The sequence below is a fragment of the Pseudomonas sp. zfem002 genome (assembly GCF_032621685.1).
Classification (GTDB): domain Bacteria; phylum Pseudomonadota; class Gammaproteobacteria; order Pseudomonadales; family Pseudomonadaceae; genus Aquipseudomonas; species Aquipseudomonas japonica.
The window spans coordinates 1-56925 of the sequence record NZ_JAVYJH010000033.1 but is presented as its reverse complement, the minus strand read 5'-3'; the positions used below and the strand labels follow the sequence as shown (position 1 = coordinate 56925).

General features: G+C 66.1%; 50 protein-coding genes and 1 pseudogene (1 of these 51 only partly in view). 32 read left to right on the top strand and 19 right to left on the bottom strand.

The window, feature by feature from the left end; translation table 11 throughout:
• Together RTI28_RS27590 and RTI28_RS27585 are read right to left on the bottom strand one after the other, a co-directional pair.
• Positions 1–392, bottom strand: the beginning of a protein-coding gene (locus tag RTI28_RS27590; protein WP_316923449.1) for an acyl-CoA dehydrogenase family protein. The gene continues 760 nt to the left of window position 1, outside the view; only the first 392 of its 1152 coding nucleotides appear in the window; the start codon lies at positions 390–392; its stop codon lies beyond the left edge, outside the window.
• Between the two features lie 16 nt (positions 393–408).
• Positions 409–1494 carry an enoyl-CoA hydratase/isomerase family protein gene (locus tag RTI28_RS27585; protein WP_316923448.1) on the bottom strand — a complete coding sequence of 362 codons (1086 nt, stop codon included), beginning with the start codon at positions 1492–1494 and terminating at the stop codon, positions 409–411.
• Positions 1495–1834: 340 nt separating this feature from the next.
• On the opposite strand from RTI28_RS27585, the gene RTI28_RS27580 reads away from it, so the two are divergent.
• From RTI28_RS27580 to nahK, 3 genes are all read left to right on the top strand, one after another.
• Positions 1835–3016, top strand: a complete 1182-nt coding sequence (locus RTI28_RS27580; protein ID WP_316923447.1) for a porin — start codon at positions 1835–1837, stop codon at positions 3014–3016.
• 361 nt (positions 3017–3377) lie between these two features.
• On the top strand, positions 3378–4541 hold the full coding sequence (gene nosP / locus RTI28_RS27575; RefSeq protein ID WP_316923446.1) for a nitric oxide-sensing protein NosP: 1164 nt from the start codon (positions 3378–3380) through the stop codon (positions 4539–4541).
• Positions 4471–7116, top strand: coding sequence for a hybrid sensor histidine kinase/response regulator NahK/ErcS' (gene nahK, locus RTI28_RS27570; protein WP_410479049.1), 2646 nt, complete (start codon positions 4471–4473; stop codon positions 7114–7116). The genes nosP and nahK overlap by 71 nt, the downstream gene beginning before the upstream one ends.
• On the opposite strand, the gene RTI28_RS27565 is transcribed toward nahK, so the two are convergent.
• Together RTI28_RS27565 and RTI28_RS27560 are read right to left on the bottom strand one after the other, a co-directional pair.
• Positions 7094–8101: an aldo/keto reductase gene (locus RTI28_RS27565; protein ID WP_316923445.1), complete on the bottom strand. Its 1008-nt coding sequence runs from the start codon at positions 8099–8101 to the stop codon at positions 7094–7096. The two genes, nahK and RTI28_RS27565, sit on opposite strands and share 23 nt — an antisense overlap.
• 252 nt (positions 8102–8353) lie before the next feature.
• Positions 8354–9679: an MFS transporter gene (locus RTI28_RS27560; protein WP_316923444.1), complete on the bottom strand. Its 1326-nt coding sequence runs from the start codon at positions 9677–9679 to the stop codon at positions 8354–8356.
• 160 nt (positions 9680–9839) lie between these two features.
• On the opposite strand from RTI28_RS27560, the gene RTI28_RS27555 reads away from it, so the two are divergent.
• The gene (locus RTI28_RS27555; protein WP_316923443.1) at positions 9840–10949 is read left to right on the top strand and encodes a sugar diacid recognition domain-containing protein; all 1110 of its coding nucleotides are present in this window, start codon (positions 9840–9842) and stop codon (positions 10947–10949) included.
• A 47-nt stretch (positions 10950–10996) separates the two neighbouring features.
• Here RTI28_RS27555 and RTI28_RS27550 read toward each other — a convergent pair whose 3' ends face one another.
• Entirely contained in the window at positions 10997–11743 is a 747-nt protein-coding gene (locus RTI28_RS27550; protein WP_316923442.1) for an enoyl-CoA hydratase, read from the bottom strand.
• A 106-nt stretch (positions 11744–11849) separates the two neighbouring features.
• On the opposite strand from RTI28_RS27550, the gene RTI28_RS27545 reads away from it, so the two are divergent.
• The 16 genes from RTI28_RS27545 (at position 11850) to RTI28_RS27470 (ending at position 32501) form a co-directional block, all read left to right on the top strand.
• Positions 11850–12494: a TetR family transcriptional regulator C-terminal domain-containing protein gene (locus tag RTI28_RS27545; RefSeq protein WP_316923441.1), complete on the top strand. Its 645-nt coding sequence runs from the start codon at positions 11850–11852 to the stop codon at positions 12492–12494.
• A 71-nt stretch (positions 12495–12565) separates the two neighbouring features.
• On the top strand, positions 12566–13276 hold the full coding sequence (locus RTI28_RS27540) for a response regulator (RefSeq protein WP_316923440.1): 711 nt from the start codon (positions 12566–12568) through the stop codon (positions 13274–13276).
• 5 nt (positions 13277–13281) lie between these two features.
• Entirely contained in the window at positions 13282–14055 is a 774-nt protein-coding gene (locus tag RTI28_RS27535) for a substrate-binding periplasmic protein (RefSeq protein ID WP_316923439.1), read from the top strand.
• Positions 14052–16298 carry an ATP-binding protein gene (locus RTI28_RS27530; protein ID WP_316923438.1) on the top strand — a complete coding sequence of 749 codons (2247 nt, stop codon included), beginning with the start codon at positions 14052–14054 and terminating at the stop codon, positions 16296–16298. Before RTI28_RS27535 ends, RTI28_RS27530 begins: the two co-directional genes overlap by 4 nt.
• Before the next feature lie 178 nt (positions 16299–16476).
• On the top strand, positions 16477–17883 hold the full coding sequence (locus tag RTI28_RS27525; RefSeq protein ID WP_316923437.1) for an amino acid permease: 1407 nt from the start codon (positions 16477–16479) through the stop codon (positions 17881–17883).
• Positions 17884–18504: 621 nt separating this feature from the next.
• Positions 18505–19296, top strand: coding sequence for an enoyl-CoA hydratase/isomerase family protein (locus RTI28_RS27520; protein ID WP_316923436.1), 792 nt, complete (start codon positions 18505–18507; stop codon positions 19294–19296).
• Between the two features lie 34 nt (positions 19297–19330).
• Positions 19331–20491, top strand: a complete 1161-nt coding sequence (locus RTI28_RS27515) for an acyl-CoA dehydrogenase family protein (protein WP_316923435.1) — start codon at positions 19331–19333, stop codon at positions 20489–20491.
• Between the two features lie 10 nt (positions 20492–20501).
• A complete protein-coding gene (locus tag RTI28_RS27510) occupies positions 20502–22619 on the top strand; it encodes an acetate--CoA ligase family protein (protein ID WP_316923434.1) in 2118 nt (705 codons plus the stop codon).
• Positions 22612–24219, top strand: coding sequence for a 5-guanidino-2-oxopentanoate decarboxylase (locus tag RTI28_RS27505; protein WP_316923433.1), 1608 nt, complete (start codon positions 22612–22614; stop codon positions 24217–24219). Before RTI28_RS27510 ends, RTI28_RS27505 begins: the two co-directional genes overlap by 8 nt.
• 15 nt (positions 24220–24234) lie before the next feature.
• The gene (locus RTI28_RS27500) at positions 24235–25425 is read left to right on the top strand and encodes a pyridoxal phosphate-dependent aminotransferase (RefSeq protein ID WP_316923432.1); all 1191 of its coding nucleotides are present in this window, start codon (positions 24235–24237) and stop codon (positions 25423–25425) included.
• Entirely contained in the window at positions 25418–26827 is a 1410-nt protein-coding gene (locus RTI28_RS27495; protein ID WP_316923431.1) for an aldehyde dehydrogenase family protein, read from the top strand. The genes RTI28_RS27500 and RTI28_RS27495 overlap by 8 nt, the downstream gene beginning before the upstream one ends.
• Before the next feature lie 23 nt (positions 26828–26850).
• On the top strand, positions 26851–27552 hold the full coding sequence (locus RTI28_RS27490) for an NAD(P)H-dependent oxidoreductase (RefSeq protein WP_316923430.1): 702 nt from the start codon (positions 26851–26853) through the stop codon (positions 27550–27552).
• 265 nt (positions 27553–27817) lie between these two features.
• Complete coding sequence (locus tag RTI28_RS27485; protein ID WP_316923429.1) at positions 27818–28921, top strand: polyamine ABC transporter substrate-binding protein; 1104 nt, start codon at positions 27818–27820, stop codon at positions 28919–28921.
• A gap of 42 nt (positions 28922–28963) precedes the next feature.
• Positions 28964–30376 (top strand): aminotransferase, encoded by a 1413-nt coding sequence (locus RTI28_RS27480; RefSeq protein WP_316923450.1) that lies wholly within the window; start codon positions 28964–28966, stop codon positions 30374–30376.
• Positions 30377–30429: 53 nt separating this feature from the next.
• Positions 30430–31251, top strand: coding sequence for a helix-turn-helix transcriptional regulator (locus RTI28_RS27475; protein WP_316923428.1), 822 nt, complete (start codon positions 30430–30432; stop codon positions 31249–31251).
• Positions 31252–31403: 152 nt separating this feature from the next.
• The gene (locus RTI28_RS27470) at positions 31404–32501 is read left to right on the top strand and encodes a P1 family peptidase (protein ID WP_316923427.1); all 1098 of its coding nucleotides are present in this window, start codon (positions 31404–31406) and stop codon (positions 32499–32501) included.
• A gap of 19 nt (positions 32502–32520) precedes the next feature.
• Here RTI28_RS27470 and RTI28_RS27465 read toward each other — a convergent pair whose 3' ends face one another.
• From RTI28_RS27465 to RTI28_RS27455, 3 genes are all read right to left on the bottom strand, one after another.
• Positions 32521–34308 carry an ABC transporter ATP-binding protein/permease gene (locus RTI28_RS27465; RefSeq protein WP_316923426.1) on the bottom strand — a complete coding sequence of 596 codons (1788 nt, stop codon included), beginning with the start codon at positions 34306–34308 and terminating at the stop codon, positions 32521–32523.
• Positions 34309–34466: 158 nt separating this feature from the next.
• Positions 34467–34772 carry a hypothetical protein gene (locus tag RTI28_RS27460; RefSeq protein WP_316923425.1) on the bottom strand — a complete coding sequence of 102 codons (306 nt, stop codon included), beginning with the start codon at positions 34770–34772 and terminating at the stop codon, positions 34467–34469.
• Between the two features lie 443 nt (positions 34773–35215).
• Complete coding sequence (locus tag RTI28_RS27455) at positions 35216–36046, bottom strand: oxidoreductase (protein ID WP_316923424.1); 831 nt, start codon at positions 36044–36046, stop codon at positions 35216–35218.
• A gap of 128 nt (positions 36047–36174) precedes the next feature.
• On the opposite strand from RTI28_RS27455, the gene RTI28_RS27450 reads away from it, so the two are divergent.
• A complete protein-coding gene (locus RTI28_RS27450) occupies positions 36175–37059 on the top strand; it encodes a LysR family transcriptional regulator (RefSeq protein WP_316923423.1) in 885 nt (294 codons plus the stop codon).
• Positions 37060–37093: 34 nt separating this feature from the next.
• Here the strand turns inward: RTI28_RS27450 and RTI28_RS27445 are convergent, their stop codons facing one another.
• From RTI28_RS27445 to RTI28_RS27425, 5 genes are all read right to left on the bottom strand, one after another.
• Positions 37094–37318 carry a FecR/PupR family sigma factor regulator gene (locus tag RTI28_RS27445; protein WP_316923422.1) on the bottom strand — a complete coding sequence of 75 codons (225 nt, stop codon included), beginning with the start codon at positions 37316–37318 and terminating at the stop codon, positions 37094–37096.
• 90 nt (positions 37319–37408) lie between these two features.
• Positions 37409–37921: an AAA family ATPase gene (locus RTI28_RS27440; protein WP_316923421.1), complete on the bottom strand. Its 513-nt coding sequence runs from the start codon at positions 37919–37921 to the stop codon at positions 37409–37411.
• A 19-nt stretch (positions 37922–37940) separates the two neighbouring features.
• A complete protein-coding gene (locus RTI28_RS27435) occupies positions 37941–38504 on the bottom strand; it encodes a hypothetical protein (protein ID WP_316923420.1) in 564 nt (187 codons plus the stop codon).
• Positions 38505–38619: 115 nt separating this feature from the next.
• On the bottom strand, positions 38620–39960 hold the full coding sequence (locus RTI28_RS27430) for an MFS transporter (RefSeq protein ID WP_316923419.1): 1341 nt from the start codon (positions 39958–39960) through the stop codon (positions 38620–38622).
• Positions 39957–40499: a hypothetical protein gene (locus RTI28_RS27425; RefSeq protein WP_316923418.1), complete on the bottom strand. Its 543-nt coding sequence runs from the start codon at positions 40497–40499 to the stop codon at positions 39957–39959. The genes RTI28_RS27430 and RTI28_RS27425 overlap by 4 nt, the downstream gene beginning before the upstream one ends.
• A gap of 142 nt (positions 40500–40641) precedes the next feature.
• On the opposite strand from RTI28_RS27425, the gene RTI28_RS27420 reads away from it, so the two are divergent.
• Positions 40642–41580 carry a LysR family transcriptional regulator gene (locus RTI28_RS27420; protein ID WP_316923417.1) on the top strand — a complete coding sequence of 313 codons (939 nt, stop codon included), beginning with the start codon at positions 40642–40644 and terminating at the stop codon, positions 41578–41580.
• On the opposite strand, the gene RTI28_RS27415 is transcribed toward RTI28_RS27420, so the two are convergent.
• The 4 genes from RTI28_RS27415 to RTI28_RS27400 are packed head-to-tail and all read right to left on the bottom strand — an operon-like array spanning position 41549 to position 45921.
• The gene (locus RTI28_RS27415) at positions 41549–44563 is read right to left on the bottom strand and encodes a hypothetical protein (protein ID WP_316923416.1); all 3015 of its coding nucleotides are present in this window, start codon (positions 44561–44563) and stop codon (positions 41549–41551) included. The two genes, RTI28_RS27420 and RTI28_RS27415, sit on opposite strands and share 32 nt — an antisense overlap.
• The gene (locus tag RTI28_RS27410; protein WP_316923415.1) at positions 44563–45249 is read right to left on the bottom strand and encodes a peptidoglycan-binding domain-containing protein; all 687 of its coding nucleotides are present in this window, start codon (positions 45247–45249) and stop codon (positions 44563–44565) included. Before RTI28_RS27410 ends, RTI28_RS27415 begins: the two co-directional genes overlap by 1 nt.
• 20 nt (positions 45250–45269) lie before the next feature.
• Positions 45270–45566: a hypothetical protein gene (locus RTI28_RS27405; RefSeq protein ID WP_316923414.1), complete on the bottom strand. Its 297-nt coding sequence runs from the start codon at positions 45564–45566 to the stop codon at positions 45270–45272.
• Positions 45553–45921, bottom strand: coding sequence for a hypothetical protein (locus RTI28_RS27400; RefSeq protein ID WP_316923413.1), 369 nt, complete (start codon positions 45919–45921; stop codon positions 45553–45555). The genes RTI28_RS27405 and RTI28_RS27400 overlap by 14 nt, the downstream gene beginning before the upstream one ends.
• A gap of 151 nt (positions 45922–46072) precedes the next feature.
• Here RTI28_RS27400 and RTI28_RS27395 point away from each other — a divergent pair, with 151 nt between their 5' ends.
• Positions 46073–46696, top strand: coding sequence for a dTMP kinase (locus tag RTI28_RS27395; protein WP_316923412.1), 624 nt, complete (start codon positions 46073–46075; stop codon positions 46694–46696).
• A gap of 3 nt (positions 46697–46699) precedes the next feature.
• Here RTI28_RS27395 and RTI28_RS27390 read toward each other — a convergent pair whose 3' ends face one another.
• Positions 46700–47368: a class I SAM-dependent methyltransferase gene (locus RTI28_RS27390; RefSeq protein WP_316923411.1), complete on the bottom strand. Its 669-nt coding sequence runs from the start codon at positions 47366–47368 to the stop codon at positions 46700–46702.
• 218 nt (positions 47369–47586) lie between these two features.
• Between RTI28_RS27390 and RTI28_RS27385 the strand changes: the two genes are divergently transcribed.
• From RTI28_RS27385 to RTI28_RS27375, 3 genes are all read left to right on the top strand, one after another.
• A complete protein-coding gene (locus RTI28_RS27385; protein ID WP_316923410.1) occupies positions 47587–48372 on the top strand; it encodes a hypothetical protein in 786 nt (261 codons plus the stop codon).
• Positions 48373–48469: 97 nt separating this feature from the next.
• Positions 48470–49165, top strand: coding sequence for a hypothetical protein (locus RTI28_RS27380; RefSeq protein ID WP_316923409.1), 696 nt, complete (start codon positions 48470–48472; stop codon positions 49163–49165).
• Positions 49156–50124: a hypothetical protein gene (locus RTI28_RS27375; protein ID WP_316923408.1), complete on the top strand. Its 969-nt coding sequence runs from the start codon at positions 49156–49158 to the stop codon at positions 50122–50124. Before RTI28_RS27380 ends, RTI28_RS27375 begins: the two co-directional genes overlap by 10 nt.
• 81 nt (positions 50125–50205) lie before the next feature.
• On the opposite strand, the gene RTI28_RS27370 is transcribed toward RTI28_RS27375, so the two are convergent.
• Positions 50206–51120, bottom strand: a complete 915-nt coding sequence (locus tag RTI28_RS27370; RefSeq protein ID WP_316923407.1) for a LysR family transcriptional regulator — start codon at positions 51118–51120, stop codon at positions 50206–50208.
• 119 nt (positions 51121–51239) lie between these two features.
• Here RTI28_RS27370 and RTI28_RS27365 point away from each other — a divergent pair, with 119 nt between their 5' ends.
• The 6 genes and pseudogenes from RTI28_RS27365 to RTI28_RS27340 form a co-directional block, all read left to right on the top strand.
• Positions 51240–52130, top strand: coding sequence for an intradiol ring-cleavage dioxygenase (locus RTI28_RS27365; protein WP_316923406.1), 891 nt, complete (start codon positions 51240–51242; stop codon positions 52128–52130).
• Positions 52127–52429 (top strand): Dabb family protein, encoded by a 303-nt coding sequence (locus RTI28_RS27360; protein ID WP_316923405.1) that lies wholly within the window; start codon positions 52127–52129, stop codon positions 52427–52429. The genes RTI28_RS27365 and RTI28_RS27360 overlap by 4 nt, the downstream gene beginning before the upstream one ends.
• Before the next feature lie 14 nt (positions 52430–52443).
• Complete coding sequence (locus RTI28_RS27355; RefSeq protein ID WP_316923404.1) at positions 52444–53508, top strand: maleylacetate reductase; 1065 nt, start codon at positions 52444–52446, stop codon at positions 53506–53508.
• A gap of 61 nt (positions 53509–53569) precedes the next feature.
• The gene (locus RTI28_RS27350; protein ID WP_316923403.1) at positions 53570–55231 is read left to right on the top strand and encodes a bifunctional 3-(3-hydroxy-phenyl)propionate/3-hydroxycinnamic acid hydroxylase; all 1662 of its coding nucleotides are present in this window, start codon (positions 53570–53572) and stop codon (positions 55229–55231) included.
• Entirely contained in the window at positions 55228–56307 is a 1080-nt protein-coding gene (locus RTI28_RS27345; RefSeq protein WP_316923402.1) for an alpha/beta hydrolase family protein, read from the top strand. The genes RTI28_RS27350 and RTI28_RS27345 overlap by 4 nt, the downstream gene beginning before the upstream one ends.
• Before the next feature lie 148 nt (positions 56308–56455).
• Positions 56456–56848 (top strand): annotated as a pseudogene (locus RTI28_RS27340) (hypothetical protein); the annotation flags it as partial.
• Between the last annotated feature and the right edge of the window lie 77 nt (positions 56849–56925).

Genomic DNA, 56925 nt, shown 5'->3' with positions numbered 1-56925 from the left:
GCCTGCGGTTCGGTCAGGCAGAAGCAGCCGATCACCTCGCCAGTGGCCAGGCGCGGCAGCCAGGCCTGTTGCTGCGCGGGGCTGCCGTAGGCCAGCAGCGGGCCGCAGCCCACCGAGTTGTGGATGCTCATCAGCGCGCCGGTGGCACCATCGCCGGCGGCGATTTCCTCCACGGCCAGGGCATAGGCCACGTAGTCGGTGTAGCTGCCGCCCCATTCCTCGGGCGCGACCATGCCCAGCAGGCCCAGCTCGCCCATCTTGCGGACCACGTCGTTGTCGATCCAGCCGGCCTTTTCCCAGGCCTGGGCATGCGGCGCGATCTCGCCTCGGGCGAAGTCGCGGGCCATGTCGCGGATCATGATCTGTTCTTCAGTCAGTTCCAGGTCTTGCATGTGCGTGCTCCAGCCCTCAGAGGCCTTCGAAGAATTGCTCGACGCGCTGGCGGTCGAGGTCGGCGACGCTGGCGGGATTCCAGCGCGGCTGTTTGTCCTTGTCGATCAGCAGGGCACGCACACCTTCCATCAGGTCACCGTGCTCGAACCATTGCCGGTCCAGGTGCAACTCCATTCTGAAGCAGTCCTCCAGCGTCAGATGCCGGCCCCGACGAAGCAGCTCGAGGGTCACCGCCATCGCCAGCGGCGAACGGCTGTCCATCAGCTCGGCGGTCTTCAGCGCCCACTCGTGGCTGTCGGCCACGGTCACGCTGCGCAGCTGTTCGAGGATGCTGGCGATATCGCCGAGGGCGAAGAAGTGGTCGATGGCCGGGCGCAGTTCGGCCAGCGGCGGGTTGACCAGGGTCTGGCTGCCCAGGCGGGCGAGAACGCCCTGCAGGTCCTTGAGCGGATGCTCGCTCCAGCTCAGTTGGTCGAGGTCGCGGTCCAGCTCGGCCAGCCTGGCGCTGTCCAGGTACCAGTCGGCGAGGCCGCAGTAGAGGGCGTCGGCGGCCTGGACCTGCACCCCGGTGACCCCCAGGTAGGTGCCCAGTTCGCCAGGAATGCGCGAAAGGAAGTAGCTGCCGCCGACATCCGGGAAGTAGCCGATGCCGACTTCCGGCATGGCCAGGCGGCTGCGTTCGGTGACCACCCGCAGTTCGGCGCCCTGGGCCAGGCCCATGCCACCGCCGAGGGTGAAGCCGTCCATCAGGGCGACGACGGGTTTGCGGTAGTGATGGATGAACAGGTCGAGGTCGTACTCCTCGACGAAGAAATCCTGGTGCAGCGTCGCGCCGCTCTTGTAGCTGTCGTACAGCGAGCGGATATCGCCGCCGGCGCAGAAGCCCTTGGGGCCTTCGCCGCGCAGGACCACGGCATGGATCGCCGGATCGACGGCCCAGGCCTCAAGTTGCTCGCGCAGGCTGCGCACCATGCGCAGGGTGAGGGCATTGAGGCCGGCGGGGCGGTCGAGAATCAGATGGCCGATATGGTTGCGGACTTCGGCCCGTACCTGAGCGCTTTGCGCTGGTGAAGTAGTAGGTGCTTGAGCTTGTGCGGTCATCGCGGTCTCCCTGCTTTGTTATTGATTTTCCACGTGAATTGTCGCGGTGTGGACGAAGGGTCAAGGATCGCCCGGATCGTAGCAGTGCAAATTTGCCCAATACAATCGATAAAATCGCAGTGGCAATCTGCATTTTTGCATGAGCAACCCCGACCTTCGGTCGTACCTGCGACACTTTAGCCTTGTGACCCGCTCGCACAGGGGATTAGTTCCCCCGACCGTCGTCTCCCGGGCCCCGGCCAAAGCAGCGCCGGCTTGCGCCCAAGGCAGCGTAGGGCAGGGCGCGCGGGCTTTCGATAATCGCCTCCGACAACCGTCCCCACCGTTCGCGGAGAGCGTCATGCACAAGAATAAGAATGCCAATGCCCGTTTCCTGCCGTTGTTGGCCGGCCTCGCCAGTTTCGGGCTCGTCCCGCTGGCCCAGGCGGAAATCATGCTGTACGACAAGGATGAAACGACCTTTTCCACCGACGGCTACATCAACGCCTTCTACGTCAACAGCGACGTCGACCGTGACGGCGACCAGTACGATCGCCGCCAGTCGCGGGTGAAGATGGGTTTCCTGCCCAACTACCTGGGCTTCAACATGACCAAGCAGATGGCCGACCTCAAGCTCGGCGGCCGTGCCTCGTTCTGGGTGACCATCAACGACAGCGAGCAGAACGGCACCGACACCGCCATCGACGTGCGTCAGTTCTACGGCACCGTGGCCAACCCCGAGTGGGGTGAAGTGCTGATCGGCAAGGACTTCGGTCTGTTCGCCCGCTCCAACATCCTCCTCGACGAACTGCTCGCCGGTTATGGCCAGGTCAGCGATACCCTCGGCCTGGTGGACGGTGGCGGGGTGTCGTTCGGCAACATCGGCAGCGGCTACCCGTATCCGTTCCCGTCCTCGCAGATCACCTACCGTACCCCGGTGATGGAAGGCCTGCGCGTTGCCGTCGGTATCCTCGACCCGGTGGACACCAACGACAACAGTGCGCTGGGCAAGGCCTACCAGAAGAACCCGCGGACCGAGAGCGAGATCACCTACCAGTTCGACCTGGGCGGGGCGAAGATCTACAGCTGGCTCAACGGCAGCTACCAGACCTCGGACAACACCGACCACAACGTCGACAGCGTCACCTCCAAAGGCCTGGGCTATGGCGTGCAGGCCAAGATGGGCGCGTTCTCCCTGACCGGCTCCGGCTTCACCGCCAAGGGCATCAACCCGTTCTTCACCAATAACGCCGGGGAAGCCACCCTGCGCGAGGTGGACAGCAAGGGTTACCTGGTGCAGGGCTCGTATACCCTCGGCAAGAACCGCCTGGCGCTGTCCTACGGCAAGACCAAGGACGACGGCAACGGCGCGGTGAATACCGGTGCCGACTACGAGACCCGCGGCATCGCCCTGTTCCACACGATCAACGACAACCTCAAGCTGGTGGCCGAGTACAACCAGTTCGAAATCAACGGCCATCACGGCGACGCACAGAACGAAGACACCGACACCCTGGCCCTGGGTGCCGTCCTCACCTGGTGAACCCCACCACCGCGGGGCAGTGGACCTTTTCCGGCAAGGCGCATCCTGCCGGGGAAGGTCTTCTGTCCTGTGGTGGTCTTTTTACCGCGACGCAGATCGGTGTGGGAGCGGATTCATCCGCGATCGGCGGCGAAGCCGTCGCAAAACCTGAATGCACGGTGTGTCAGGCAAACCCGGGACTCAGGGTTTACGGCCGCTTCGCGCCCGATCGCGGATGAATCCGCTCCCACACCGATCTGTGGCGTTCTCGGAATCTTCTACAACCAATACCACCCCCACCCACTACCCAAGTAGCATTCGGCCCCCTCCCGACGCCCCCTAAACTGCCGCCATCCATCCCCACCACACGCTGGAGGCTGCAATGCCGCAGTCCAACGCCGAAGGCGTCCGCAGTGCCGTATCCCGCGCCGTCGTCGCCGAGGAAGCCGCCCAGGACCTGGCCCGGCAACTGATGCACCCGCACCTGGGCTTCGTGCTGTTCTTCTGTTCCGCCGAGTACGATCTGCCCGCCCTGGCCCAGGCCCTGCAGGACAGCTTCGGCGGCATCCGCCTGGCCGGCTGCACCAGCGCCGGCGAGATCACCCCGGAAGGCTACGGCCGTGGCTGCATCACCGCGCTGGGCTTCGATCACCGGCAGTTCTCCATCGCCGGCGAGCTGATCGCGCCGATCCACGACTTCAGCCTGATCGACGCCCAGCGCTGCGTCGAACGCCTGATCAACGACTGCCGCGGCAACACCCTGGCGCCGATCAAGGGCCACAGTTTCGCCCTGACCCTGCTCGACGGCCTGTCCAGCCGCGAGGAAATGCTCCTCGCCGCGCTCAACGCGGCCCTCGGCGATATCCCCCATTTCGGTGGCTCGGCCGGCGACGACAACTACCTGCATCACACCCACGTCTACTACGACGGCGCCTTCCACAGCAGCGCCGCGGTGGTGCTGCTGGTCAATACCTGGCTGGATTTCGAGGTGTTCACCACCCACCACATCCAGCCCCGCGCGGAAAAACTCGTGGTGACCCGCGCCGACCGCGCCCTGCGCCGGGTCTACGAACTCAACGCCGAGCCGGCCGCCCTGGAGTACGCCAACCTGATCGGCGTGCCGGTGGCCGAGATCGACCAGCGCACCTTCGCCGCCCACCCGCTGGCCGTGCGCATCAACGAGCGCTACTACGTGCGGGCGATCCAGCAGGTCCACGACGATCTCAGCCTGAGCTTCTACTGCGCGGTGGAGAACGGCATCGTCCTCACCGCCATGCACCCGGGGCCCCTGGTGCCGAACCTGAACGCGCTGTTCGACGGCCTGTGCGAGCGCCTCGGCGCGCTGCTCCTGACCATCGGCTGCGACTGCTTCCTGCGCCGCCTGGAACTGGAAGACCGCCCGGAAAAGGGCGAGGTCGAGACGATCCTGCGTCAGCACGCGGTGGTGGGTTTCAACTCCTACGGAGAACAGTTCAATGGCATGCACATCAACCAGACCTTCACCGGCGTTGCCATCGGACGCTCCCGTGCCCGCCGATTCGACTGAAGCGCAGGCGCTGATCGAACGCCTGCGCCACGAGAACCACAAGCTCGGGCGGATCAACGCAGCGCTGATCGAGCGCCTGGAGTCCGGCGCGGCGCGGCCCGACGACTCCTACGCGGCGTTCCAGCATTCGGTGACCTTGGCCGAGCAGGTGCGCGAGCGCACCGACGCGCTGAACCAGGCGATGGCCGAGCTCAAGGCCAGCAACCACCTGCTCAGCGATGCCCGGCTGCGCGCGGAAACCGCGCACCAGTACCTGGTGGACGCCATCGAGAGCATTTCCGACGCCTTCGTGCTGTTCGATCCGGACCTGCGTATCGTCCTGTTCAACCAGCGCTTCAAGGCGCTGTGGGCCAACAGCCGGATCCGCATCATCAGCGGCATGCACCTCTCGGAAGTGCGCCGGCTGATGCTGCGCACCGGCCTGTTCACCGAAGAACCGCGCAATATCAACGACGAGAACCTGCTCTATCGCCTGCGCGACGGGCGCTGGCTGCAAGTCAGCGAACGCCCGACCCAGGGCGGCGGCCGCGTGGTGCTGCTGACCGACATCACCGAGGTCAAGCACAGCGAGACCCAGCGCCGCGAGCAGGCGGTGGCGCAGAAGTCGCACCTGCTGCAGCGCGCGGTGGACAACCTGTCCCAGGGCGTGGCCATGGTCAATGCCGATGGCGTGCTGGAACTGTGGAACCGGCGTTTTCTCGAACTCAGCGGCCTGGCGCCGATCGCCGCGCACCGCCAGTTCGCCGATGTGATCGGCGACAGCGAGCTGTCCCTGCTGACCCCCGGCAGTCGCGATGGCAATGGCCGGCCCCTGCAGGAACTGGAGCAGCGCCTGTATGACGGGCGCATGCTGGAGATCCGCACCCATCCGCTGCCCACCGGCGGCTTCGTCAATACCTTCACCGATATCACCGAGCGCTATCAGCACGCCGAGGCCCTGAGTGAAAGCGAGCGCTGGATTCGCCTGATCACCGACCAGGTGCCGGCCTTGATCGCCTACCTGAATGCCGACCTGGTCTACGAGTTCACCAACAAGGTCTACGAGCAGTGGTATTGCTGGCCGCATGCGGCCATGCTCGGCCAGCGCCTGCGCGACGTGCACAGCGCCGAGCATTACCGGCGCCTGGAAACCTATATCGCCCAGGCACTGGCCGGGGAGAACGTGACCTTCGAGTTCGCCGAGACCAACGCCCATGGCCAGGAGCGCTACATGCTGCGTTCCTACGTGCCGAATCGCCTGCCCAGCGGCGAAGTGGTGGGGATCTTCGTGCTGATCCGCGACATCACCGAGCGCCGGCGCACCGCCGAGGCGTTGCACCAGGCCTACCAGCACCTGGAACTGCGGGTGCGCGAACGCACCACCGAGCTGACCCAGCTCAACCAGCAGCTGCTGCGCGAGATCGAGGAGCGGCGGCGGGTCGAGTCACGCCTGCGCGATGCCAAGCAGGAAGCCGAGCAGGCCAACCTGTCGAAGACCAAGTTCCTCGCCGCGGTCAGCCACGACCTGCTGCAACCGCTGAACGCCGCGCGCCTGTTCACCAGCGCCCTGCAGGAGCAGAGCGGCAGTCCGGCGCTGGTGCGCAACGTCAGCAACGCCCTCGACGATGTGGAAAGCCTGCTCGGTACCCTGGTCGATATCTCCAAGCTGGATGCCGGGGTGATCAAGGCCGATGTCGCCCCCTTCGCCGTCGCCGACCTGCTCGACAACCTCGCCGCCGAATATGCCGCCACCGCGGCCAGCGTGGGCCTGCGCCTGCACTATGTGCCAAGCCGCCTGCGGGTGCGCAGCGACATCCAGCTGCTGGCGCGGATCCTGCGCAACCTGTTGAGCAACGCCATTCGCTATACCCCCCAGGGCCGCCTGTTGCTGGGCTGCCGGCGACGCGGCGCGCGGGTGTGGATCGAGGTGTGGGACACCGGCATCGGTATCGCCGCGGACAAGCGCGAGGAAATCTTCCAGGAGTTCAAGCGCGGTGACTCGCAGCGTCCGGACCAGGACCGCGGCCTGGGGCTGGGCCTGGCCATCGTCGAGAAGATCGCCGGGATTCTCGGCCATCGCATCCAGCTGCGCTCGACCCCGGGCAAGGGCTCGGTGTTCGCCATCGAAGTGCCGCTGAGCCGCCAGGCGCCACGCCCGCAGGCGACGCTGCCGGAGCCGGTGGCCCTGCTGGAGCGCCTGGAAGGCGCGCGGATCTGGGTGCTGGACAACGATGCGGCGATCTGTGCCGGCATGCGCACCCTGCTCGAACAATGGGGCTGTCGGGTCAGCACGGCGCTGAACGAAGCGGACCTGGCCGGGCAGTTGCCGGCGGATGAAGGCGAGGCGGGGCTGCTGATCGTCGATTACCACCTGGACCATGACCGCAACGGCCTGCAGGCGGTGGCGGCGATCAATGCGCAGCGCCGTTCACCCCTGCCGGCGCTGATGATCACCGCCAACTACAGCAACGAACTGAAGCAGCAGGTGCGTGAACTGGGCCATACCCTGATGCACAAGCCGGTGCGGCCGATGAAGCTCAAGGCCGCGATCAGCCACCTGCTGAAAAGCGAACTCAGCGCGGCAGGCGCCCGCTGACGAAGTGCGCGACATCGTTGAAACCGTGGGTCGAAGCATGGCCCGGGGTGACCAGCGAGTCGATGAAGGCTTCGTCCTCGGCGCTGATCTTCACCTCCAGCGCGCCGCCGTAGGTGTCCCACTGCGCCTCGGTGCGCGGGCCGACGATGGCCGAGCTGACCAGCTGGTTGTTGAGCACCCAGGCGATGGCGAATTCGACCATGCCGACCCCCTTGGCCTCGGTCCAGGCGTGGATCTTCTGGGCGATGTCCAGGGATTCGGCGCGCCATTCCACTTCCAGGATGCGCTTGTCCTGGCGCGCGGCGCGGCTGCCGGCCTCGGGTTCGGCGTTGGGCGCGTACTTGCCGCTGAGCACGCCGCGGGCCAGCGGACTGAACGGCACCACGCCGAGGCCGTGGGCGGCGGCGGCGGTCAATTGCTCGGTCTCGACCTGGCGGTTGACGATGTTGTACAGCGGCTGGCTGACCACCGGCTTGGGAATACCCAGGCGTTCGGCCAGGTTGCAGATCTCGGCGATGCGCCAGCCGCGGAAGTTGGACACGCCCCAGTGGCGGATCTTGCCCTGGCGCAGCAGCTCGCCGATCGCCGAGACGGTGATGTCCAGCGGCGTGGTGTGGTCTTCGCGGTGCAGGTAATAGATGTCGATGTAGTCGGTGCCGAGGCGGGTCAGGCTGGCCTCGATGGCGTTGAAGATGTGCTTGCGCGACAGCCCGCTGCGGTTCGGCACACCGTCGACCGGGCCGTAGCCGACCTTGCTGGCGAGGATCCAGTCGTGGCGGTGGGCGGCGATGCCTTCGCCGACCAGCTCTTCCGAGCGCCCGCCGTTGTAGACGTCCGCCGTGTCGATGAAGTTGATGCCCTGGTCCCAGGCCTTGTCGATGATGCGCAGCGAGTCTTCGGTGCTGGTCTGTTCACCGAACATCATGCTGCCCAGGGTCAGGGCGGACACTTGCAGGCCACTGCGGCCCAGAGGACGGTAGATCATGATCGGAAGTCCCTTCGCGATAGGTGAAGGGACTCTTGTACAGGGTGAAAAGGGCACAATGCAATCATTGCGACACGCGACGCGCGGCTTGTTCTCATACCGCGACACGCTACGCGCGACTTGCTCTCGTAGGAGCGAGGCTCGCCCGCGAAAGGACCGCGCAGCGGTCCCAGATCGGCAGCGACTCCGCCCGGCCTGCTTCGCACGCCTTCGCGGGCAAGCCTCGCTCCTACGCGCACGGGGGCGTCCAGGTCAGGCGCTGGCGGTCAGTCCGCGTGCCTGCCGGGAAACCCGCAACGCCACCCCACTGCCCACCACGATCAACCCCGCCAGCGAATACAGCGCCGCATCGGTCGACCCCGTCTGGTCCTTGATGAAACCCACCAGGTACGGGCTGAGGAAGCCGGCCATCTGCCCGACCGAGTTGATGATCGCAAGACCCGCCACGGCAGTGCCGGCGCTGAGCAGGGCGGTGGGCATCGGCCAGAACATCGGCAGGCCGGTGAGGGCGCCCATGGTGGCGATGCTCAGGCCGAGGATGGCGATCACCGGGCTGTGGGCGAAGTTCACCGCGATCAGCAGGCCGACCGCGCCCATCAGCATCGGCACCACGAGGTGCCAGCGGCGCTCGTTGCACAGGTCGGCGGAACGTCCCACCAGCAGCATGAATACACCGGCCAGCAGATAGGGAATGGCGCTCAGCCAGCCGATCAGCAGGGCATCGCTGAAACCGAGGTTCTTGATGATCGACGGCAGCCAGAAGTTGATCGCGTAGACCCCGCTCTGGATGCAGAAGTAGACGAAGCCGAAGGTCCAGATCAGCGGGTTGCGCAGCACCGCGAGCAGGCCGTCGCTGACCGTCGGCGGCTTGCTCGCCGCGTCGGCGCGCAGGTCGGCGGCGATCGCTGCGCGCTGCGCCGCGTTCAGCCAGGCCGCCTTGGCGTAGCCGTCGCTGAGCAGGAACACCGCCATGCAGCCCAGGACCACGGTGGGCAGGCCCTGGATCAGGAACATCCACTGCCAGCCGGCGAGACCGCCCTGGCCGGCGGCGAAGTGATTGAGGATCCAGCCGGAGAACGGCCCGCCGAGCAGGCCGGAGACCGGGATCGCCGACATGAACAGGGCCATGATGCGTCCGCGGCGGTTGGCCGGGAACCACTGCGAGAGGTACAGCACGATGCCGGGGAAGAAACCGGCCTCGGCGGCACCGGTGAACAGGCGCAGCACGTAGAACTGGGTCGGCGTGGTGACGAACAGCAGGCAGGTCGACAGGGTGCCCCAGGTGATCATCATCAGCGCGATCCAGCGCCGCGGCCCGAAGCGGTTCAGCGCCAGGTTGCTGGGCAGGCCGCAGAGCACGTAGCCGATGAAGAAGATCCCGGCGCCGAGGCCATAGATGGTTTCGCTGAAGTTCAGGGCGTCGAGCATCTGCAGCTTGGCGAAGCCGACATTGACCCGATCGAGGTAGTTGAACAGATAGCAGACGAAAATGAACGGAATCAGCCGCAGAGTGATGCGCCGGTACAGCGCATCACGGTCGATGGCGTGGCCTTGGTCAGGGGCAGGGCTGGATGACATGATTCTCTCTCTGTTGTTATGGTTGTGCGGCATCCCGCGTCGAGGCGGGCGCTGGTGAAAAGTCTCGGCGAGCAGGCGATGCCTGTCTTTGTGCCGTTGCACGGCATTTGCGTCGTGCGTTTGTGCTGCCGCCCAACCCCTGGGCCTTCAAGGAAACCCCATGTTCGAGCTGGATCATGACCTGGCGCAGGATATCGTCGACCGGGCGATGGCGATTCTGCCCTACAACGTCAACGTCATGGACAGCCAGGGCCTGATCCTCGGCAGCGGCGAGACGCAGCGCATCAATACCCGCCACGAGGGTGCGCAACTGGTGCTGGCCAACGAGCGCATCGTCGAGATCGACGAGGAGGCGGCGAAATGCCTCAAGGGCGTGCAGCCCGGGGTCAATCTGCCGTTGCTGCTGGACGGTCGGCTGATCGGCGTGCTCGGTATCACCGGTGATCCCGGGCAGTTGCGGACCTACGCCGAGCTGGTGCGGATGACCGCGGAAATGCTCCTGGCCCAGCGTCACCTGCAGGTCGAGCAGCAGTGGCGGCGGCAACGCTGCGACGACCTGCTGGCCTTGCTCCTGGGCGGCAGCGGCGATGCCCCGCGGCTGGTGGACGAGGCCCGGCAACTGGGGCTCAAGCCGCAACTGGCGCGGGTGCCGTGCCTGTTCGAACTGGACGAGGGGCAGGGCGCCGAGGCCCTCTCGGTATGGCTGATGCAGCGCTATCCGGACAGCTGGTGCGTCAGCCCGGCGCGCCAGTCGCTGCTCTGGTGCCGCCCGAGCAGCCTGGCCCTGGACGAAGCCCGGCTGCTGGACAAGCTGGAGAGCCAGGGCTGGCGGGTCCAGCGCCTGGCGTTGGGCGGCACGGCCGAGGGCGTGGACAAGCTGCGCCGAGGCTATCGGCGGGTGCGCGACCTGCTGGCCTATGGTCGCGAAGTGCTGCCCGAGCAGCGCCTGCTGACCCTGGCCCGCTACCGCTTGCCGGCGTTGCTCTGGCGGCACCGCCAGGACGATGCGCTGGACGAGTTGCTGGAACCCCTGCAGCGGATCCGCGCCAAGGATGTCAGCGGTCAGTTGCTCGCGACCCTGCGCGCCTGGTGCAGCCATGACGGGCAGAGCCAGGCCTGCGCCGAGGCGCTGGGGATTCATCGCAACAGCCTGCGCTATCGCCTGGAGCGGATCGGCGAGCTCAGCGGGGTCGACCCGCTGCGCCTGGAAGGGATGCTGAGCCTGTATCTGGGTCTGCAACTGCTACCGGCGCAGAACCCTCGCGCCTGAGTGCTGGCAAGCCGCCTGGCGCAGGGTTCCCCATCGTTGTCGGGTGATCACTTGTCGACCAGCGCGCGCAATGCTGCCTTGGCTTGCGGGGTCTGCAGGCGTTCGATGAAGTAGCGGCATTCCTCCTCGACCACGTTCGCCAGGGCCTCGCGATCAGGCGCCTTGAGCAACTGCTTGCTGAGCCGCAGCGCTTCCTGCGGCATGCGCTGCAGGCGCCTGGCCAGGTCCCGCGCGGCGTTCAGGCAGGCCTCGCCATCCTCGTGCAGTTCGTTGGCCAGCCCCCAGTGCACGGCCTGTTCGCCGCTCAGGGCCTCGTTGGCCAGCAGCAGGCGCGCCGCCCGCACATGGCCGAGCAGGCGCGGCAGCAACAGGCTGGAACCGAACTCGGGGCACAGCCCCAGCGGCACGAACGGCATCCTCAGCTTGGCCCCCCGCGAGACCAGGACCTGGTCGCAATGCAGCAGCAAGGTGGTGCCGATGCCGATCGCCGGGCCGTTGACCGCGGCGATCAGCGGTTTGCGCAGCCCCAGCACCACACGCATCATGCGGAACACCGGGTGCTCGCGATCCTCGGGCGGATGTTCGAGGAAATCGTGCAGATCGTTGCCGGCGCTGAAGCACTGCGGGCCACCGCTGATGATCAGCACCTCGACCTGCGGATCCTCGTCCGCCGCCGCCAGTGCTTCGCCCAGCTGGCGATACATGGCGCTGTTGAGGGCATTGAGCTTGTCGGGGCGATTGAAGGTCAGGGTCAGCAGGCCCTGGTCCAGGGTTGGAATGATCAGGTCGTTCATGGCAGCCGTTTGTTGGGGTTGTCGGAAAAGGCAATGCGCCGATGGTTTATCACGGGGCCCACGTTGCTGTACAGTCGTTCAGTCCAACTGAGCACGAGAAGCGCCGATGAACCAGGAAGCCCGCTATCAACGCATGCTGCCGGAAGCTCGCAAAGCCAACCTGGTCGAGGCGACCCTGGCCTGCCTCAAGCGCCACGGTTTCCAGGGCGCGTCGATCCGCAAGATCTGCGCCGAGGCCGGGGTCTCGGTGGGCTTGATCAGCCATCACTATTCCGGCAAGGACGAACTGGTGGCCGAGGCCTACCTGGCGGTGACCGGCAGGGTCATGAGCCTGCTGCGCGAAGCCATGGACCAGGCCGCGCCGAATGCCCGCGAGCGCTTGTCGGCGTTCTTCCGGGCCTCGTTCTGCGAGGACCTGCTCGACCCGCAGCTGCTCGACGCCTGGCTGGCGTTCTGGGGCGCGGTGAAGACCGCCGAGGCGATCAACCAGGTCCACGATCATTCCTATGGCGAATACCGCAACACCCTGAGCCGCGTCCTCGGCGAACTGGCCAGCGAAGAGGGCTGGGAGGACTTCGACGCCGATCTCGCGGCCATCAGCCTGAGCGCCTTGCTCGATGGCCTGTGGCTGGAATCGGGGCTCAATCCCGGGACCTTCACCCGCGAACAGGGCGTGCAGATCTGCGAGGCCTGGGTCGACGGCCTGCAGGCCGGTGGACGGCAGCGCTTCCGGCGCGTCGAGGGCTGTTGATCGTTCGTTCAGTAGCGGGTACGCTGCCTGCGCGTGTCAATGTCCAACCGCCATAACAAGAGACAACCGCAATGACGCCTCGGGTTCTGATCGTCGATGACGATCCGCTGATTCGCGACCTGCTGCACGCCTACCTGTCCCAGGAAGGCTACGACGTCCACTGTGCCGATACCGCCGAGGGCGCCGAAGCCTTCCTCGCCCGGCATGCGGTCGACCTGGTGCTGCTGGATATCCGCCTGCCAGGCAAGGACGGCCTGACCCTGACCCGCGAACTGCGGGTGCGCTCGGAAGTCGGCATCATCCTGATCACCGGGCGCAACGACGATATCGATCGCATCGTCGGTCTCGAATGCGGCGCCGACGACTATGTGATCAAGCCCCTCAATCCCCGCGAACTGGTGTCCCGCGCCAAGAACCTGGTGCGCCGCGTGCGCTGCGCCCAGGCGCCGCAACCGGCGGCGGGCCATGCGCTGAAGCAGTTCGGCGACTGGGCCCTGGACAGCGATCGGCGCCGCCTGATCGACCCCGCCGGCGGCGAAACCCTGCTGACCCACGGCGAGTTCCAGTTGCTCAGCGTGTTCCTGCGCAACAGCGGCCATACCCTGACCCGCGACCAGTTGATGGACCAGATCCGCAACCGCGAGTGGGTGCCCAACGACCGCTCCATCGACGTGCTGGTCGGCCGTCTGCGGCGCAAGCTGCACGACGATCCGGCGGAGCCGCAACTGATCATCACCATCCACGGCACCGGCTACCTGTTCACCGCCAGCGTGGCGGCCTGAGCGCCATGCGCCGGCTGCTGGCGGTGCTGGCGCTGCTCGGCAGCCTGCCGCTGATGGCCGCCGAGCGCGTGCGCTACTGCGATTACCCGGTGTATCCGCCGGTGTCCTGGAGCGACGGCCGTCAGGTCCGTGGCCTGGCGCCGACGGTGGTGCGCGAGCTGTTCGCGCGCATGGGCCTGGAGGTGGAGATCGTCGTCCTCGGCAACTGGAAGCGCTGTCTGCTGGATGCCGCGCAGGGGCGGGTGGACGTGGTGCTGGCCTACGACAGCGATCAGCGTGACCTCGGCATGCGCTTCTCCAGGGAGCCGGTGATGCGCGAGGAGGTCGCGCTGTTCGTCAACCGCCAGCGCCCGGTGCACTTCGAACGCCTCGAGGATCTGGCCGGCTACCGTGGCGGCCTGCTGTTCGGCGAAAGCTACGGCCAGGACTTCGACCGCTTCGTCGCCCGCCACCAGAACATCGAATGGGTGTCGTCCAGCCGGCAGAACTTCGGCAAGCTGATACGCGGGCGCATCGACTTCGTGGTCCAGGAGCGGCGCACCGGCGAGCTGTTCGTCGAGAACCTGCCCGGCGCCGGCGATATCGTCGCGCTGCCGCGGGCGCTGAGCGTCGACTACCTGCGGGTCGCGGTGTCGAAGCGCTCGCCGCTGAGCGCGCACATGGCGCAGATCGACGAGCAGCTCAGGCGCATGGCCGCCGCCGGAGAAATCCAGCGCTGGCTGGAGCAGAGCGAAGTGACTTACCGCGACATGATCCGCCTGCCGGTGAACGCACCATGATCCGCTGGCGCGTCGATGGCCTGCTGCGCCGGCTGCTGCTGTACATCCTCCTGTTCAGCCTGTGCTTCACCGTGCTGGCGAGTTCCGTGCAGCTGTATTTCGAGTACCGCCGGGAGATGCGCGACATCGAATCGCGCATGGCCCTGATCCGCGTCGGCTACCTGGCCAGCCTGGAGCGCAGCCTGTGGGACCTCGACGAAGCGCAGCTGAATACCCAGTTGCGCGGGCTGGTGGACTTTTCCGATGTCGCCCGGGTGCGCCTGAGCAGCGATGATTTCAATCTGCTGCGCGGCGAGGCCGAGCCCAGGGGGCCGCTGCGGATCGAGCGCTTCGCCCTGGATTACCAGCCGCCGTCGGGGCCACCGCGGCACCTGGGCGAACTGGAGGTGAGCATCGACCTTGGCGCCGTGCACCACCGCCTGTTCGCTACCGGGCTGACCAGCCTGCTGTGGATGGGCGTGTTTCTCTGCGGCCTGGCGGTGGTCCTGTCGGGGCTGTTCTATCGCCTGGTGACCCGCCATCTGCGGGTCCTGGCCGAATTCGCCCGGCGTGTCGGCGGCGGTGCGTGGCAGGAGCCGCTGCGCCTGGATCGTCGGCCTGCCGCCAATGGTGACGAGATCGATACCGTGGCCCATGCCCTGGACGACATGCGCCGGGCGATCCTGCGCGATATCGAGCGCCGCGAGCTAGACCGCCTGGCCCTGCAGGACAAGCGCGACGAGCTGCAGGCCATGGTCGAGCGGCGTACCGCCAGCCTGGCCCGGGCCAAGGACGAGGCGGAAGCGGCCAACCTGGCCAAGTCGCGTTTTCTCGCGACCATGAGCCATGAACTGCGCACCCCGCTCAACGGCATCCTCGGCATGGCCGAATTGCTCCACGACGCCGGCCTCGGCGAGCGCGACCAGCAGCGTCTGGACGCCTTGCACAAGGCCGGCGAGGGCTTGCTGGCGATTCTCGACGAGGTGCTGTATTTCGCCCGGCTCGAAGAAGGCGAAAGCCATCCCGAGCCGATCGATTTTTCCCTGCGCCGCCTGTGCGCGGAGGTCATCACCCTGCTGGAGCCGCGCGCGGCCAGCAATCACGACCGCCTGGTCTGTCATCTCGACCCGCGCCTGGCCGAATGGCAGCGGGGCGCCGGGCAGTATCTGCGCCAGGTCCTGAGCAATCTGCTGGCCAATGCGATCAAGTTCACCGAGCACGGTGAGGTCACCCTCGAAGTCCTGGTCCTGGCCGACCTGCCCGACGGTCAGCAACTGCGGGTGACGGTCAGCGATGACGGCATCGGCATCGCCCCGCAGATGCAGGCGAAGATCTTCGAGCGTTTCACCCAGGCCAGCGAGGCGGTGGCGCGGCGCTATGGCGGTACCGGCCTGGGCCTGGCGATCTGCAAGCATCTGGTAGAGCGGCTGGGCGGGCGGATCGGCGTCGACAGCGTCGAGGGGCAGGGCAGTTGCTTCTGGTTCGAACTGGCACTGCGCGATGGCGCGAGCAGCACCGCGCTGCCCCTGCCGGCGCCCTCGGCGAGCCTGGAGATCCTGGTGGTCGAGGACATGGCGCTCAATCGCGAAGTGGCCGCCGGTCTGCTGCAGCGCGACGGCCATCAGGTGCGCTTCGCCGAGGATGCCGGGCAGGCCATGGCGATCTGTGCGCGGCGACGTTTCGACCTGATCCTGCTCGATGTGCACCTGCCGGGCATGAGCGGGGTCGAGCTGTGTCGCTGGCTTCGCGCCACGCCGGGGCCGAACCGCGAGGTGCGCATTCTCGCGCTGACCGCCGGCGTGCAGCCGGCCCAGGTGCCGGGCTACCTGGCCGCGGGGATGCAGGGCGTGCTGGCCAAGCCGCTGCGCCTGGAGGCGTTGCGCCAGGCCCTGACGCAGACGCCGCTGGAGCAGCGGGAAAGCAGCGCGGAAATGGACTGGGCGCTGCTGCAGACCCACCGTACCTTGCTTGGCGAGCAGAAAGTCCAGGGCTTGCTGGCGGTGCTGGGCCAGTCGCTGGAGCAGCATTACCCGATCCTCAGCGAAGCCCTGCAGGCCGGCGACCATGGGGAAATCGCCCATCAGGCCCATCGGCTCGCGGGCAGCAGCGATTCCCTGGGTTTTCGCGGCCTGGCTGCCGTGCTCGGCGCCCTGGAAAACGCCGCCCGCGGGCATGACCAGGACACCCTGCAGCGCTTGCGCGAACCGCTGCGGATCCAGATCGAACAGGCCCGCGCGACCTTGCAAGGCCTGATCCAGCACTGACGTACAGAAACGTTACGACTTTTTACATCTTCGATCCTGGCGGACAACGGCGCCTTACATCGCTTTCCAATAATCGACGGCAACCGTGCTGGACGCGGTCCGTCAGGCTTATTGGAGATAACAATAATGAAATGCCGCAGAGCTGATTCCTTCGCCACCTTGCCGCGAGGTGGCCGCGATGACTGATACCAACGAGCGCAAGGGCATCCACCTGACCCGCGCGCTGAAGAGCCGGCACATCTTCATGCTGTCCCTGGGCGGGGTGATCGGTACCGGGCTGTTCATGGGCTCCGGGGTGACCATCAACCAGGGCGGGCCGATGGGCGCCGTACTGGCGTACCTGGTGGCTGGGCTGCTGATGTACCTGGTGATGGTCTGCCTCGGCGAGCTGTCGGTGCAGATGCCGGTCTCGGGTTCGTTCCAGGCCCATGCCACGCGCTATATCGGGCCGGCCACCGGTTTCATGATCGGCTGGGTGTACTGGATGAGCTGGGCCACCACCGTGGGCCTGGAGTTCACCGCCGCCGGCATGCTCATGACCCGCTGGTTCCCCGAGGTGCCGATCTGGTACTGGTCGGCGCTGTTCGTGGTGGTCCTGTTCGGCCTCAACGCCCTGGCCACCCGTGCCTTCGGCGAAGCGGAATACTGGTTCTCCGGGATCAAGGTGGCGACCATCCTCGCGTTCATCGTCATCGGCATCCTGGTGATGTTCGGCGGCATCCCGCTGTCCAGTGGCGCACCGGCGCCGCGGTTCGACAACCTGATCGGCGATTCGCTGTTCCCCAACGGCATCTCGGCGGTGTTCGCGGTGATGATGACCGTGGTCTACGCCTTCCAGGGCTGCGAGATCATGGGCGTGGCCGCCGGCGAGACCGACCAGCCGGAGAAGAGCATTCCCCGTGCGGTGCGCAATGTGGTGTTCCGCGTGCTGATCTTCTATGTGCTGGCGATCCTGGTGCTCTCGGCCATCGTCCCGTGGCAGCAGGCCGGGCTGATGGAAAGCCCGTTCGTGCAGGTGTTCGACATGGTCGGCATTCCGTTCGCTGCCGATGTGATGAACTTCGTGATCCTCACCGCGATCCTCTCGGTGGGCAACTCCGGACTGTACGCCTCGACGCGGATCCTCTGGGCCATGTCCAGGAGCGGCATGGCCCCGCGCAGCCTGACGCCGCTGAGCAGCCGCGGCGTGCCGCTGCGGGCGCTGAGCATCACCCTGTGCTTTGCCCTGATCTCGCTGATGACCAGCTTCGTCGCCGCCGACACCCTGTTCATGGTGCTGATGGCGGTGAGCGGGATGTCCGGCACCGTGACCTGGATCGTCATTGCCCTGGCCCAGTACCGCTTCCGCAAGGCCTTCCTGAGCGAGGGCGGCAAGCTCGAAGACCTCAAGTACCGCGCGCCGCTGTATCCGCTGGTGCCGCTGTTGTGCATCACGCTGTGCAGTTCGCTGTTCGTGTTCCTGGCGCTGGATGAAACGCAGCGGCCGTCGTTGTACTGGGGCTTCGGGTTCATTGCGCTGTGTTATGCGGCGTATTTCCTGGTGAATCGCAAGCGGCAGGGGGCGTTCTTGCCGACCTCGGTGTAAGGGCTGACAGGTGCTCGCCTCGACAGGTGCAGCGCCCTTGAGATCGAGCGCCGCCCGCGCGGCGCATCGCTGTGCATGACGATGCTTTTCTAGTGCCCTTGAGATCGAGCGCCGTCCGCACGGCGCATCGCGGATAAATCCGCTCCCACATTTGTTGCAACGTACCTATGTCTGTCAGGCCATGGTTGACCGCCTTGTTGGTTCGACGCGATACCGAGTCGAGCCCAACAGCCTCCCCGCGATGCATCGCCGAAAAAACAAAGGCTGACAACTCAAATCCAACAGGCCATGGCACGTTGCAACAAATGTGGGAGCGGATTCATCCGCGATGCGCCGCGCGGGCGGCGCTCGATCTTGAGAGCGCAGCAAGGCTCAAGACAGGCACCTGTATGCCTTGACGCGGTTTCCCGTCCAGCCACAGGCGGTGTCGACAGTTGTGCAAAGTTGTAACAGCTCAACCTGAGAAAGTCCTTTAACTAAAATTAATTTCAATAAAAACAATCAGATAACCAATAAGTCTCACCTGTTACATAAGATAAATCGCCAATTGCCGCCTTGTTGAACACTCGTTTAGTATCCCCCTCATTCCTCACCCAAACCACAACAACACCGAGGCCTGCCATGACGAACCTGTCGCCCCTGTCGAGCAAAGTCGAAGCCGGCGTAGCCTGGATCACCCTCAACCGTCCGCAGCAGCGCAACGCGCTGGACATCCCCACCCTCAAGCACCTGCACGCGCTGCTCGACGACTTCGCCGACGATCCGGCCGTGCGCGTCGTGGTCCTCACTGGCAGCGGCCGCAGCTTCTGCGCTGGTGCCGACCTCGCCGAATGGGCCGATGCCGAAGCCCGCGGCATTCTCGAAAGCTACGGCTGGACGGAAACTGCCCATGCCCTGATGCAACGCCTGCACAGCCTGGACAAACCGACCATCGCCGCGGTCAACGGCACCGCGGTGGGCGGCGGCATGGACCTGGCGCTGTGCTGCGACCTGCGCGTGGCCGGCGCTTCGGCGCGCTTCAAGGCCGGCTACACCAGCATGGCCTACAGCCCCGACGCCGGCGCCAGCTGGCACCTGCCGCGGCTGATCGGCGCAGAGCAGGCCAAACGCCTGCTGTTCCTCGACGAACTCTGGGGCGCCGAACGTGCCCTGGCCTGCGGCCTGGTGGGCGAGGTAGTGGCCGACGAGCAACTGCTTGGCCATGTCGCCGAGCTGGCCGCACGCCTGGCCCAGGGCCCGACCTTCGCCTACGCCCAGACCAAACGCCTGATCCGTGACGGCGCCCAGCGCACCCTGGCCGAGCAACTGCGCGAGGAGCTCGCCGCCGGCCTGCTCTGCGGGCGCAGCGCCGACGGTGCCGAGGCGTTGCGTGCGTCGGTGGAGCGCCGTGCACCTGCATTCGTCGGTAAATGAACAACTTACAAGAACTTCTTGAGGACGTTTCGCAATGAATTTCCAACTGACCCAAGAACAAGAAATGTTGGTGGATGCGGTCCGCAGCTTCGTCGCCCGTGAACTGCTGCCCCATGAGGAAGAGGTCGATCGCGCCGACGCGGTGTCGCCGGAACTGGCCGCGCAGATCCGCGGCAAGGCCATCGCCGCCGGGTTCTATGCCTTCAACATGCCCGAGGAAGTCGGTGGCGGCGGCCTCGACTACCTGTCCCAGGCCCTGGTCGAGCGCGAGCTGTCCAAGGTCTCCTGGGCCCTGCACGTGTTCGTCGCCCGTCCGTCGAAGATCCTCATGGCCTGCAAGGGCCAACAGGTCGATGACTACCTGATCCCCTGCGTGCAGGGCGAGAAGACCGACTGCTTCGCCCTCACCGAGCCGGGCGCCGGTTCCGACGCCAATGCGATCAAGACCCGCGCGGTGCGCGAGGGCGACGACTTCGTCATCAATGGCAGCAAGCACTTCATCAGCCATGCCGGCCACGCCGATTTCGCCATCGTCTTCGCCGTCACCGATACCTACGAGCACAACGGCCGCAAGCGCAATGCCGTGACCGCCTTCCTGGTCGACCGCGGTACCCCGGGTATGACCGTGCGCCGCGGGCCGAAATGCGTGAGCAACCGCGGCTACCACACCTACGAACTGTTCTTCGATGACTGCCGGGTGCCGGCGAGCAAGGTCCTCGGCGAAGTGGACAAGGGCTGGGAAGTGGCCAATGCCTGGCTTACCGCCGGGCGCGTGATGGTCGCCGCCAACTGCGTCGGCCAGGCCCAGCGCGCCATGGACCTGGCGCTGCAATGGGCGGCGGACCGCAAGCAGTTCGGCCAGGCCATCGGCAGTTACCAGGGGGTGTCGTTCAAGCTCGCCGACATGGCCACGCAGATCCGCGCCGCGGAGCTGCTGACCCTGCACACCGCGTGGAAGATGGATCAGGGCAGCATGACCGACGGCGAGGCCGGCATGGCCAAGCTGTTCGCCAGCGAAGTGCTGGGCAAGGTGGCCGACGAAGCGGTGCAGATCTTCGGCGGCATGGGCCTGATGGACGAGGGCCCGGTGGAGCGCATCTGGCGCAACGCGCGAATCGAGCGGATCTGGGAAGGCACCTCGGAAATCCAGCGCCACATCATTTCCCGCGAACTGCTGCGGCCTTTGCTGCGCTGAGGAGACGCCCATGTCGCCATCCATTCGTGACAACCTCAAGCGCCTGCTGGCCCCGCGGCACCTGGCCTTCATTGGCGGCCGGAGCATGGCCCGAGCCCTGCGCCGCTGCGCCGACGGCGGCTTTGCCGGGCAGATGTGGCTGGTCAACCCGCAGCACCCGAGCATCGACGGCGTGCCTTGCGTGGCCAGTGTCGCCGAGCTGCCCTGCGGGCCGGACGCGGTGTTCATCGCCACCAACCGCGAGCTGACCCTGCAGTGCGTCGGTGAACTGGCCGCCATCGGCGCCGGCGGCGCCATCTGCTACGCCTCGGGCTTCGCCGAGACCGGCGAGGAAGGCCAGCGCCTGCAGCGGCAATTGCTGCAGGCGGCGGGCAGCATGGCCTTGCTCGGCCCCAACTGCTACGGCCTGCTCGACTACCTGCAGTGCGCCGCCCTGTGGCCGGTGGCCCATGGCGGGCGCAAGGTGGAGCAGGGCGTGGCGGTGCTGACCCAGAGCGGCAACTTCGCCTACAACCTGTCCATGAGCGACCGTTCGCTGCCGGTGGCCTACATGGCCTCGGTGGGCAACCAGGCGCAACTGGGCGTCGCCGAGCTGATGGACGTGCTGCTCGACGATCCGCGGGTGACCGCCATCGGCTTGCATCTGGAAGGCCTGAAGAACGTGCCGGGCTTTGCCCGCGCGGCGCACAAGGCGCTGGAGAAGGGTATCCCGGTCGTTGCGCTGAAGACCGGCGTGTCGCAGATCGGCGCCGAGCTGGCGCTCAGTCATACCAGCTCGCTGTCCGGCTCCGACGCCCTGTACGACAGCCTGTTCCGCCGCCTCGGGGTGATCCGTGTCAGCGGCCCGGTGAGTTTTATCGAAACCCTCAAGGCCGCCGCCTGCGGCCAGTTGCCAACGGGCGACAAACTGGTCGCGCTGGCCTGTTCCGGCGGCGATGCCGGGCTGATCGCCGACTATGCCGAGCGCAATCGCCTGGATCTGCCGAAACTCGCCCACGGTCAGGTGGCGCAGTTGGCCGAAGTGCTGCCGGCCTACGCCAACCTGGTCAATCCGCTGGATTTCACCACGGCGATCTGGGGCGACGAGGTGGCGCTGCGCAGCATGCTCGACGCCGCCCTGACCAGCGATGCCGACGCGGCCATGCTGGTGCTGGACTATCCCGCCGAGTTCACCGGCGAGCGCAAGGAATGCGACCTGATCCTGGAGCTGTTCCTCGCGGCGCTGCAGCGCCATGGCAAGACCGGTTTCGTCACCTCGGCCTTGCCCGAGCTGCTGCCGGCCAAGGCCCGCGAACGCCTGCATGCCCGGGGCATCGCCGCCCTGCAGGGGGTCGAGGACGGTCTGGCCGCGTGGGGCCGGATCGTCGCCTGGCAGCAGGAGCGCCGGCGCCTGCTGGCCCTGGGCGAGTCGGCGCTGGTGCCGCTGTGCCCCGCTGCGCTATCGGGCGAGGCCGAGTTGCTGGACGAATGGCAGTCGAAACAGGCCCTGCGCGCCTTCGGCCTCAACGTTCCCGCTGGCGTGCTGAGTACGCCGGAGCGGGCCGCCGCCGATGCTGCCGGCGTCGGTTTCCCGCTGGTCCTCAAGGCCGTCAGCGCCCAGCTGCCGCACAAGACCGAAGCCGGTGCCGTGGCCCTGAACCTCAAGGATGCCCGGGCCGTGGACAGCGCGCTGGCGACCATGCGCGAGCGCATCGCCGCCTACGCCCCGGATGTGCCGTTCGCCCGGGTGCTCCTGGAGCCCATGGCCGCAGCGCCGCTGGCGGAACTGATCGTCGGCATCAAGCGCGAGAACGATTTCGCCCTGGCCCTGGTGATCGGCGCCGGCGGCGTGCTGGTGGAACTGCTCAAGGACAGCGTCAGCCTGCTGCTGCCGACCACCGACGGCGCTATCCGCCAGGCCGTGCTCCGCCTGCGCAGCGCGGCATTGCTGCAGGGCTTCCGCGGGCGTCCCGCGGCGGATCTGGATGCGGTGGTCGCGGCGATCCGCGCCGTGGCCGACTACGCCTGCGAAAACGCCGGGCGCCTGCTGGAGCTGGATGTGAACCCATTGATGGTCGGTGCCCAGGGCACCACCGCGGTCGACGCGCTGATCCGCCTCGGCCAGGTACAAGGAGACGAACATGCATGAATCCACCCTGACCGGCGGCCAGGCCCTGGTGCGCCTGCTGGCCAACTACGGCGTCGACACGGTGTTCGGCATCCCCGGCGTGCACACCCTGGAGCTGTACCGCGGCCTGCCCGGCAGCGGCATCCGCCATGTCCTGACCCGCCACGAGCAGGGCGCCGGCTTCATGGCCGACGGCTATGCCCGGGTCAGCGGCAAGCCGGGGGTGTGCTTCGTCATCACCGGGCCGGGGGTGACCAACGCCGCCACCGCCATCGGCCAGGCCTATGCCGACTCGGTGCCGCTGCTGGTGATTTCCAGCGTCAACCACACCTCCAGCCTCGGCAAAGGCTGGGGCTGCCTGCACGAAACCCAGGACCAGCGCGCCATGACCGCGCCGATCACCGCGTTTTCCGCCGTGGCCCTGAGCGCCGCGGACCTGCCGCAGCTGATCGCCCGTGCCTGGGCGGTGTTCGACAGCGAGCGCCCGCGGCCGGTGCATATTTCCGTGCCGCTGGATGTGCTGGCGGCGCCGGTGCCCCACGACTGGAGCAACGAGGTAGTGCGCCGTCCGGGCCGTGGCGTGCCGTCGCCTGAGCTGCTGGACCGGGCCGCGGCACGTCTGGCGGCGGCGAAACGACCGATGATCATCGCCGGCGGCGGCGCCATCGACGCTTCAGCGCAGTTGCAGCGACTGAGCACCCGCCTGGCCGCGCCGCTCTTCACCAGCGTCGCCGGCAAGGGCCTGCTGGCGCCGGATGCACCGTTGAATGCCGGGGCCAGCCTGTGCGTCGAGCCGGGCTGGCAACTGATCGCCGAGGCCGATGTGGTCCTGGCGGTGGGCACCGAGATGGCCGACACCGATTTCTGGCGCGAGCGCCTGCCGCTGAGTGGCGACTTGCTGCGGGTGGATATCGATCCGCGCAAGTTCAACGACTTCTATCCCTGCGCCCTGGCCCTGCACGGCGATGCCCGGCAGACCCTGGCGGGGATTCTCCAACGGCTGCCGGACACCTGCCGCGAGCCTGCGGCAGCCATCGCGGCGGTCGCCGGCCTGCGCCAGGCCATCCGCGTCGGGCACGGGCCGCTGCAGGGCATTCACCAGGCGATCCTCGACCGGGTGGCCGCGGAACTGCCGGAAAACGCCTTCATCAGCACCGACATGACCCAGCTGGCCTACACCGGCAACTATGCTTTCGCCAGCCGCGCGCCGCGCAGCTGGCTGCATCCGACCGGTTACGGAACCCTGGGCTACGGGCTGCCGGCGGGAATCGGCGCAATGTTTGGCGGCGACGGGCGTCCGGGCCTGGTGCTGGTCGGTGACGGCGGGTTCCTCTACACCGCCCAGGAACTGGCCACCGCCGTGGAGGAACTGGACCGCCCGCTGGTGGTGCTGTTGTGGAACAACGATGCCCTTGGGCAGATCCGCGATGACATGCTCGGCCTGGATATCGAGCCGATCGGCGTGCTGCCGCGCAACCCGGATTTCGCCGGCCTCGGCCGCGCGTTTGGTTGCCACGTGGCGCAACCGGCCAGCCTCGACGAGCTGCAGCAGGAGCTGCGCAGCGGCTTCGCCCGCAACGGCGTGACCCTGATCGAACTCAAGCACGCCTGTGCCCGCTGAAATAGGAGCTTTGCCATGCGTTTTTCCAGTCTGACCCAGCGTATCGCCGGTGACGGTGCCGCCGCCTGGGAGATTCACTACCGCGCCCTGGCCATGCGGGCCGAGGGCAGGGACGTGCTGTTGCTGTCGGTGGGCGATCCGGATTTCGACACGCCGCAGCCCATCGTCGAGGCGGCTGTCGACAGCCTGCGCGGCGGTCATACCCATTATTCCGATATCCGCGGCAAGCAACCGCTGCGCGAAGCGATCGCCCGGCGTTACCGGCAGCGCAGCGGCCAGGCGCTGGATGCCGGCCAGGTCACCGTGCTGGCCGGCGCCCAGTGCGCGCTGTTCTGTGTGGCCCAGTGCGTGCTCGAAGCGGGCGACGAGGTGATCGTGCCGGAGCCGATGTACGTCACCTACGAGGCGGTGTTCGGCGCCTGCGGTGCGCGCATCGTCACCGTCCCGGCGCGTGCGGAGAACGGTTTTCGCGTCGATCCGGCGGATGTCGCCGCGCGCATCACCCCGCGCACCCGCGCCCTGGCCCTGAACAGCCCGCACAATCCCACCGGCGCCAGCCTGCCGCGCGCCACCTGGGAGGCCCTGGCCGAACTGTGCGTGGCCCATGACCTGTGGCTGATCTCCGACGAGGTCTACAGCGAGCTGCTGTACCACGGCCAGCACGTCAGCCCGGCCAGCCTGCCGGGCATGGCCGAGCGCACCGCGACCATCAACAGCCTGTCCAAGTCCCACGCCATGACTGGCTGGCGGGTCGGCTGGGTGATTGGCTCCCGCGAACTGGCCGCGCACCTGGAAAACCTCGCGCTGTGCATGCTCTACGGCCTGCCGGACTTCATCCAGGACGCCGCGGTGGTGGCCCTGTCGCACGAACTGCCGGAGGTGGAAAGCATGCGCCAGACCTACCGCCAGCGCTGCGAGCTGGTCTGCGCACAGCTGCAGGCCAGTCCCGGGCTCAAGGTGGTGAGGCCCGATGGCGGCATGTTCGTGATGGTCGATATCCGCGCCACCGGCCTCAGCGCCCAGGCGTTTTCCTCGCACCTGCTGGAGACCGAGGGGGTTTCCGTGCTCGCCGGCGAGGCCTTCGGGCCCAGCGCGGCCGGGCACATCCGCCTCGGCCTGGTGCTGGACAGCGCCGGACTGCAGGAGGCCTGCACGCGGATTGCCCGTTGCGCCGCGGCGCTGCTGGAGAGCAAGGCCCATGCGTGAGTATTCGCGGCTGTACATCGACGGTGCCTGGCGCACACCGAGCGGGCAGGGCATGGCCGAGGTGATCGACCCGGCCAGTGAAAGGGCGACCGGCCGGGTCCCGCTGGGCGACCAGGCCGATGTCGAACGCGCCGTGCAGGCGGCGCACCGGGCCTTTGGCGACTGGTCGCGGACCTCGTCCAGCGTGCGCGCCGGCTATATCCGCGCCCTGGTCGAGCAGTTGCGCAGCCGCGCCGCGGACATGGCCGATGTCATCACCGCCGAGCTGGGCATGCCGGTGCAGTGGTGTCGCAGCGTGCAGGTCGAAGGGCCCGTCACTGGCCTTGAACAGTACGTCGAACTGGCCGGGCTGATGGACCGTGTGCATGAAGTCGGCAACTCGCAGGTGTACCGCGAGGCCGTGGGCGTCTGCGCCTTCATCAATCCGTGGAACTACCCGCTGCACCAGCTGATTGGCAAGCTCGCACCGGCGTTGGCGGCGGGCTGCACCGTGGTGGTCAAGCCGAGCCAGGAAACCCCGCTGCATGCCTTCCTGCTGGCCGAGATGATCGACGCCATCGGCCTGCCGCCGGGGGTGTTCAACCTGGTCAGCGGGCCGGGTTCGAAAGTCGGCGAGGCGCTGGCCCGGCATCCGCTGGTGGACATGGTCTCGTTCACCGGCTCCACCGGCGCCGGCGTGCGTGTGGCCCAGGCCGCGGCGCCGACGGTCAAGCGCGTGTGCCTGGAACTGGGCGGCAAGTCGCCGCTGCTGATCACTGCGGATGCCGACCTCGCCGCCGCCGTGCGCCATGGCGTGCAGGACGTGATGATCAATTCGGGGCAGACCTGCACCGCGCTGACCCGCATGCTGCTGCCTGCCGAACGCTATGCCGAGGCGGTGGAGATCGCTGCGGCCGAGGCGCGGGCGTTGGTCATGGGCGATCCGCGTGACCCTGCCAGTTTCCTCGGGCCGATGTGCTCGGCGGCGCAACGGCGCACCGTGCAGGAGTACATCGGCATCGGCCAGGCGGAGGGCGCGCGGCTGGTGTGCGGCGACGAGGCGCTGCCGGAGCGTGGCTTCTATGTGGCGCCGACGGTGTTCGCCGGGGTCGACAACCGCATGCGCATCGCCCAGGAGGAAATCTTCGGGCCGGTGCTGTGCTTGATCCCTTACCGCGACGAAACCGAGGCCATCGATCTGGCGAATGACTCGCCATTCGGACTGTCCGGAGGTGTCTGGGCCGGCACTTTCGAGCGGGGGCTGGAACTGGCGCGGCGGATCCGCGCCGGGCAGTGCTTTGTCAATGGTGCGGGCTTCAACTACCGTGCGCCCTTCGGCGGCTACAAGCAGTCCGGCAACGGCCGCGAGTGGGGCGAGGAAGGGCTGGGCGAATTCGTCGAAATCAAGGCTGTGCAGGTTTGACTGACTCCAACAAGGACCGCTTCATGAATGTATTGATCGTGCATGCTCATCCCGAGCCGCAATCCTTCACCGCCGCGCTGCGGGACCAGGCTGTCGAGACCTTCCGCGCGCAAGGTCACGAGGTCAAGGTCAGCGACCTCTATGCCATGGGCTGGAACCCGGTGGCCAGCGCCGCCGACTTCGCCAGCCGGGAGAATCCCGAGTACCTGGTGTATGCCCTGGAACAGCGCCTGGGGGTGAAGAGCGGTTCCATCGCCGCGGATATCCAGCAGGAGCTGGACAAACTGCTGTGGGCCGACCTGCTGGTGCTGAATTTCCCGATCTTCTGGTTCTCCGCGCCGGCCATGCTCAAGGGCTGGATCGACCGCGTGCTGGTGTCGGGGGTGTGCTATGGCGGCAAGCGGTTCTACGACCAGGGTGGCCTGGCCGGCAAGCGCGCGCTGGTCACCGTGACCCTTGGCGGGCGCGAGCACATGTTCGGCGAGGGTGCGATCCATGGGCCGCTGGAGGACATGCTGCGGCCGATCCTGCGCGGGACCCTGGCCTATGTCGGCTTCGAGGTGCTGGCGCCGTTCGTGGCCTGGCATGTGCCCTATATCAGCGACGAAGCGCGCAAGGGCTTCCTGGAGGATTACCGGGTGCGGCTGGAGCAGCTGTCGGATGATCTGCCGCTGGAATTCCCCAGGCTGGGGCAGTTCGATGAGGCGCTGTACCCCCTGAAATAACACGCATTGCCGGCCCATCACCCTGTAGGAGCTGGCTTGCCTGCGAAGGACCGCGCAGCGGTCCCCGATAGCGGTGAAGTCTGGGACCGCTATGCGGTCCTTCGCAGGCAAGCCAGCTCCTACAGAATCAAAGAAGGCCGGCGGCGTCCCAGGCCGGACATACCCAAAAACGACCACCCCCCCATCCGGGTTATGTCCCCTCCAGGCCAAACCCCCGATAGTGATTCCACCGGCTCATTCCGAGCAGTCACACGATGGAGTTGCTATGGGCAAGGCACCAAAGGTGATCGGCAGTCTTCTCCTGGCAGGCGCGGCAACGCTCGCCCTGGCCGGTGAAGCGGACACCGGCAATACGCTCAGGCTGTACAACTGGACCGACTATATCGGCGAAACCACCCTGGCCGATTTCGAGAAGGCCACCGGCATCAAGGTGATCTACGACACCTTCGACGGCTACGAGACCGTGCAGACCAAACTGCTCACCGGTCGCTCCGGCTACGACCTGGTGATGCTCAACGCCTCCCTGGTGCCACCGCTGATCAAGGCCGGGGTGTTCCAGCCCCTGGACAAACAGCTGCTGCCGAGCTGGAACAACCTCGATCCCCAGGTGCTGGCCAGCCTCCAGGGCTACGACCCCGGCCTGAAGTTCTCCGCGCCCTACACCTGGGGCAGCTCCGGCGTCACCTACAACGTCGACAAGATCAAGGCACGCATGCCCGACGCGCCCATCGGCTCGCTGGCCATGCTCTTCGATCCGAAGATCGTCGCGCGCTTCGCCGACTGCGGCGTGACCCTGATGGACGCACCCAGCGAAGTCATCCCGCTGGCCCTGCAGTACCTCGGCAAGGACCCGCACAGCGCTACCCCGGCCGACCTCGACGCCGCGCAGAAGCTGCTGCTGGATATCCGCCCGTACATCCGCAAGTTCGACTCGGTGAACTACCTCACCAGCCTGCCCAACGGCGATGTCTGCCTGGCCCTGACCTGGTCCGGCGACTACGCCACCGCCCAGGCCCGCGCCGAAGAGGCGAAGAAGGACATCCACCTGAAGTTCTTCATCCCCGGCGAAGGCTCGCTGATCTGGTTCGACAACCTCTACCTGCCCAAGGACGCACCCCACGTCGCCAACGCGCACCGCTTCATCGAGTTCCTCCTGCAGCCGCAGAACATGGCCGGAGTGACCAACCTGATCCACTACGCCAACAGCAATGCGGCGGCGACCGCGCTGGTCAAGGCCGAGATCCGCGACGACCCGACCATCTACCCCGATGACGCCACCCGCCAGCGCCTGTTCGCCCAGAAGACCCAGTCGGCGCGGGACATGCGCGCCATCACCCGGGTGTGGAACACGGTCAAGACCGGCTACTGATTTCCTTTCTCCATTCCGTACCGCAAGGAGCTGCCCATGAGCATGCCCAATACCGCACTGCACCCGAGCTTCGTCGTCGACCCTCTGGTGGAAGCCGACAAGGCCCACTACATGCACGGCTACCACATGTTCGACGAGCACCGCGAACAGGGCGCGCTGAACATCGTCGCCGGGGAGGGCGCGTACATCCGCGACACCGAGGGCAACCGTTTCCTCGACGCCGTCGGCGGCATGTGGTGCACCAACATCGGCCTGGGTCGCGAGGAAATGGCCCTGGCCATCGCCGACCAGGTGCGCCGCCTGGCCTATTCCAACCCGTTCTCGGACATGGCCAACGACGTCGCCATCCAGCTCTGCCAGAAGCTCGCGCAACTGGCGCCGGGCGACCTCAACCATGTGTTCCTCACCACCGGCGGCTCCACCGCGGTGGACACCGCCTACCGCCTGATCCAGTACTACCAGAACTGCCGTGGCAAGCCGGAGAAGAAGCACATCATCGCCCGCTACAACGCCTACCACGGCTCCACCACCCTGACCATGTCGATCGGCAACAAGGCCGCCGACCGGGTGCCGGAGTTCGACTACGCCAACGAGCTGATCCACCACGTCTCCAACCCCAACCCGTACCGCGCCCCGGACGACATGGACGAGGCGGAGTTCCTCGACTTCCTGGTGGCCGAGTTCGAGGACAGGATCCATTCCCTCGGCCCGGACAAGGTCGCGGCGTTCTTCGCCGAGCCGATCATGGGCTCGGGCGGGGTGATCATTCCGCCCGAAGGCTACTTCAAGCGCATGTGGGAGCTGTGCCAGACCTACGACATCCTCTTCGTCGCCGACGAAGTGGTGACCTCGTTCGGCCGCCTCGGCACCTTCTTCGCCAGCGAGGAGCTGTTCGGCGTGACGCCGGACATCATCACCACCGCCAAGGGCCTGACCTCGGCCTACCTGCCGCTGGGGGCGTGCATCTTCTCCGAGCGCATCTGGCAGGTCATCGCCGAGCCGGGCAAGGGCCGCTGCTTCACCCACGGCTTCACCTACAGCGGCCATCCGGTGTGCTGCACCGCGGCCTTGAAGAACATCGAGATCATCGAGCGGGAGAACCTGCTGGCCCATGTCAACGACGTCGGCGGCTACCTGGAACGGCGCCTGGCGAGCCTGCGCGAGCTGCCACTGGTGGGTGATGTGCGCTGCCTGAAGCTGATGGCCTGCGTCGAATTCGTCGCCGACAAGGCCAGCAAGGCGCTGTTCGCCGACGCGGTGAACATCGGCGAGCGCATTCATCGCAAGGCTCAGGCCAAGGGCCTGCTGGTGCGGCCGATCATGCACCTGAACGTGATGTCACCGCCGCTGGTGATCACCCATGCCCAGATCGACGAGATCGTCGAGATCCTCCGCCAGTGCATCCTCGACACCGCCGCCGAACTGCGCGCCGAAGGCCTGTACCACGGCCTATGAACAGCCTGCGCCGCCCTGTGCGCCAGCATGCCCGGCAGGCTAGACTGCCGGGCATGACCCAGGCCACTCCCGATACCCCCGTCACCCTGACCTTCGCCACCCTGCAGCGCTGGCATACCGCGTTGCAGAACGCCCTGATCCACTGCGAGCGGAACGACGCCCTGGCCCATCTGGCCGCGGCCATCGGCGAGCTGGTGTCGGTGGAGTCGATGATGATCAGCCTCGAATGCCGGGGTCGCGCGCCGCAGCTGCTGTATCAGCAGGGCATTCCCGAGCGCTACCGCGACGCCGTGCTCAAGCGCTATTTCGCCGCTGGCTACCTGCTCGATCCGTTCTGCCTGGCGGTAGAGAACGGCCTGGCCGAGGGTTTCTACCACCTGGCGGAGATCGCCCCGGACCATTTCTTCGACAGCGACTACTACAAGACCTACTACCTGGCCACCGGCTGCAGCGAGGACAGCTACTTCATCGCCGACCTCGGCGAGGACCGCAAGCTGTCCCTGAGCCTGTTCCAGGGCTGCAGCGGCACGCGCCTGAGCAATGCGCAGCTGGACCTGCTGCGTGCGGTGGAGCCGATGGTTCGCGAGGTGCTGCGCCGGCATGGTCTGCACTGCCTGGCCGAAGCCGGTGGTGGCGTCGAGCGTGGCGGCTTGCAGGCGGCATTCGACAGCTTCGGCTGCCAGGTGCTGACCGACCGCGAGCGGCAAGTTGCGCAGATGATCCTGCGCGGGCACTCGGTGAAATCCACCGCCATCGAGCTGGGGATTTCGCCGGAGACCGTGCGCATGCACCGCAAGAATCTGTATCTGAAGCTGGAGATCAATTCGCAGTCGGAGTTGTTTGCGTGTTTTATCGAGTGGTTGCGGCAGGGGTAGGGTGCCTGTCTTGAGGTCTGTATCGCTCTTGAGATCGAGCGCCGCGCGGGCGGCGCTCGATCTGGAGAGCGCTATAAACTTCAAGGCAGGCCCCCGGCAACCCCACCGCAATCTCCCGTCAGGCACTCAAGCACCAAACCCAAGGAGCCCCCATGCGCCCCCGTCAACTCGGCATCACCACCGGCCTCGGCACCCCCGGCGAATTCAACGCCATCACCGATGTCCCCGGCGTCCGTGTCGGCCATTGCACGCTGATCGAGGGCGAGCAGATCCGCACCGGTGTCACCATCATCCAGCCCCGCGCCGGCGAGGCGCGTCTGCAGCCGTGCTTCGCCGGGGTCCATGTCCTCAACGGCAATGGCGATGCGACCGGCCTGGAGTGGATTCGCGAAGCGGGCCTGCTGACCACGCCGATCGGCATCACCAATACCCACAGCGTTGGCGTGGTGCGCGATGCCTTGATCGCCGCCGAGCGCGACCGCCTGGCCGATCCGTCCACCTACTGGTGCATGCCGGTGGTGATGGAGACCTATGACGGCGTGCTCAACGATATCTGGGGGCAGCACGTACGCCCCGAGCATGTCCTGGCCGCGCTGGCCGATGCCCGGCCCGGGCCCGTCAGCGAAGGCGCGGTCGGCGGCGGCACCGGGATGATCTGCCATGAATTCAAGGGCGGCATCGGCACGGCCTCGCGCAAACTGCCGGCGGCGCAGGGCGGCTGGACGGTGGGCGCGCTGGTCCAGGCCAACCATGGGCAGCGGCGGGAGTTGCGCGTCGATGGCTATCCGGTCGGCCGAGTGCTGGGCGACCTGCCGTCACCCTTTGCCGAACGCGGCGAGCCGGGCATGGGCTCGATCGTGGTGGTGCTCGCCACCGATGCGCCGCTGTTGCCGCATCAATGCCAGCGCCTGGCGCAGCGCGCATCGATCGGCATCGCCCGCACCGGCGGCGGTACCGAAGACTCCAGCGGCGACCTGTTCCTGGCCTTCTCCACCGCCGACCAGCAACTGCCACCGGTGGGCTACGGACGCTCCGGCGTGGCGTTTTCCCAGGCGGTGGCGATGGTCAACAACGACCATATCAGTCCGCTGTTCCGCGCCGCGGCGGAGGCGGTGGAGGAGGCGATCGTCAATGCGCTGCTGGCCGGGGTGGACATGCGCACCGCGAGTGGTGCGCTGGTGCCGGGGCTGAGCGGGGAACGCCTGCTGGACGCGCTGCGCCAGACCGGCTGGAAACCCGCCTGCCCGTGACAGGGGCGTCGAAACCCGCTCAGGCGATCCTCCAGCCACCCAGCCCATCCAGCTCCAGGTGATGACTGTGAAACCCCGCCAGGGTCGCCCGATGGCCGACGCTCACCAGCATGCTGTCGGCCATGCGCTCGCGCAGCAGGCCGTACAGCGCGTGCTCCAGCCCTTCATCCATGGCTGAGGTGGATTCGTCGAGGAACACGATCCGCGGTTTGTTGAACAGCACCCGGGCAAAGGCCAGGCGCTGCTGCTCGCCGACGGAGAGGATGTGTGCCCAGTCGTGGCTGTCGTCGAGCTTGTCCACCAGGTGCCCGAGATTGACCTCGCGCAGCGCCTGGCCCAGGCGTTGGTCATCGTCCGGTGACCCCGGCGCGGGATAGGCCACCGCCGTGCGCAGCATGCCCAGCGGCAGGTACGGTCGCTGCGACAGGAACAGCGCTTCGGTGCCGCCCGGGCAGCGCACCTCGCCCTCGGCATATGGCCACAGCCCGGCCACGGCGCGCAGCAGGGTGGTCTTGCCGCAACCGGAAGGCCCCTTGATCAGCAGCGAATCACCCGGGTGCAGGCGCAGGTCGAAATCCTTCAGCAAGGCATGGCCGTCCGGGCGCATCACCTGCATCCCGCGGATCTCCAGGGCGTCGGCCTGGTTGACCCGCTGTACATGGGGCAGGGCGCGGGCCTCGGCGTTGGCGTCGAGGAAACCGGTGAGACGGTCGAGGGTCGCGCGGTATTGGGCGAAGGTGTCGTAGGACTCGCGGAAGAACGACAGCGAATCCTGCACCTGGCCGAATGCCTGCGAGGTCTGCATCACGTCGCCCAGCTTGATCGCCCCGCTGAAGAAGCGCGGCGCCTGGAGAATGAAGGGGAACACCACCGCCACCTGGCTGACCGCGAGGTTGAAGCCGTCGAACTTCAGGTTCCGGTAGACCAGGGCCCAGACATTGCGGATCAACGCCATGAAGCGCCCCAGCAGGGTATCGCGCTCGATGGCCGCGCCTTGGTAGAACGCGACGTTTTCCGCGTACTCGCGCAGGCGCATCAGGGCGTAGCGGAAGTTCGCCGTGAGTTTTTCGTTGAGGAAGTTCAGGCGGATCAGCGGCTTGCCCAGCTTGAAGGCGATCCAGGTAGCGACCAGCACATAGACGTACACCGCGAACACCATCGCCCGCGGCACCTCGACCCCGGCCACGCTCAGCGGCGCCGACAGCCCCCAGAGAATCCCGGTGAAGGCCACCAGCGACACCAGCGCGCTGATCGCCCCCAGCGACAGGCTGACCGAGCCGGCGACGAAGGTGGTCACGTCCAGTTCGATACGCTGGTCCGGGTTGTCCACGGGATGCTCCAGGAACTGCCCGCGGTAGTAGGCGTCGCCGTCCATCCAGTCGCGGGCCAGGCGTTCGGTGAGCCAGGTGCGCCAGCGGATAGTGAAGGCCTGGGTCACGTAGTAGGTGAACAGCGCACGCAGCACATGGATGCTCGCCAGCACCGCGAACACCCCGAGCAGATACCAGAAGGCGGTCTGGTCCAGGCCCTGCAGGGCACTGTAGAAACCGTTGTACCAGAACGAAAACAGCACGTTCAGGCGCACCGCGAACAGCGCCAGGACGATCAGCAGGCTGTACGTCAGCAATGGTCGCCAACTGTGTTTCGGGCTCAGGTAAGGGCCGGCGATCTGCCAGAACTGCTGGCCCCAGCGGGTGCAGCGGATGGCCAGTTTCGCGCAGAGGGCGAGGGCGAAGAAGGTGATGATGCAGGCGCTTGCCAGCCAGATGAGGCTGTCCTGCAGGGCTTGGTGCCAGTCCATTTCCATGGGCGGGGTTCCAGACGGGAGGTCTGGTCAGCGTAGATGAGTGGCAGGGCGGGATGGGTGAAGGAATCTTTAATGTCCGGCAGGCGCGAGTCGTGTCGAGTGAGCCGATCGGGGCTGCGAAGCAGCCCCAAAGCGCTAACAGGCAGTGGCTACCTTGACTACCTGGGCCGCGAGGGTTCTGGCTTGCGCATCAGCGCCTCCAGCATTGCCTCGCAGATCTCCAGCGAGTGTTGCGTCGCCCAGGCCAAGCGGGTCATTGGCCTGGACGCCATTTCGCACACCTGCCGGTTGGTTTCCATGGCGGCGGTCAGCGAGGTGGACAGGTGCACCAGCACATGCTCCAGGGACGTGCCCGGATTGATCGCGAGCAGCGGACTGTGGGTGCCGCGGCAGGTGGCGAAATCGGTATGCGCGGTTTTCGGGGAAGGGCTTGATTGGGGTGGATCGGGGACGATCTTTTTCATTGCGAGACTCCTGGATCAGTGGAGCCGCCAGCCTTCGTGGCCAGACATAAGGGAGGCGACTGTACGCAGGCTGGTCAACCGGAGATCCAGGAACCCGGCGCACCCGAAGGTGCCCCGCGCACAGCCGCCATGACTCGAATCGGCAGGCATGAAAAAGCGCCCGCCAATCGGTTGGGGCGCTGATGCGCTCCTGTATCTTGCGGGGGACCAGACCCGGTCGCTGAATTTGCAGCGACCGGCGAAGACTAGGACCCGCATTCCACGAGCGCAACGAGTTAAAGGGCGCAGAAGTATGATTGGGAAATTGCCTACGAGAAAGTCGGAAACAGGGGAAATTTCGTAGCGATATGCGACGGCTGCAAGCCCATTCTTTCCCTGTGATGGGCTTTTCAGTCATGGAGTACAGATGTACTCCGTGACTGATTCAAGCAGCGCAAGCGTCTTTATTGTGCGAAATCGGTCGACAACGACAGCGCCTGCCATTCCACCCGTTCCTGCTCGACCGCCCGATGCTTGGTCTCGATCCGTGCCAGTGCATCGCTGCCCAGCGCCAGGCGCTGCGGCGGGTTGGCGGCATTGGCCAGGGTCAGCAGCGCCTCTGCCAGCTTCGCCGGATCACCCGGCTGGGCATGGTTGGCCGCCGCGGCGAAGTTGCGCATCACCCCCACGGTAGCGGCGTAGTCCGGCAGCTCCAGGGCAGTCTTCACCAGCGACTGTTCATCGAGAAAATCGGTGCGGAAGAAGCCGGGCTCGACCACCGTCACCTTGATCCCCAGCGGCGCCAGCTCCTGGTGCATGGCTTCGCTGATGCCCTCGACCGCGAACTTGGTCGCGCCGTACACGCCCCAGCCCATGTAGGCCTGATAGCCGCCCAGCGAGGAGATATTGATCACATGGCCACTGCGCTGCCGGCGCATATGCGGCAGCACGGCGCGGGTGACATTGAGCAGACCGAACACGTTGGTGGCGAACAGCCGCTCGGTTTCGCTGGCGCTGGTTTCCTCGACCGCGCCGAGGATGCCGAAACCGGCGTTGTTGACCAGTACATCGATCCGTCCGAAGCGTTTGATGCCGGCGGCGACGGCGTCGTGGGCCTGCGCCTCGCGGGTGACATCCAGACGCACCGCCAACAGGTTCGGGTGTTGCCCGAGGCGCGCCTCGATATCCTCGGGGTTGCGCGCGGTGGCGATGACCGCGTCGCCGGCGGCGAGCGCCTGTTGCGCGATGAGGGTGCCGAAACCACGGGAAGCGCCAGTAATGAGCCAGGTACGCATTTCAACTTCTCCTGCATCCGACCCCACCCGATGCGGGGCCTTCTCGATACGTGGAGCCCACTGTAAATCCGGCGGATTGCTGTGATAATCCCAGGAATCTTGCATTGGCTTGTGAGGAAAATTCAGCAATGAAGCCGATCAGCACCTCCGACCTGTCGCTGTTCCTGTGCATCGCCCGCCACCTCAACCTCAGTCGCGCAGCGGTGGAACTGGGCTTGACCCCGTCGGCGCTGAGTCATGCCCTGCGCCTGCTGGAAACCCGCCTGGCGGTGCGCCTGTTCAATCGCACCACCCGCAGCGTGGCCCTGACCGAGGCCGGCGAGCGCCTGTATCGACGCCTGCAACCGGCGTTCCGCGATATCGCCGATGCCCTGGAAGACCTCAACAGTTTTCGCGATACGCCGTCGGGCAACCTGCGCATCACGGCCGGGCGTGCGGCGGCGCAGCTGGTGCTGTTGCCGGTGCTGCCGGATTTTCTCAAGGCTTGCCCGGATGTGCGCGTGGAGATCGTCGCGGACGATGCGCTGGTGGATATGGTCGGTGCCGGCTTCGATGCCGGGGTGCGCCTGGGCGAACGCCTGCAGGCGGACATGGTGTCACTGCCGATCGGGCCGAACCTGCGCTCGCTGGTGGTGGGCTCACCGGCGTTCTTCGAACGCCATCCAGTGCCGCAGCATCCGCAGGACCTCCGGGACCTGCCCTGTATCGGCCACCGGTTTCCCAGCGGCGCCTTGTATCGCTGGGAATTCGAGCGCGGCGGCATCCAGCTCGAGGTGGAAGTGCAGGGCGCCCTGGTGCTCAGCGATGTCAGCCTGATGCTGGAGCCGGCCCTGCAAGGGCTGGGCCTGGCGTATGTGTTCGAGGACATGGTCAAGGAGCACCTGGCGCGCGGGGAACTGCGCCAGGTGCTGGGGGATTGGTGTCACTACTACTCGGGGTTTCACCTGTATTACCCGAGTCGGCGGCAGGTGCCGGGGGCGTTGCGGGCGTTCATCGATTTCATGCGGGGGTGAAGGTGAACACCGCGAGTCCGGCCAGCATCGGCGTTCAGTCCGGTTTCACCGCCACCGGTGCCTTGGGCAGGGCATTGCTCAGTTCCCAGGTTTCCAGGACCCGGGCGTATTCGAAGGCGTGCTGCGGATCGGCCTGGACCCATTCGGCGAACGCCTCGCGCTCGGCCACGCTGGCATTGCCTTCCTGCAGGCGCAGGCACCACTCGGCTGCCTGGGCAAGGATTTCGTCGCACAGCGGATAGGGAAAATACGGCTTCATGGGCGGCTTCCTGCAGGGTCGGGCCGTCACGGTAGCCAAGCGAATGGCAAAAAAACGTCAAAACGGCCGACAGCGTGCCGGGTCACCGGGTCAGGTAACGCTGGCGGCGGCCAGTCGCGCAAGGATCGCCTCGACCGCCTCGGGCACGCCGAGCCGGGCGCTATCGACGGTGAAGGGTGGCTCGGCCCATGGCTGGTAGTCATGGTTCAGCACCGATTGCCAGTCGGGCGGGGTCAGGCCGGGGATGTCCGCCTGGCGGCTCTCCACCCGGCGCCGGTGTTCGCGCGGGTCGGAACAGATCACCTGGATATCGACCAGCGCCACCCCGGCCTGCTCGGCAATCTCCGCCCAGGCCCGGCGGCTTTCGGCGACCGGGTTGACGCAATCCACGACCAGCCTGTGGCCCAGGCGCAGGTTGGCCAGGGCCAGCGCGCCGGCAACCCTGTAGCCGCTGGTGCCGACATCCTCGATCAGCACCGCGGCATCGCGGATGGCCTGTTCGATGCTGTCGATGCGCAGGTACAGGGCGCCGCTGGCCTTGGCCAGTGCGTTGGCGAGGGTGGTCTTGCCCGTGCCTGGCAGGCCGCTGAAGACGATGAGCATGGAAGGTCCTGCTGTTCGATTACGGGGTAGGGGGCTGATGACGGACGGCTATTGCTCCGTTGGAGATGTCCACCGACACATGATAGGTATCCGCTTCATGCCTGGCCGAATAATCCTTGGGCGGAGCATCGGCGTTGAACATGAGGATCCTGTAGCTGCTGTCCGCTGCGCCGGCGCGCAGTTTTTTCAACGCGCTTCTCTTTTTCCCCTGGAAGAACGAAGGCGCCACATTGAAGGCTTCACCAATCAAGGTCTGGGTTGGCGAAGAGGCCCTGATGTCAAAGCCGTTCTTGTCTTCATTGCCGAATTCGACGGTGTATTCGGTGAAGGGAAAGCTCTTTTCCCGCAGCAGGCCAGCGATGCCGTTGAGGATGACCAGATCGGACATGATCCTGTTGGCGGCTTCGAAAAGCGTGACGTCCGGGTAGGGGCCGACGCCAACCTTGTCTCTTTTCATCGAGGTCAGCAGCGCGACCCCGCTCTTGCCTTGAACCGAGGCGCCCAGGTCGCCGAGGCTGCGCTCGAAGTCTGCCTTGATCAGGTGGATGTTCTGTTCGTTGAGGTTTCTGGTTTTCTGCTGCATGACGCTTCCAGTAGGTGCATCGGTATATTTTTCTGGCGGTCGAAGTTTCCTTCCAGGCCACGTGCCGTATCAGTCTACCTAGGCATCAAATTGCCATCCAGCGGCCCGGTGCCGTTCATGCCACTGAGCGATCCACGCTCGTTCCTCCCTGCAGCAGGCTCGCCAACGCCGAGAGCAACACCAGCAGCGCCGCCACGCCAAGGCCGATTCGCGGTGCGCAGGTGACGCCGCAGCGTTCGAACAGCAGCGCCATGAGCACGCCGCCAGCCGTCTGCCCGAGCAGCCGGGCGCTGCCCTGCAGGCCGCCGATGGCGCCGCTGCGCTGCGTGGGGGCGGCGAGGAACAGGTTGCGGTTGTTGGCGACGTTGAACAGGGCGAAGCCGAAGCCGCACAGCAGGGTCAGGGGGACGAGTCGCAAGGCCGGATCAGCGGCCTGCGGCAGCGAGCAGAGGCCCAGCCCCAAGGCCAGGCACGCCCCCCCCAGGCCACACAGGCGTGCCGTGGCGATCCGCTCCGCCAGGCGGCCGGCGAGGGGGGCGGTGATGGCAACGCTCAGCGGCCAGGGCACCAGGAGCAGACCGGCGATCCAGGTTCCCAGGCCGAGGTTGTGCTGCAGGAGAAATGGCAAGGCGATCGTGCCCGCCGTCTGCCCGGCGAAGCACAGCACCGACGCGATCAGCGACAGGCGCAGTGAGCGGTCGGCCAGCAGGTCCAGCGGGATGAGGGGCGCGCGCCGGCTCCGTTCCCGGCGGACCAGCAGCCACAGTTGCAGGGCGCCACAGGCAAGCAGCAGGCCCGCGGCTGGCGGGGCCGTGATGACCAGCGCGGCGGCACCGGCCAGCGCGGCGAATGCCCCGGCGTTGAGCAGGATGCCGGTCAGCGCCGGACGCTGCGCGCCAGCAGCTGACGTTGGCAGCGCCCTGGCGGCCAGCAGTACCCCCGCGGCCAGGGGCAGGTGCAGGGCGAACAGCCAGGGCCAGTCGGCCACGCACAGGAGTGCCGCGCCGATGACCGGGCTGGCCGCGGATGACAGGGCGACGGCCAGGGCATTCCAGGCGATCGCCGCCCCCAGTCGTCGGGGCGCTACCACCTGGCGCAGCAACGCCACCCCCAGCGCCATGACGGCTGCCGCGCCGAATCCCTGCACCACGCGGGCGGCGACGAGCCAGGCGAGGGAGGGCGCGAGGACGCAGAGCAGGCTGCCGCCAGCGAAAAGCCAGACACCCCAGGTGAACACCCGGCGATGCCCCAGGCTGTCGCCGAGCGCCGCGCATGGCAGCAACGCCATCAGCAGCGCGGCCTGGTGCGCGGTCAGGATCCAGGTGGCGCTGGCCGGCGCGGCCTGCAGCGCCGTGGCCAGCGTCGGCAGGGCGACAGTGACCATGGCGGTGTTGAGGACCACCAGCACCATGGCCGCCAGCACGGCGCCGATCGCCAGCGCGGGGCGCCTGTTCATGCGCGGGTCTCTGGCACCCAGGCACCGGCCTGTTCGACGTAGCGGGTCAGGCGCCGCGCTTCCTTGTCCTCTTTCTTCAGGTCCCTCTCGGTGAAGCGGAACAGGAGCGCGGGCCCGGCGACGCAGCGGGTATCGTGGATGTCGCCGGGCAGGTACAGCTGGGTCTGGCCGGCACAGATCACCGTGGCCCCGCGCTTCACCAGCCTGGCGTTGCCGTCCGCGTCCTCGATCCGTGCATAGGTGCCCATTTCGATCGCACCTTGCTGCACCGCATAGATGACCCAGCCCCTGCCGTGATCATGGGGCGGCCGGTACAGGCCCTCGGCTTCGGTATGGGCGAGCAGGACGAAGCCATGCTCCGTGTCCCGGTACAGCTCGCGCTGCGCCGCGCCTTCCAGATGCAGGGTGGCCAGCCAGTGTTCCGAGACCGGGGCATTGACCAGCGCATCCAGTTGGCGCTGGCAGTCGGCGACCACCTCCGAGCTCAACGGCCCCCAGGCGTCGCGCACCTCGTCGACGAATTTTTCCAGCGTGTTCATAGCGGTTCTCCCGAGCGATCGCGGTACCGATGTACCGATGGCGTCGACTCTAATGAGCACCCGGGACTGGCGGAAGACGCACGGTTTGCACTTTACTGATGCACCAGACGCCATCTCTCCTCACCTCGTTCGAGTCACGCCCATGAGCACCCCCGATCTGAACCTCCTGATCACCCTCGATGCGGTCCTCGCCGAGGGCAGCGTGGCCCGCGCCGCCAGGCGCCTGCACCTCAGCCCTTCGGCGATGAGCCGCGCGCTGGCCCGGCTGCGCGAGACCACCGGCGATCCGCTGCTGGTCCGCGCCGGGCGCGGGCTGGTGCCGACGCCCAGGGCGATCGAGCTGCGCGAGCGGGTTGGTCACCTGGTGAGCGAAGCGCAGGCGGTCCTGCGCCCCGCGCAGGGGCTCGACCTGCAGCGCCTGGCCAGGACCTTCACGCTGAGGACCAGCGAGGGCTTCGTCGAGTGTTTCGGTCCAGCGCTGCTTGCGCGCATCGGCGAGCAGGCCGCCGGCGTGCGCCTGTGTTTCCTGCAGAAGCCGGACAAGGACAGCAAGGCCCTGCGCGAGGGCTCTGTCGATCTGGAAACCGGCGTGGTGGAAGCGTCGACAGCCCCGGAGCTGTACACCCAGGCGCTGTTCCGCGACCACTACGTCGGCGTGGTGCGCGCGGGACACCCCCTGGCCAGGGGCAAGATGACCGCGGCGCGCTATGCCGGGGGCCGGCATATCCTGGTTTCGCGCACCGGGGAGCAGCGCGGCGCGATCGACGACGCGCTGCTGCCGCTGGGGCTGGCGCGCGAGGTGGTCACCAGCGTTGCCGGGTTCTCCACGGCGGTGGGCCTGGCCCGGGTGTCCGACCTTATCGCCAGCGTGCCCGAGCGGCATACGCAGAATCTGCGCCAGGGCATGCACAGCTTCGCCCTGCCGGTGCCCACGCCGGGTTTTACCGTGTCGCTGCTGTGGCACCCGCGGTTCGCCGCCGACCCGGCCCACCGCTGGCTGCGCAACCTGCTGCGAGAGGTGTGCGCCGACGGCGATGCCGCGTTCGCGGCTACGGACCCGGCTCCAGATCCAGCTCGATGATCTGCGGCAGGTGGTCGCTGACCACCGCACGGTAGGCGACCGCCTTGCGCACATCGGGCTCCATCTCGAAGTTGCGCAGCAGCGCCTGCATGGCCGCCAGCGCCGTGTCCGAATCATTCAACGAGGGATGGCCCAGGTGGCAGCCGGCCGCCTCGTTGCGTGCGTTGTCGAACAGGGTGATCCAGCCGTCCAGCGGGTCGGCGTGCATATGCGTGCGGTATTCGACCAGTTCATCGTTGACGAAGCGATCGACGAACCAGGTTTCGCGGGCCTGGATGTGCTGGGGCAGATCGGTTTCGCCCAGCGCGACAAGCGCGTCCAGCGCGCTCAGCAGTTCGGCCGACGGCATGCGGTTGGCGTAGCGCCCGTTCGGGTCGTAGTCGTACTGGGCCAGGTCGTACAGGTGCGTCCTCCACGGTTTCATCTGCTCGATGCGCCCCTTCATCCGCCGGATGCAGGCCACATAGACGCGCGCCACTTCACGGCCGACAGCGCTGTAGACCGTCATCTGCTGTTGCTGCGCAACGACGGGCTCGTCGTCGCTGTCGGCCTGGTCATTCAGCGTGTTGCCCTGGGTATCGTCGAGGTCGACCTCGGCGCCGGGCGCGACCGCCAGGCCGAGGATCGTCTCCTGCAGTGCCTGCGGCGTGACTACCCCGTGGAGACTGATCACGCCACTGCGTACCAGGGCCCGGCGCTGAGCGAAGTCGAACGGCTGGTACACCCCGTCGTAAGGCTGGCTACCCGGCGTCGCCAGGGAGGCCAGGGAGTGAAACGACTTGAGGGTGGTCAGCGGATGACCACTGCCAAGCACGCCGTTGCGGGTGTGGCGCAGATAGCCGGCGCTCTGCATGTTGTCCAGCAGTTGCTGACGCACGCGCTGCTTGCGCAGCGTCCCATGCGCGTCGTCCGCCGAAGGCTCCAGGTAGTCCTCGGGAATGTTGAAGTCGCCGATGATCAGCGGCATGCCGTACAGGCTATGGCCCGGCAACAGGGCGTGGGCCATCTGGGCGAGGGTGTCGGTACGGGCGTTGACTTCGGCTTCCTCCACCGTCAGGCGTTTCTTGTCCGCCTTGCCCGCCTTGCTGTTGCGCTGCTTCCTGGTGAGGCCGGTGTAATGATCGGTGATGGCGTCGGTGCCGCTGTAGCGGGTATGGAACAGCGCCAGGGGCACGTTCAGGGTTTCGCTGACCGGCACGGTGACCTGCAGCGCGGAGCGCCAGTTGAGCAGCCCGTCCTCGGCCTGGATGGAGAATTCGCTGTTGCCCAGCGAGCCACGGACAATGTCGTAGTTGGCGGCCTGGGCATCGCCGCGATCGCGATAGCCGTGCTCCATCACGCCGATGTCGAACAGGCGCTGCAGCGCATCCTCGCAAGGGGGGCGATAGACCATTCCGTAGGTCTCGATATGCCGCGTGATCAGCCCCACGCGCTGCAGGGCATCGAGCACGACATCGTTGTCGACCTCGCCATCCAGGGGACCGATATCGGGATCGAGGGTCACGAAATCGAGGGCAGATGAGACCGCCGCCAGGTAGACCGCCAGCACGATGCGGTCGCCTTCGGCCTGGTCGGACTGGAACACCAGCCCGATAGACCCCGACGGTATGCCGTTCCACAGCGACTGGGAGAAGAACAGCATCAGCAGTTCCAGGGCCTGCGCATAGGCCAGCAGCGGAGTGCGCTGAAGGGGGTTGGGCAGGTGCTCGTCGGCGGTGTCCATCAGCATGCGCAGGTCCTGGATGCCGAAACAGAGGTCTTCGTACAGGTTGAGGAAGGCCTGCGACGATGGATCGATCTGCCCCGCGCACCACTGCCCGCTCAGCGCGCTCAGGTCCGAGCCGAGGCCGTAGAGCAGGTCGGGCAGATCGCTGTGGGTGCCCATGACGAACGGGACGCTGCCTATCTGGCTGTTGATCCAGGCGAACATCTGCGGATGGGGACATTTGCGTTGCGACGTGGTGGTGGCGACGAGCTCGTCGGCCGTCAACTCGAGCAATGTCGCGGCCGCGGCCGAGCTGCATTGGCGCAGCAGGCTCCAGCCGTTGACTATGTGTTCGCTGGTCAACGGCCGATTGCTGTCGTGCGCCGAGACCCGATAGACCTCGAACAGCGTGCGCAGCGCCAGTACCTTGGCCGGGGTGCGCTTGTTCAGGTTGTGCCTGGAATAGACGTTGGCCACGCGGGGCAGGGCGCCGGTGGGCGGGCTGACCAGCGGGTGCATGCCGTAGGTGGGCGCACCGCAGCGGGCCTCGTAGCGGTTGGCGATGGCGCTCATCGCCGGACCGACGTCGTAGCCGGTTTCCATGACCAGCAGCAGGTCGACATCGAAGGCGCGCATGGCCTCGGTGACGAGGGCGACGCGGGCCTGGTTGCGCAGTGAGTCGATCGGGGCGCTGCCGCGCGGGCGACGATCGCGGGTGAAGTTCTCCAGGTTCCAGGCGAGCATGCGGAAGTAGCGCGGCTGGGTGCTCAGGACGTTGCTGGCGCCGTTGGGAATCATGCTGAATACCGGCTGGCCGATGTTGTCCGGCTGGCGGCTCGGTGGGTAGCCGTGCTGCGTCGTCAGTTGCTCGGCATCGGCCAGACGCTGCTGCCCCTGGGGGATGCCGAGACCCTGCAGGTACTGCTGGTAGGCCGGCAGCGCGTCGAGCAGGGCCTGGGCCATCTGCCGCTGCCCGTTCAGGGTCAACCCGCTGTCGTTGATCGGCTGGAGGAATTCGCCGGGCAACGCGCCACGCAGATTGATGACGTCCTGCGGCTCCAGCAACCCGGGCGGGTCCGGGAACAATTGGTGCCTGGAACCATCCGCGTCCCATTCCAGCTGTTGCAGATCGTTGGCCCAGCGCTTGCCCAGCTCGGCACGCCGGTACTGGAGGGTGTTGTTGCGGGCCTGGCAGGCCTGCTGCATCTGCGCCTGGTCGAACGCGGGGCAGTCCGTGGCGTCGATATCCGCCGCGCGCAGGTCGAAAATGCTCGGCATCAGGGCGTGTCCGGTGTGTGCGCAGGAGGGGCGGCGGCCTTCTGGTAGACCCCCGCTTCGTCGTGGTTGCGCGCCAGGGCGGCGCGGGTATCGGCGTCGTCCTCGCCGGTCACCGGCAGGCCCGCGTTGGCCTGGAACAGACTCAGCTCGGCGCGCAGGAACAGACCGTCGGGATCCTCGGCGCCGTCCCGTGGCCGGTAGCCCAGGTTGCGCAGGCGTTTGCGCAGGCCATCGGCCAGGTCCGCCGGGTCCATGTGGCCGAAGTCGAGGAGCGCGTCCACCACGCCGTCGCCGACCCGCAGCCGGCCACGCCGGGTGGCGTTGGGGATATAGCGCTCGATGCGCCCGTCGGCGCTGGTCTGGCCTTCAAGAGTGAGTTCCTCGAGTTCGAGCCGATAGGGCAGGTTGGCCCGTGGCGAGCGGCCGTCGAGCAACTGGATGCTGAACAGCATCGGCACGGCGCGCCGGCGAAACACATGACGCTGGCCAGTCGCGCAACTGGCGTGGGACTCACGCTTGTCGGGGATATACAGCACATCCCCGGGCGCAAGCACGTTCATCGACGCGCGCAAGGCCTTGAGCTCGGCATTTTCCGGATGGTCCCAGAGGGTTTCCGGGAAGAAACCGTGTTCGGCGGCCAGGCTGGCGACGCTGTCGCCCTGGACGATTTCGTGGCGCAGGGCCATTCAGGCAACTCCCGCTGGATTCATGACGAGGCCTTGGCCGCGCGGGTTTCCAGCTTTTCCCAGGCGTCCTTGTCGAGGTTGGGGAAGCGCACTTCGCAGGGCTGCGCGGACGCCAGGTTGTCGAAGCGGGCGAAGCCCTGGTCATCGAGAAAGCCCGGCACGCACTGACCGTCGGGCAGGCGCAGCTCGTAGGCTTCCCAGGGGATGGGCGAGTCGTCTTCGCCGATCAGCTCGATCTCGACCCAGTACACCGGCGCGGGTGATGCCAGCGGGCAGGGCTGCACGGTCGCGCCGGGGGGCAGGTCACTGAACGGCACCGCCGGTCCTCCTGGAGGCTTCGCCGGCCGACGCGGCCCAGGCGGCGTAGCGCTCGAGCTTGCGCTGCGGCGCCAGGCCGTGGCTCATCAGAATGGCCAGGGCCGGGACCGGCAAGCGCTCCTGCGGGAACGGGTCGAAGGCGGCCAGGGAAATCTCGCCGAAACGGGCGATATCGGCTTCGCTGTGCAGGCCGAACGTGGGGGCATCGCGCAGGATCCGGGTGCTGACGGCACTGATTTCGCTCGCGCTCAAGCCTGGCGCGAGCGTGCTCAGCAGTGTGTGCAGGCGGTCCTCGAAACGCGCCATGCGCGCTTGCGACAATGCGTCGAGTTGTGCCTGGCGGATCGTCAACATGGGCGGACGCTTCAGTGAGAGGGGACGGCACGGGGAATGTGCCGGGCTATTGAATAGCACAACGCCAGCCCAGTCGTCTAACCCGGGGCGCCTCCTGCCGCAAATCCGGGTAGAGTGCAGGCCCTGTGTTCAATCAAGCGTTATGTGAAGCATGAATCGACCGCTGTTCGTATCACTGGACGGGCCCAAGGGCACCGGCAAGACCACCTTGCTGGAGGCCGTCACCAGGGCGCTGCGCGCCGAGGGCAAGAAGGTGATCCGCCTGTGCGAGAAGAAGAGCGATCCCTGTCGCGGTGAAACCATGGCCCTGGTCAACCGCCTGGTCAGACATCCCAGCCGTGAGCTGGAGCTGGGCGTCTGCGAGCGCCTGGCCGACAGCCGCACCTGGATTTCCCGGCATGTCCTGCCCAGGCAGCCCGCCGACAGCATCATCCTGATCGATCGCTGGTACCCCTCCGATGCGGCGTTTCGGAGGCTGGTGCCGTTCGCCGAGATTCTGCGCCTGAACCTGGAGCGCGAGGTGCGGGTGCCGGACCTGCATGTCGGCGTGGTGACCGACCCAGAGATTTCCTGGGCGAGGGCGACAGCGCGTTCGCGCGGGCTGAGCAGTACCGTGATGCACCGCCTGGAGGAACAGGTGGCGAGCACCCGGGCGTTCGAGCAGGCGGCGGCGGAGCAGGGCTGGGTGCTGTGCCGCAACGAAGGGCCCCTCGAAGCGGCGACGCTGCAGGTGGTGTCCGCGATTCAGGGCGTGCTTCGACGCGCGGACGTGTAGCGCCTACAGGCGCTGCAGAACGTAACTGCTCTCGAAGCCGTGCACGCCACCCAGGATGTTGAAGCCCTGGAAGAAGCCCGTGGCCCTGAGCAGATCCACCGCCGGTCCCACTTCAGGCGAGTGGAGGAAATCGCGGTAGTCGTCGAACACGATGAAGCCGCCCGGGACCACGCTCGGCGCATACAGCAGGAAGTCCAGCAACACGTTGCGGCTGAAGTGACCACCGTCGATGTGCAGCAGCGCGACCTTGGGTGCGAGGTTGTAGAAACGCTCGGCCATCAGTTCCGAGAAGCCGCGGATGATCACGGCGTCGGGCAGCAACTGTTCCTTGTAGTGACTGAACTCCTCGAACTGCTTTTCCAGGGCGAACGGATCGATGCCAATGACGCGCCGCTCGCGGTTGCACACCTCGTTCATCAGCATCAGCGACTTGCCTTTCCACACGCCGATTTCCACCACGTCACCAGGCAGATCGGCAATCAGCAGGGCCAGGTAACCGAGCAGGCGCACATCGTCATGGAACGACAGCTCGCGACGCTGCATGGCCAGTTCCGCCGGCAAGCTGGCCTGGGCCTGCTCGAAGGACGTGCCGATCAGGTTCCACACCTGGTTGACGCTGCTGGTCAATTCCGGAGTGCTGGTGAAGTCATTGAGCTCTTTGATGGTGATCATGATTTCTCGGATTACTGCGAACGACTGGAAGTATGCGCACGGGAACGCACGTGGAAGTCCCGGCCGGGGCCGATGGCGCCCTATAGTATTCGGGTGTCGGGAAAAGTAAATCGAAGTAGACTTGCGCGACCATGGCAAATAGCCATTTAACAATGATTGCCGCGCCTGTGTGCTCTTGAACGTCAATGGCACAGCGCTGACCCCAAGGAAGGAACATCATGAAAGAAGTCGTTGCCGCGGTAGTGCTCGCGTCAGGGTTCATGTCCGCTGCTCACGCCAATGACAACTTCGACCTGCGCTGTACGCTCGACAGTGGCGATGTGCTGACGCTCAGTCACGTCAGTGACACCGCGTACATCGAGTTTCTCGGCCCGGATGACGACCCTGACGAGGGTGGCAGCGTGATCAAGCTCGACGCGCCTGGCGGCGGGGTGCAGCTTTACCTGGATCGCACTGCCGAGGGGCGCGAGTCGTTCGTGCTTCGCGGCACCGATTCGGATATCGAGGGGGCTGTCGCGGTGGCCTACGAACGGCATGAGGGCAAGCAGAGCGCCTACTTCAGCCAGATGAACTCGCTGGGCAAGGAAACCGGGCATTACGCCTGCAAGCCTGAAACCATCAAGGCATCGAATGTTCTGCTGTCCGCAGGGCTGGTGGGGCTGAACGTCCCTGCAAGCGGTACTCAAGGCACGTCTTCGGCGGCACCTGCGCAGCCAGCGTCGTCTCCCGTGAAAGTGAATATCGGCGAGAGACTGTTCCAGTACAGCACCGTCCGGACACCCTATCGCACGGTCAACATCACTGGCGTCGCGGAAGGCCTGGTGATCAACCGTGTCACGGTCAATCGCAACCAGTGCTCGGAGTCCATCGCCAATCCGAAGAAGCCCATCAGCCTGCCGTTCGGGAAAACGGTGACCTATGACTACAACATCGAATATCGCCGCTGCGATGTCGTGGAAGTCGTGATCAATACCAACCAGGGGGAGTGGGTGCTCAAGCCTTGATGGCCGCGAATGACTTTGCGCTCAAAGGCAAGACACGGTAATGGCCACTGGCTAGAATCCTGCTGTTTACGGCTGCTCAACTATGCAAGGGGGAACCATGGCGACTGTCGTTCCGCGCGACCTGCCACTGATCGATCTGCTATCGAAGGCTTCATCCGACGATCTGAACGTCCTGGCGGATCTCATTACGGATGACGGCAAGGGCAGGGTGGCCCTGGACAGCAAGGTCAAGATCACAATCCTGAACCACCGCAAAAAAGGCTCTCTTCAGTCCATACCCAATGTCCTGGAGGCTGAGATCCGTGCATTCGGCAGCAACAGCATCGCCAATATCTTCAGGTCGGACAGTGTGAGTTACCTGGAACTGGCCACCGATGTGGCGAAGAAGCTCGATGGAAAGCCCACGCCCTCGCATGACGTGCTTGCCATCGAAGAGATCGTCATGCGCCAGGCATTGAGCAAGTACGCCGGTGTGAAAAGCTTCTCTGACTATGCGGCCCTCGCGGGGCAGGTCGCACAGGTTGTGAAGATGCTGGTGTCGACTGCAAGTGGCCTCGGCGGTATCGCCGCGACCGGGGGCGCCGCAGCGGCCATGAGTGCCATTGGTGGTCGCCTGATATCCCTGGCGGCGCCGCCACTCGCGGTGGCTGCAACCGGCGCGACAATATTCCAGGCGGCATCACCCGCGTTTCGCATCACTGTGCCGGCGGTGCTGCAGATTGCCAGGATCCGTCAGTTACGGTTCGAGGCCGACCTCGCCGCTTATCAGGAGAAACTGCGCTCATGCCTGTAAACGCTGATCCATTGATCCGTGCGCTACCCGATCGTCCGGATGTCCTGGCCAAGATCCAGAACGGCATTTATCGCCTTTGGGGCGGCGTGGTGCGGTACGCCGCAGGCACTGACAAAGGTGGGCAGATCGTAGGTCACCTGGTCTTCCCGGGAGATAGCCAGGAAACTCATCAGCGTCTCCAGCAGCTCCAGGACACCCTGGGCAAAGGCCTCGGCTCGCTCCAGGACGGCATCGGCCAGGTGCAGCAAAGCATGAATGTGCTCCAGGGCCTGCAGTCAGCCAACCTGGCCATGTCTGGATTGAATCTGGCGGTCACCACGGCGGGATTTGTGATCGTCTGCAAGAAGCTGGATGGCATCAGTGCACAAATACAGGCTCAATCGCAGGTCATTGCCGAGACGCTGCAACTGGTAAGCGACATCCAGGAGCGAAACCTTCTGGCGGACGAAGCCCAGTTCCGGGCGCTGACCCTGACGGCTCGACAGTTCTGCGAACTGGGAGAGGTCGAGCACCTCAAGGGGCTCATTGCCGCGTTCCACAAGGAGTACCAGTTCACCCGGCTGGTGCTGGAGAAGCATGCGCCCATCGCTGCCAGCAGCGTCGAGCGCTTCGCGCAGATCAGGTTGCTGCAGGATCGCCTGTTCAACCTTGGGCTGATGCTGGCGCACGTGCAAATGAAAGCCGGTGCGGCCAAGTACAGCCGCGAATGCGTGGCACAGCTTGAGCGTGATCTGATTGAGCTCAACCAGCGACGTGTTGAGGTGTTGAGCAGCGATCGCGCAATCGCATCGAGAATCACCCACGGACAATTCGCTGACATCACCAACTTCCTGCAGCAAGGCAAGCAGTTATTGCCGGCGTTGAGTTATCAGGCTGATGTGATCGAACTGGAGACCCGGCATCCGGGCTTGCTCGAGCGCGTGTCGAAATCCAGGGAAATCATGCTGGTTGCTGCTTGAGGCTGTTCGAGTCGATTCATCCAGACCAGTGGCCAGTTGAGCCACTGCCTTCCCCGAAAGCGCGCTGAAGGTACGGGGCGCCTACGACGCCCACTTTCTTTCAAGCCCGAGCTTTGCGAAGCGCTCGACCATGAACTCTGCGAACACCTTGACCTTGGCCGGCTGCAGGCGGCGGCTCTGGTAGGCAATGTTGATCGTCAAGGGTGGCAGCTCCCATTCGCCCAGCACCGGGATCAGCCGGCCTGCGACGATGTCATCGTGAATGATGTACTGAGGCTGGATCAGAATACCCAACCCGGCCAGCGCCGCCGCCCGTATCACCTGGCCTTCATTGGCGTCGAGCACCGCGGTGATACCCACTGCACAGTCGTCTTCCGCGCGCTTGAAATGCAACACATAGGGGTCGTTCGCCAGGTTGTAGACCAGCATCTGATGATGGGCCAGGTCTGCGGGCTGCTTCGGACGCCCCTGGGCGGCGAGGTACGCCGGCGAGGCGGCCAGCACACGGCGCATCTGCGCCAGGCGGCGCACGCTGATACCCGAATCCCCTTCGTACTCCCGCGTGCGTATGGCCACGTCGATACCCGCCTCGATAAAGCCGGGATAACGGTTGGCGGTGATGATCTGCACGGCAAGCTTGGGATAGCGCCGCCTGAACTCGGGCAAGGCTGGCGCGAGGTGGTTCATGGCAAACGAGACAGAGCTGGTAACGCGCAGCACACCGCTTGGACTGGTCGCTGCCGAATTGACGGCGGCGTCGGCTTCGGCCATCTCGGCCAGCATCGCGCTGCAGGATTGATGGTAACTGCGCCCGGCGTCCGTCAGCCACATCCTGCGGGTCGTGCGCTCCACCAGGCGGGCCCCCAGTCGTTCTTCCAGGCCACTCAGGTAGCGGCTGGCTGCGGCGTTGGACAGCCCTACCTTTTCAGCGGCCCTGGACAGACTTCCCAGCTCCGCAACTTGCACGAACAGTTCGATTTGCGTCCAGCGATCCATCTCGGCGTATTTTTCCATTAGGTGGAAATAAGATTTCTATTCTAAGCATTTTTCTTCCACTTTTGATGGGTCAACATCGCTCCATGGCACACAACTCGGCTGCGCCAGGAGATAACAACGTGCGTAACATCAATGAAGACACCATCACCCAGGCAGTGATCGCGGCGATGGTCGACTGCAAGCAGCCGCGGCTGCTGACCATCATGACCAGCCTGGTACAGCACCTGCACTCTTTCGCTCGCGAAGTGACGCTGAGCGAAGCGGAGTGGGAGCAGGCGATCGGCTTCCTGACCGCAGTGGGGCACATCACCGACGACAAGCGCCAGGAGTTCATCCTGCTTTCGGACACGCTGGGGCTTTCCACCCTGGTGACGGCGCAGAACAACGCCAAGCCTCCCGCCTGTACCGAGTCCACGGTGTTCGGTCCATTCTTCGTCGAGGGCGCACCCGAACTGCCACTGGGGGCGGACATCGCCAACGGCGCCTGTGGTGAACCCTGCTATGTGAGTGGCCAGGTCCGCGGGCTGGATGGCCAGCCCGTGGCCAATGCGCTGATCGATGTGTGGCAATCGGACGAGGATGGCCACTATGACGTGCAATTGCCAATGGCTGCCGACGCGCCTGAGCACCGCGCAAGGGCCCGCCTGCGTACGGATGCCGAAGGGCGCTTCCATTTCCGCTCGATCCTCGCGGTGCCTTATCCCATTCCCCACGATGGACCGGTGGGGCGCTTGCTGGAGGCCCTGGGGCGGCACCCCTGGCGACCGGCTCACCTGCATTTCATGATCGTGGCAGCTGGCTACGAGCGGCTGATCACCCATGTGTTCCGTGACGGCTGTTCCTATCTGGATTCGGATGCGGTGTTCGGTGTGCGCTCGACCCTGGTAGCTGACTGGGTTCGCCACGAGGCTGGCGCGACGCCAGACGGCAAGCGCTCATCAGTGCCGTTCTACACCTTGCAGTACGACTTCGTGCTCAACCCTGCGGTCGTGGGCGAGGTGCAAGCGTGATTCGACACATCGTCATGTGGCGCCTCGCCGGCGAATCCGGCGAAGAGCAGAGGCTGGCCCGCGAGCGCGTGAAACAGGCTTTCGAGGGGCTGCGAGGCCGTATACCTGGCTTGTGCCAGATCGAGGTCGGTATCGATCTCAGTGCCGTGGACTATGCCTGCGACGTGGTACTGGTTGCCGATTTCGAGTCCCAGCAAGCATTGGATGGCTACGCCACGCACCCTGAGCATCAGCGTGTGCGCCAGGAGTTGGGCGCGCTGCGCACCCTCCGTCACCAGGTTGATTACCAGCGTTACTGAACTGTGGAGTTGTCATGTCGCAATCTTTTGTCTATCAGGCACTGCCAGGCCGCGTGGTATTTGGCGCCGGCAGTCTTGGTCAACTTGAAGCCGAACTGGACCAGCTGGGAGCCCGGCGCGCCCTGGTTCTGTGCACACCGGAGCAGCGGGAGGGCGCCGAAGCCATAGCGCAGCGCCTGGGTACGCGCTCGGCAGGGATCTTCGCTGGTGCCGTGATGCACGTGCCCATCGAGACTGCCCGCGAGGCCCGCGAAGTGGCGCGCGAGCGCGGTGCTGACTGCGCCATCGCCATGGGGGGCGGCTCCACCATCGGCCTGGGTAAGGCCATCGCCCTGGACAGCGGTCTGCCGATTCTGGCCGTGCCGACCACCTATGCCGGCAGCGAGATGACACCGATCTATGGCATCACCCAGGACGGCGAGAAACGCACCGGTGCCGACGCGAAAGTCCTGCCCAGGACCGTGATCTACGACCCGGAACTGACGCTCACGCTTCCTGTGCAGATGTCCATTACCAGTGGCATCAACGCCATCGCGCATGCTGCAGAGGGGCTCTACGCCAACAATGGCAACCCGGTCACGCGCCTGATGGCGCAAGAAGGCATTCGGGCATTGGCGGCGGGGTTGCCGGGTATCCGCGCCAATCCCCTGGATGTCGACGCGCGAGGTTCGGCGCTTTATGGCGCCTGGCTGTGCGGCACCGTGCTGGCCCACGGCGGCATGGCATTGCACCACAAGCTGTGTCACACGCTGGGCGGCAGCTTCAACCTCCCGCACGCGCAGACCCACACCGTGGTGCTGCCTTATGTGCTGAGTTTCAACGCGCCCTTTGCTGAAGACGCCATGCGCAACATGGCACGGGCCCTGGGGACGCCGGACAGTGCGGCTGCCGGTGTCTGGGATCTGGCTCATCACAATGGCGCGCCAACCTCGCTACGTGAACTGGGTATGACCGAGGGCGACCTTGAGCGCGCTGCCGACATCGCCACGCAGCGCCCGTACTGGAACCCGCGCCCGGTGGACCGAGCAGCCGTGCGCGCGGTCCTGCAGGCAGCCTTCGATGGTGTCCGGCCGACCTGAGTCCAGTCGCACCTTCCAGGCGTGACCCGTTGCGCCTGTGCCCAATAAAAGGAGAACAATAATGTCCCCACAACAAAACTCCACTCAGGATGCAAGCACTCACTACGACGTGGCTGTCATCGGCTACGGTCCCACCGGTCTGGTGGCCGCTTCGCTGCTGGGCCAGGCCGGCTACAAGGTGGCCGTGGTGGAGCGCTGGCCGAGCATGTATGGCCTGCCGCGCTTGACCCATATCGATGGCGAGGTGGCGCGCATCGTCCAGGCTTGCGGCGATGTCGACCAGGCCATGCGCGATTCGCTGCCGCTGCATACCTACCACTATGTCAACGCCGAAGGCGAGTTGCTGCTGGAGCTGCACTGGAAGGGCAAGCAATGCGGCTACACGGCACACAATTCCATCTACCAACCCGACATCGAGGATGCCATCCACGGTCGCGTTGAAACCTTGGCCAATGTCCAGCTGTTTCGCGGCTGGGAAGCAGTAGCGCTGCAGCAGGGCGCGGAGTGCGTGGCCTTCACCATTCAGCCCACGCAGAGCGGCAGGAACACTGCCCAGGCGGCCGAAGCACCGCGCCAGCTGACGGCGCGCTACCTGCTCGGCGCCGACGGTGCCAACAGCTTTGTGCGTACGGTCCTGGGTATCGAGCGCAACGACTATGGGCACAAACACCGCTGGTTGAACCTCGACTCGGAGAACCTGTCGGACGCGGCCGAGCGCTTCAAACTGCTGACCATTTTCTGTGACCCGGCGCGTGGCCACATGTACATGCCTATCGGCGACAGCCGCACGCGCTTCGAGGTGCGTCTGCTGGACGGGGAGACCATCGAGGATTGGGAAGACCCGGCGAAGGGATGGCGCTGGCTGGAGGAAAAATACGGCGTTGGCCCGAAGGACTTCAAGTTCCTGCGCAATGTGGTCTACACCTTCCAGACCCGCATGGCCGACCGCTGGCGCCAGGACCGTGTGCTGCTGGGCGGGGATGCCGCCCACGCGATGATGCCCTACATGGGACAGGGCGCCTGCTCCGGCATGCGCGACGGTATCAACCTGGCCTGGAAACTGGACCTGGTGCTCAGCGGCCGTGCATCGCCTGCGCTGCTGGACAGCTACGAAGCCGAGCGTCGCCCGCATGCCCGGAAAATCATGGAGATGTCGCTGTTCCTCGGCCAGGTGACCAACGAGGATGATCCGCAGAAAGCCGCTGCGCGCGACGCAGCGTTCCGCAATGGCAGCATGCCGCCGATGCCGGCTTTCCCTCGGCTGGAGAGCGGCGTGATACACCGCGAGATCGATGGTGGGCTGCTACCTTCCACCGGCCAGCCGGGACCGCAGTCGCGGGTGCGCCGCGGCAGTGTCGAGGGGCGCCTGGACGATGTGGTGGGACATGGTTTCCTGCTGGTGGCGCAACAGGATCCGAGGCCGTTCCTGGGCAACGGCCAAGCAACGTTCCTGGCCCGACTGGGCTGCCGCATCGTGGTGCTGGGCAAGGGTGACGAGGTACCTGGCAGCGTTGTCGACCTGGATGGGGAAATGTCTGGCTTCATGCTGGAGCATGGTATCCAGGCCTATATCGGGCGCCCGGATTTCGCCATCTTTGGCTCGGTCTCGCACCTGCACGAACTGGCGTCCCTGGTCGATGACCTACGCCTGAAATTGCATTGGAACGAGGAGGAGGGCAGTGACAGCACTTCGGCACACCCGTCCAGGGAGCAAACCGTATGAGCGAGTCTCTCTCTGGCGCCACGCTGGCCTTCCAGCGTGCCATGCCGATGACCCGGCTGCTGGACTGCGGCATGGACTTCGCCGATGCCCAATCGCTGTTCCGGCGTACCAGTGCCGGGGAAGCCTGGGACCTGGTGGCCGAAGCGTTGGCGCAGGCGCAGCTCAGGCGTGCCGCCGAGGCTGCCGCGGCCGGCTGCAAGGTCACGGCGGCCGAGGCACAGGGCGCTGCTCTGGCTGATCTGCTGTTCGCGCAAATGGCCTTCAATCACGACAACCCTCGCAAACGAGCCCTCTATGGTCAGCTCGTGGCAGCGACACGGCAGTTGTGTGAATGGTCCGAAGGCCGTATGGCGCGCGTCGAGTTGCCGTTTGCGCAGAGCCATCTGGTCGGTTGGCTGGTGCGGCCGCAGGCGGTGCAGGCGCGCGGCACGGTGCTGGTGTTCGGTGGCCAGAGCGGCTGGGGCGTGGCTTATCTGCCGATTGCCCGCGCACTCGCCCGGCGCGGCTTGGCCACGCTGCTGGCCGAGGGGCCCGGCCAGGGTGAGACACGCCTGAACCAGGGCATTTTCGTCGACGTGGACATGCAGGCTGCCTACAGCCGCTTCATCGACTTCATCGCGAGCGACAGCACCCTCGGCGCGCCAGGTATCTGGGGCAACAGCGTGGGCGGGCTGTGGGCTGCCCGCACGGCGGCGGTCGATGCGCGCATTCGTGCTTGCTGCGTCAACGGCGGTCTGGCAGCGCCGGTATTGCTGCCGTTCCGCACGTTCGTCGAGCAGGCCGGTGCCATGCTGGGCACTGACGATGAGGCGGTCATCAGCGAGAACTTCAGGCGCATGAGCTTTCATCCGGCGCGCGATCGCATCGCCTGCCCGCTGCTGGTGCTGCATGGCGGAGCCGACCCGCTGGTGAAGCCGCAGGACTTGCAGCCCTTCCTCGACGCAGCGGATAGCGCCGATGCCACCTTGCGCGTCTGGGAGGACGGTGAACACACCCTCTATAACCATGCGTCCGAGCGTACCGCCTGGGTGGCGGACTGGTTTGCCCAGCGGCTTGACGTCGAGTCCATGCGCTGAGCATCAGCAGGGCGGTATAGGGCAAGACAACCCTGCCGGTGGCCTGGAGCGCCGCCGGATGTTCGCCGCCCTGTAAAGGCTGTTCCCGCGGGGGAAGGGATATTTCCGCGGTTTTCCATCGTAGAAAACAACAACAAGAGACGACACGATGCACAACATCAAGGTGAAAACGCTTGGTGCGGTTCTGGCCGCCCTGGCGATTGTGGAATGCAATGCCGCGCAAGCGCCGGCCCCGAAGAACGATGATCTGTTCAGCGTGCGCTTCGATGACGGCCAGGGGCATCAGTACGATGTCAGCCCTGGAGGCCTGATCGATGTGCCTGCCCAGGCAGCAGTGCCTGGCGAGGGCAGCCTGTTCAGGGGGCTGTTCGGCGATACCCTGGAGCGCGAGTACGGCATTACCGTGTCCGGGCTGCTCGATGTCGCCTATGTACGCAACAATCGCTCCACCCACGCTGAACGCAGCGACGGGCTGAGCAACCTGCCGCTGACCGGCATGGCCGACGAAGGCCTGGAATGGGGCAGCCTGCACCTGTTCATGACGGGCTGAGCAACCTGCCGCTGACCGGCATGGCCGACGAAGGCCTGGAATGGGGCAGCCTGCACCTGTTCATCGAC

Excerpts from the sequence above, each read along its gene's own strand:
- RTI28_RS27470 (WP_316923427.1), top strand. The coding sequence starts at position 31,404 with ATGCGCCCCCGTCAACTCGGCATCACCACCGGCCTCGGCACCCCCGGC.
- RTI28_RS27520 (WP_316923436.1), top strand. The coding sequence starts at position 18,505 with ATGACGAACCTGTCGCCCCTGTCGAGCAAAGTCGAAGCCGGCGTAGCC.
- RTI28_RS27420 (WP_316923417.1), top strand. The coding sequence starts at position 40,642 with ATGAGCACCCCCGATCTGAACCTCCTGATCACCCTCGATGCGGTCCTC.
- RTI28_RS27515 (WP_316923435.1), top strand. The coding sequence starts at position 19,331 with ATGAATTTCCAACTGACCCAAGAACAAGAAATGTTGGTGGATGCGGTC.
- RTI28_RS27545 (WP_316923441.1), top strand. The coding sequence starts at position 11,850 with ATGAACCAGGAAGCCCGCTATCAACGCATGCTGCCGGAAGCTCGCAAA.
- RTI28_RS27510 (WP_316923434.1), top strand. The coding sequence starts at position 20,502 with ATGTCGCCATCCATTCGTGACAACCTCAAGCGCCTGCTGGCCCCGCGG.
- RTI28_RS27455 (WP_316923424.1), bottom strand. The coding sequence starts at position 36,046 with ATGCGTACCTGGCTCATTACTGGCGCTTCCCGTGGTTTCGGCACCCTC.
- RTI28_RS27580 (WP_316923447.1), top strand. The coding sequence starts at position 1,835 with ATGCACAAGAATAAGAATGCCAATGCCCGTTTCCTGCCGTTGTTGGCC.
- RTI28_RS27585 (WP_316923448.1), bottom strand. The coding sequence starts at position 1,494 with ATGACCGCACAAGCTCAAGCACCTACTACTTCACCAGCGCAAAGCGCT.
- nahK (WP_410479049.1), top strand. The coding sequence starts at position 4,471 with ATGGCATGCACATCAACCAGACCTTCACCGGCGTTGCCATCGGACGCT.
- RTI28_RS27475 (WP_316923428.1), top strand. The coding sequence starts at position 30,430 with ATGACCCAGGCCACTCCCGATACCCCCGTCACCCTGACCTTCGCCACC.
- RTI28_RS27445 (WP_316923422.1), bottom strand. The coding sequence starts at position 37,318 with ATGAAGCCGTATTTTCCCTATCCGCTGTGCGACGAAATCCTTGCCCAG.
- RTI28_RS27560 (WP_316923444.1), bottom strand. The coding sequence starts at position 9,679 with ATGTCATCCAGCCCTGCCCCTGACCAAGGCCACGCCATCGACCGTGAT.
- RTI28_RS27415 (WP_316923416.1), bottom strand. The coding sequence starts at position 44,563 with ATGCCGAGCATTTTCGACCTGCGCGCGGCGGATATCGACGCCACGGAC.
- RTI28_RS27390 (WP_316923411.1), bottom strand. The coding sequence starts at position 47,368 with ATGATCACCATCAAAGAGCTCAATGACTTCACCAGCACTCCGGAATTG.
- RTI28_RS27370 (WP_316923407.1), bottom strand. The coding sequence starts at position 51,120 with ATGGATCGCTGGACGCAAATCGAACTGTTCGTGCAAGTTGCGGAGCTG.
- RTI28_RS27435 (WP_316923420.1), bottom strand. The coding sequence starts at position 38,504 with ATGCAGCAGAAAACCAGAAACCTCAACGAACAGAACATCCACCTGATC.
- RTI28_RS27480 (WP_316923450.1), top strand. The coding sequence starts at position 28,964 with ATGCCCAATACCGCACTGCACCCGAGCTTCGTCGTCGACCCTCTGGTG.
- RTI28_RS27485 (WP_316923429.1), top strand. The coding sequence starts at position 27,818 with ATGGGCAAGGCACCAAAGGTGATCGGCAGTCTTCTCCTGGCAGGCGCG.
- nosP (WP_316923446.1), top strand. The coding sequence starts at position 3,378 with ATGCCGCAGTCCAACGCCGAAGGCGTCCGCAGTGCCGTATCCCGCGCC.
- RTI28_RS27385 (WP_316923410.1), top strand. The coding sequence starts at position 47,587 with ATGAAAGAAGTCGTTGCCGCGGTAGTGCTCGCGTCAGGGTTCATGTCC.
- RTI28_RS27555 (WP_316923443.1), top strand. The coding sequence starts at position 9,840 with ATGTTCGAGCTGGATCATGACCTGGCGCAGGATATCGTCGACCGGGCG.
- RTI28_RS27505 (WP_316923433.1), top strand. The coding sequence starts at position 22,612 with ATGCATGAATCCACCCTGACCGGCGGCCAGGCCCTGGTGCGCCTGCTG.
- RTI28_RS27565 (WP_316923445.1), bottom strand. The coding sequence starts at position 8,101 with ATGATCTACCGTCCTCTGGGCCGCAGTGGCCTGCAAGTGTCCGCCCTG.
- RTI28_RS27500 (WP_316923432.1), top strand. The coding sequence starts at position 24,235 with ATGCGTTTTTCCAGTCTGACCCAGCGTATCGCCGGTGACGGTGCCGCC.
- RTI28_RS27380 (WP_316923409.1), top strand. The coding sequence starts at position 48,470 with ATGGCGACTGTCGTTCCGCGCGACCTGCCACTGATCGATCTGCTATCG.
- RTI28_RS27530 (WP_316923438.1), top strand. The coding sequence starts at position 14,052 with ATGATCCGCTGGCGCGTCGATGGCCTGCTGCGCCGGCTGCTGCTGTAC.
- RTI28_RS27540 (WP_316923440.1), top strand. The coding sequence starts at position 12,566 with ATGACGCCTCGGGTTCTGATCGTCGATGACGATCCGCTGATTCGCGAC.
- RTI28_RS27535 (WP_316923439.1), top strand. The coding sequence starts at position 13,282 with ATGCGCCGGCTGCTGGCGGTGCTGGCGCTGCTCGGCAGCCTGCCGCTG.
- RTI28_RS27450 (WP_316923423.1), top strand. The coding sequence starts at position 36,175 with ATGAAGCCGATCAGCACCTCCGACCTGTCGCTGTTCCTGTGCATCGCC.
- RTI28_RS27425 (WP_316923418.1), bottom strand. The coding sequence starts at position 40,499 with ATGAACACGCTGGAAAAATTCGTCGACGAGGTGCGCGACGCCTGGGGG.
- RTI28_RS27525 (WP_316923437.1), top strand. The coding sequence starts at position 16,477 with ATGACTGATACCAACGAGCGCAAGGGCATCCACCTGACCCGCGCGCTG.
- RTI28_RS27465 (WP_316923426.1), bottom strand. The coding sequence starts at position 34,308 with ATGGAAATGGACTGGCACCAAGCCCTGCAGGACAGCCTCATCTGGCTG.
- RTI28_RS27410 (WP_316923415.1), bottom strand. The coding sequence starts at position 45,249 with ATGGCCCTGCGCCACGAAATCGTCCAGGGCGACAGCGTCGCCAGCCTG.
- RTI28_RS27550 (WP_316923442.1), bottom strand. The coding sequence starts at position 11,743 with ATGAACGACCTGATCATTCCAACCCTGGACCAGGGCCTGCTGACCCTG.
- RTI28_RS27495 (WP_316923431.1), top strand. The coding sequence starts at position 25,418 with ATGCGTGAGTATTCGCGGCTGTACATCGACGGTGCCTGGCGCACACCG.
- RTI28_RS27350 (WP_316923403.1), top strand. The coding sequence starts at position 53,570 with ATGTCCCCACAACAAAACTCCACTCAGGATGCAAGCACTCACTACGAC.
- RTI28_RS27395 (WP_316923412.1), top strand. The coding sequence starts at position 46,073 with ATGAATCGACCGCTGTTCGTATCACTGGACGGGCCCAAGGGCACCGGC.
- RTI28_RS27440 (WP_316923421.1), bottom strand. The coding sequence starts at position 37,921 with ATGCTCATCGTCTTCAGCGGCCTGCCAGGCACGGGCAAGACCACCCTC.
- RTI28_RS27400 (WP_316923413.1), bottom strand. The coding sequence starts at position 45,921 with ATGTTGACGATCCGCCAGGCACAACTCGACGCATTGTCGCAAGCGCGC.
- RTI28_RS27345 (WP_316923402.1), top strand. The coding sequence starts at position 55,228 with ATGAGCGAGTCTCTCTCTGGCGCCACGCTGGCCTTCCAGCGTGCCATG.
- RTI28_RS27430 (WP_316923419.1), bottom strand. The coding sequence starts at position 39,960 with ATGAACAGGCGCCCCGCGCTGGCGATCGGCGCCGTGCTGGCGGCCATG.
- RTI28_RS27355 (WP_316923404.1), top strand. The coding sequence starts at position 52,444 with ATGTCGCAATCTTTTGTCTATCAGGCACTGCCAGGCCGCGTGGTATTT.
- RTI28_RS27460 (WP_316923425.1), bottom strand. The coding sequence starts at position 34,772 with ATGAAAAAGATCGTCCCCGATCCACCCCAATCAAGCCCTTCCCCGAAA.
- RTI28_RS27375 (WP_316923408.1), top strand. The coding sequence starts at position 49,156 with ATGCCTGTAAACGCTGATCCATTGATCCGTGCGCTACCCGATCGTCCG.
- RTI28_RS27490 (WP_316923430.1), top strand. The coding sequence starts at position 26,851 with ATGAATGTATTGATCGTGCATGCTCATCCCGAGCCGCAATCCTTCACC.